The sequence below is a fragment of the Vibrio sp. AND4 genome (assembly GCF_000171815.1).
Classification (GTDB): Bacteria; Pseudomonadota; Gammaproteobacteria; order Enterobacterales; family Vibrionaceae; genus Vibrio.
Window position 1 is genome coordinate 1 of the sequence record NZ_ABGR01000006.1, and the last position, 57,671, is coordinate 57,671.

Sequence of the window (57,671 nt, forward strand, 5' to 3'; positions counted from 1 at the left end):
CGCGCGTGCTGTTGCTCTCGGCATAGGGTCGCCTTCTTTACAACGAACCAAATAAGCGGTGATGACAAGAGCAGACGCACTCTTGAAGATTTTTTCAGGAATATTATCTGGACAAAGTTGGTTCATTTGACCTTCGCTGATTGCAAAAGTACGTTCACCATCCTCGGTAATAAGAGCAAAACAACGACCGATTGCACCATCAACACCTTGCAGGTAGTTAAGGTCCATACGGCTAGATGTATTACACAGGTAGCGGTATCCGTAACTGCCAATTTTAATATCCTGACTCATTACCCCGAGAAGCGTAGAACGATCATCAGCCAACACTGAGTAATTATGTAGTGTATTGCCGATTGTCCCTCCCGCATACTCATTCGTAATTAGGTTTTCTTCTTTTAACTGTTGGTAAAGTGCTTCCGCTGTCACATCATCGATTACCAATGAATGCCCTTTACTTAGACCATACTTTTCAATCACTTCCGTTGTCACTTTCGCTTCAATGTCAACCAGCGTTTGATCAATGCCGATGATGTGAGTGCGCGTCATCTTCTTGCTTTCTTGTGCTTGGCTCACTAATGGGTCGCGAGCGTGAACAGGAAAATAGTGCTTTGATTTACGTTGTCCGGGAAATTTCATATTGTTAGTCTGAGTGAGGGATGAAAAGGAGAGCGGATTCTATACCGCTGACAGTAAAGCAGCAATAAAAGCGATTATAGCAAACGTTTGCTGCCTGCTTTTTATTTTGTTGGCTTCTATTCGCCTTCCATGAAGCTTAAATCTGGCAGTTGTTCGAGGTGTTCGGTATAGCGTTTTAGATTGAACTCACCACCATTTTTCATTACGTCAAAAATCTCAATCGACATTGCACAAGCCATCATTGCAACCGCATCTTGACGCGGCGTACCTGTCATCATTAGTCGCATTAGGGTCTCTTTCACTTTTATCGGGTTACCATCTTCAAGCTGATTTTCAACAATTTCAATCAACTCAGCTTCTTGCATAAATTGGTTTTCTTCGGTCATTTGGCATTTCCTCTTGGATTTTTGCCAACTATGCCATATATACCTCCCTATACCAAAGTGACTTCAAGATCCCTTCTACAGAGCGAGGTTGCTTGAGTATATACTTATCGAATTCTCATACTCGGCTCAGAGACGGTTGAATTCTAATCAAAATCGAAGTGTGATTTCGGTCTCGGATCTGTCCCCGGTCGGTGGATTCTGGTAGAATCTGCGTCCTGTAAATTTTAGTGGTGTTTAGTAATGTCTGATAACAGCCAAAAGAAAGTCATCGTCGGTATGTCCGGCGGCGTTGATTCCTCTGTTTCTGCGTATCTTCTAAAGCAACAAGGCTATCAAGTAGAAGGCCTGTTCATGAAGAACTGGGAAGAAGATGACAACGAGGAATATTGTACAGCAGCAGAAGATCTTGCTGATGCTCAAGCAGTATGTGACAAGCTAGGCATTCACCTACACACCATCAACTTTGCTGCGGAATACTGGGATAACGTGTTTGAGTACTTCTTAGCTGAATACAAAGCAGGCCGTACACCTAACCCAGACATTCTTTGTAACAAAGAAATCAAGTTTAAAGCATTCTTAGAGTTTGCCGATGAAGTGCTTGATGCTGATTACATTGCAATGGGTCACTACGTGCGTCGCTCTTTCCCAGAGAACGGTAAAAAGCCACAGATGCTACGTGGCCTAGACAGCAACAAAGACCAGAGTTACTTCCTATACACATTAAGCAACGAGCAAATTGCACGTAGCCTATTCCCTGTCGGTAATTTAGAGAAGCCAGAAGTACGCCGCATCGCAGAAGAGCAAGATCTGATCACGGCGAAGAAGAAAGACTCTACGGGTATTTGTTTCATCGGTGAACGCAAGTTTACCGAGTTCCTGGGTCGCTACCTTCCAGCTCAACCAGGCAACATCGAAACCCCAGAAGGTGAAGTGATTGGTCAACACCAAGGTTTGATGTATCACACATTAGGTCAGCGTAAAGGTCTGCACATCGGCGGCCGAAAAGGCGGCGGTGGTAACGAAGACCCTTGGTTCGTCGGAGAAAAAGATCTAAAGCGCAATGTGTTGATTGCAGTTCAAGGTAAAGATCACCCTCTGCTAAAATCAGAAGGGTTACTTGCATCACAACTTCACTGGGTAGATCGTGAACCAATTCGCGATGTTATGAAGTGCACAGTGAAAACTCGTTACCGTCAGGAAGATATTCCTTGTACAATCGTTCCCATCGATGATGAAAACATTAAAGTGATCTTTGATGAACCACAAATTGCCGTAACGCCTGGACAATCAGCAGTGTTCTACGAAGGCGACGTATGCCTAGGTGGCGGCATCATCGAACAACGCATTAAATATTCTCAAGCTTAGGAGTCGTTACGTGGCGAATACACTTTATGACCGCACTATCGCTTTTGCAGGTATCTGCCAAGCTGTTGCTTTGGTTCAACAGGTAGCGAAAAACGGACATTGTGATCAAGATGCCTTTGAAACGTCAATAAACGCCATTTTGAATACTAGCCCAGCAAACACTCTTGGTGTTTTCGGCCGCGAAGCCGACCTTAAGCTGGGCCTTGAATATTTGGTGAAAGGGATTGATAGCACCCCCTCGGGAAGTGAAGTCACTCGCTACATCATCAGTCTAATGGCATTAGAGCGTAAGCTATCCGGTCGTAATGATGCAATGTCACAGCTTGGTGACCGCATCCAAATGGCTCAGCGTCAAACGGAACATTTTGAATTGCTGGATGATCAAATGATCAGTAACCTAGCAAGCATTTATTTGGATGTCGTCAGCCCAATTGGTCCTCGTATTCAAGTAACTGGTACTCCATCCGTACTGCAACAAACCTCTAACCAACACAAAGTTCGTGCTTTGCTGTTGTCAGGTATTCGTAGCACGGTACTTTGGCGTCAAGTTGGCGGTAAACGTCGCCACCTAATCTTCGGACGCAAAAAGATCGTAGAGCAAGCACAAATCCTGCTTGCTCGAATGTAATAAGGTATCTAGTGAGCAGCTCGCGTTTATCGCGAGCTCATTTTTTTTAGACCAAAACAAATCTCGCGCAAACGTTTGCGCAATATTCGTGACAATTGCCGCAGTTGTTGGTATAAAGCTCACGAAATTTAGAAACTCAATTCAGGAGAACATCATGGAACTGTCAGCATTGACTGCTGTTTCACCAGTAGACGGCCGTTACGGAAGCAAGACAATTGCGTTACGCGAAATTTTCAGTGAATACGGTCTACTCAAGTACCGTACTATCGTTGAAATCCGCTGGCTACAAAAGCTTGCTGCTACTGCTGAAATTGCAGAAGTGCCAGCGTTTAGCGCACAAGCAAACCAATTCCTAGACGACCTTGCTGCAAACTTCTCTGAACAAGATGCACGCCGTATCAAAGAGATCGAGCGTACAACTAACCACGACGTTAAAGCGGTTGAGTACTTCCTTAAAGAGAAAGTAGCAGACGTTCCTGAACTGCACGCAGTAAACGAGTTCTTCCACTTTGCATGTACTTCTGAAGACATCAACAACACGTCACACGCTCTGATGCTTAAAGAAGCGCGTGAAAACGTAATTCTTCCAGAAATCCGTAACCTAATTGATGCTATCAAAGCGCTAGCGGTGGAATACCGCGATATTCCTCTACTATCTCGTACACACGGCCAACCAGCTTCTCCATCTACTATGGGTAAAGAAATGGCAAACGTGGCGTACCGTATGGAGCGTCAATTCAAGCAAATCGAAAACGTTGAAATCCTAGCGAAAATCAACGGTGCAGTTGGTAACTACAACGCGCACCTTTCTGCTTACCCAGAACTAGATTGGCACAAGTTCTCTGAAGAGTTCATTACTGAGTCTCTAGGCGTGACTTGGAACCCTTACACAACTCAGATTGAACCACACGATTACATCGCTGAATTGTTCGATGCTATCGCTCGTTTCAACACGATCCTGATTGACTTCGACCGTGACGTTTGGGGTTACATTGCACTGGGCCACTTTAAGCAAAAAACCATTGCTGGTGAAATTGGCTCTTCAACCATGCCTCACAAAGTTAATCCAATCGACTTTGAAAACTCTGAAGGTAACCTAGGTCTTGCGAACGCAGTGTTCGGTCATCTGGCACAAAAGCTGCCTGTGTCTCGCTGGCAGCGCGACCTTACTGACTCAACGGTTCTTCGTAACCTTGGTGTTGGTGTTGGCTACGCAATCATCGCTTACACTTCGACGCTTAAAGGTATCAGCAAACTAGAAGTAAACCGCGAAGCGCTTCTAGCTGAACTAGACAAGAACTGGGAAGTACTAGCTGAGCCAGTACAAACAGTGATGCGTCGTTACGGCATCGAGAAGCCATACGAGAAGCTAAAAGAGCTAACTCGTGGTAAGCGTGTAGACGGCGAAGCAATGCGTAACTTCATCGACGGTTTAGAACTACCTGCACACGAGAAAGCACGTCTGAAAGAGATGACACCAGCAAATTACATCGGCCAAGCGATCGAGCTGACAGATAAGCTGTAAGAGAATCGAGAATCGAGAATCGAGAATCGAGAATCGAGAATCGAGAATCGAGAATCGGATAATTTTGAGGGTTGACGTGAAAGCGTCAACCCTTTCTTCGTTTAGAGTGAAAGGGATTCTCCCTATGGAACGCTAATCTTCAGGATAAGGGATAAGGGATAAGGGATAAGGCTCGGTTATAGCCATTCTAGATGCAACTGCAACACATCACATTCACCTTCCTTTCGCTAAACTTACCGCGCCTCAATCTCGACTCCTAAAGCGAAGCGCTCCCGCATCTCGTTTCTTTATTTCTATTGCTTCTGAAAAAACAGTGTAATCGTCCCTACCTCGACCCCAAACTTCTTGATTTTGGTAAGGTTAAACAGGTGCATCTCGTCTTGACGGTAAAGCCAGTCATCAAATGACACCTTGATGGTTGAATCATCCATTTTTAACTCAAAGTCGTACTGCCATTGCAACGCATTTCCTCTTTCTCTACCCGTAGCGACTCCGACAATGTCATCCGCTTTACCTCGATAAGTGCCATCTTCGAGCCTGGTAATAACCCATGTACGCTGATCGAGTTCACCATCATCAAAAACAAAGTCTTCCACCAAAGTTAGCTCATTACCTTTTACCGTGCCAACAATGTCAACTTGAAAGCGTCGAGTTTGTTTCTCGGTGTAATCCTGTACCATGCCCCATGCCTTAACATCACCCTTAAAGTAGCCAAAAAGATCAAATGAAGGCGTTGCCGATTGATAATTATCAATATCAGCAGAGCAAGCGCTGAGCAAAGTTGCCGCTGCAAGCAGTGATACCCTAAGAATACGTTTTACTATTTTCACTGCCTTACCTGCCCTATTAGTTTTGCACGAAGTTTAGGAAATTCTGTTTGTGGTGATAGCCATATGGAAAGAAACGCATCATTGAGTCGTTCGTCCTTCACATGTCCAACGATTTTTTGCGTCTCATTACTTATACCAGCTTGGCTGTAAATGAGTTGCCCGTTTTTACCATCAGTAAGGTAGGTGAGCTCATCCCCTTTTTTAATATCGGGGAACATGGTATCTAGCTCAGAGATCCATTGCTGGCGATAAGGCTCAGTGAAACCGAGCTTTTGCCACTGCTCATCTGTCACCTCTAGCAGTTGCTTTTTGCTGATATCACGTTGATAGTTGATTTCCAAAGCAAACGGGTGGGGAGAAACGTCAGCGGTAACCAGATACCGCCCTTCAGGTGCTTTAAGGCGCGATTTGTAAATATCAAAAATAAACCAAGTGAGTTGGGCTTCGCCGACCGTTTGCCATTGCTGCCAGTTGCTTGTGATTATTGTCCTGTTCGTGGTCATTGTCTGACTTGAACCCACCACATTTTGAGCTTGCAAAGGCATCGCACAAATCCCGAACACTACCATCACACCGTTTATCAGCATATTGCCAGTCAGCTTACGTTTCCAACTTCTCTTCAAGCTTTTCATTTCCGTACACCTTGAGTATCAAGAGCATCATTACGCACCATTCGACGAATAAGATCGCGAATGTAGTAACAACGCTAAATCCAAATTCAACGGCATGGAGTTTGTAGCCAGCAAAGTAGCTCGCGGTTCCTCCAATACCGCCTACTATTGATACGTAGGTTTTTGGGAAGCGGTACAAAATTGACTTGAGTTGATAGGCGTACCAAGCAAATAAAACCCATAAACAAACAAGCCATACCGGCAACCATAACGTTGGAAATACAAAGATAGAAAATAGCGTGTTGAGGGTATCTAATGCCAAGCCAAAGAATACTATGACAATGATGCACTTGAGAGCTTGAGCTTCAACCCTCCAGCAGTACACAAGGGTGAGTGACGTGAGCACTAAGGTTAGCCACTGCCACTGATAGGTGCCAAGCACTGCGGCAAACCAACAAAGTTGGAACCATGTCGAAGATAGAAACACTTTCATTGAAAACTACGAACGCTGAAACGTCATATGAACAGCACTGATAGTGCGAGCCAAAAATCCACCTTCACAGTAGCTCAGGTAGTAACGCCACATACGAACAAAACGATCATCGTAGCCGAACGAGCGCACTTCACTTTCTGCTTGGTTAAAACGATGATGCCATTCATTTAGCGTTTTAGCGTAATCCAATCCGATATCAAATAAATCTCGCGTTACCAAATCGCTATACTTGGTTGTTGCTTGAGTAAGCGAAGTGACCGAAGGTAAAAAACCTCCCGGGAAGATATACTTCTGAATAAAATCGACGTTGTTACTGTAGTAGTCATAACGCTGATCAGCAATGGTAATGGCCTGAATCGCCATCAAGCCACCTGACTTCAACAACGACTCACATACTCTAATGTACGAAGGCAGAAATTGTTTGCCCACCGCTTCGATCATCTCAATAGAGACCAGTTTGTCGTACGTCCCGGTTAGATTACGATAGTCCTCTTTAAGCAAAGTCACCTTGCCCTCCAAGCCACGTTCTTTTATTTTTCGTTCTGCGTAAGCATGTTGCTCTTCTGAAATCGTGGTCGTGGTAACGTGGCAACCGTAACGATCAGCCATGTAGATCGCCATTGCACCCCAGCCAGTACCGATTTCGATAACGCGATCGCTGGGCTTGAGTTCTAGTTGCTGACAAAGACGCTCCATTTTGTTGATTTGTGCCTGCTCTAATGAGTCGTCCTTTTTGTTGTACAATGCCGAAGAATACAGCATGTTGGTGTCAAGAAACGCTTGGTACAGATTGTTACCCAGATCGTAGTGCGCATGAATGTTCTTACGGGAATTTTCCTGCGAATTGCGGTTACTCCAATGGCTTACTTTATAAAGTAACCTCGTTAGCCAACTTCCCTGCTCTTCGAGTTTATCCAATGCACGCATGTTGAGCGCCATCAGCTTCATTAATGCTGTAAGATCTGGGCTATCCCACCAAGCGTCCATGTAAGCTTCGCCAGCGGCAATACTGCCACCTTGCAAAATACGAGAGTAAAAACCAGGGTGTTTGACCTCAATTGTCGCTGCAACAGGTTCGCCATTATATTCGCCATTCGGCGTGGAAAATCTCTCACTGCGCTCTGTCGTTTCTGTCTTGTAGCTCTCAATAATCGTTAAGCAGCCAATCTCCATCTTCTGCAGACATTGAAAAAGAACACCACGAGCCGCTTTTTGCGTTGTCGTTAATTCACGTGGCATTGCCATAGAAGTTGTGTTCAACATGCAGAGTTCTCCTTGTGCTTCTTGTTCTTTTCGTCTTTACTCACGTGCTCTGCTCCCTTTGCTTTTGGCTGAGTGTATTTGGGGTGTAAGTAAAAAGGTGCGCCCTTAATCCAAAGTTTTAGAGCATGCCAATAAATACCAACCATGGTTTTTACCGTTTGAATTGGTGTAACGATCAAGCACTTCACTAATGTACGACTTGTAAATGGATGCGCTTTCATCACCATCGTGGCATCGAAATGTTTTTCGATTTTGTGACATTCAAGGTGAATATTTAACTTGTCTGTCAGAGGCTTAAGCTTCCATTGGTAACGTTGGTCAATCGGATTGAAAGGTGACACATGAAATGCTTTGTCTTGCTCCCAACCAAAATTTTCATCCTGTTCATTTGCCGCTATCGCGTAATAATGGCGTTCGTTCCAAGGGGTATTGCTCACCTCTGCAAGTAGGTACTTCCAATCCCCCTCTTTATTATAAACGTAGTAGAAATTGACCGGACTGAAGTAGAGACCCAGGTAACGCAGGTGGCAGACGGCCATCACTTTTCCGCTCAAACGCACGCCAGTCAAGGCTTCCAATTTATCTTGAACGGCGGATTTAATGCACCCTGTCACACCGATGTAATCGCTACGCTTAAAGCGAGCCCAATGCCACCAGCGCGAACCAAAGCCCCAGACAGTTTTCTCCAGAACCTCAAGTTCATCGACATCAATGGATGGCATGAAAAGAGAATAGTGCAACTCATGCCTTACGGGTGTGAATCGGCGGTGGCGAACATTACCTATAAACAGCCGACTGTTTATCTGGCCACCCATATCAGGCCGCGCCTTGTTCAAGAGAGACTGAGGTTTGCTCGCGATACTTTTGTTCTAGCCCTTGAACAACATCAATAGCGCTACGAACGCCATCTTCATGGAAACCGTTATACCAATAAGCACCACAGAACCATGTACTTCGCTCACCTTGCACTTCGTCTTTTCGTTGCTGCGCTGCAATAGACTCCGTGGTAAAGACGGGATGATGATAAGTGAATGAACGTAAGATCTTGTTTGGGTTGATTTGCTCCGTACTGTTCAACGTCACGCAGAAAGTATGTTCAGACTGAACGTGCTGCAAGATGTTCATATTATAAGTCAAAGAAGGTAGACGCTGCTGCTCGTCTTTACTGCCCTCTAGCCGATAATTCCACGCTGCCCATGCCGCTTTGCGTTTTGGCAACAATCCAATATCCGTGTGCAACACGACTTCATTCGCCTGATACTCCATATCACCTAAAATGGATTGCTCTGTTACGCTTATGTCGCCAAGAATTCGCATTGCTTGGTCACTGTGACAAGCAAAAATCACATCATCAAACCAATTTGTCTCCCCGTGGACTTGAACACCAACCCCACTCTCTGTGCGTATGACTTTGTCTACCGGGCTGTTAAGGCGGATATTATCGGCAAAGCCCTTGGTCAATGGTTCAATATAAGAGCGCGAACCACCTTTAATCACATACCACTGTGGACGATTGGTGATGTCCAACAGGCCGTGATTGAGGAAGAACCTCAAAAAGAACATTAATGGGAACGCGCGCATGTCTGCCAATGTCGACGACCAGATCGCCGCTCCCATTGGCAATATGTAGTTATCGGTAAAAAACGTGCTGAAGTTATGCTCATCAAGAAACTCACCCAGCGTCTGTGAATCCGCCGAACTCTGCTTGGCGAAGCGCTTTGCAAGTTTATTAAAGCGAAGGATCTCTAATATAAACCGATAGAACTTCGGATTTACCCAGTTTCGTTTTTGAGCAAATAACGTTGAAACCGTATGGCCGTTGTACTCTAAGCCGTTACCGTCGTTCCTGACACTAAAGCTCATTTGAGTTGGCACACCTTCAACACCAATCTCGTTCATCAATTTAATGAAGTTGGGATAAGTGCGATCGTTGTATACGATAAAGCCAGTATCAATCGCATGCATTTTCACGTTTAAGCAAACGTCGACCGTCGCCGTATGCCCGCCAATGTAATCGTTCGCTTCGAACAACGTTACGTCATGTTCTTTATGCAAGTAATAGCCGCAAGTGAGACCAGAAATCCCGGAACCAACGATGGCGATTTTCTTTTTTCTTGCAATGTTCATGCTTCTTCCTTCTTATGAAATGAGTTTAGCGGTTAGCCGAGCTTGCCAACTGTAGGGAAGTAGCGAGATAAAACGCAAAATGCCTGTAAATCTCGCGGGGAAATAGATATAGCTTTTGTCTGCATCCAACTGTTTTCGGATTGCAGCAGAGGCCTGCTTAACCGAGACAATCATCGGCATATCAAACGTATTTTTGTCGGTAAGAGGTGTTTCTACAAAGCCTGGATAAACGGTTACGACCTTGATTCCTTTCTTTTTCAAATCGACCGCTAAAGTGCGTGCGAAATAACTCACTGCCGCTTTGGAGGCACCATAGGCCTCGGCTCGAGGCAGCGCAATTTCCGATGCAATTGACCCAACAATAACCACCCGATGGCTTGCTACAAAGTGTTGTTGACAAGCTTCAACGCAATTGGCGACTCCAACCACGTTAACATTCATGACACGCGCCATAAGTTTAGCGTCAACTAAACCATCATTCATGTATTCACAATCGCCAGCGTTGAAAATCCAGGTGTCAGGAACAAATGGCAGTGCCTTCAAGATTTGGAGGGTCTCATCGTAATTGGTCACATCAAAGCGTAAAGTTGAAACATTGCTAGAGAGAGAGCCAAGTTCCGATAAAACAGTCTCATTGCGCCCGCATGCAATGACTTTCCAATCTGCATTTACATAATCCAACACCAGCTGACGGCCAATACCCGATGTTGCGCCAGTCACGAGTACAGAGCCAGTCATTGCCCTAGCCTCTGTTTGATGGTTTTAACCACAGAACCAAGTAGCGGCAGGTTTTCATAAAGCATTTCCCCTAAGTCAAAGTAATCTCGATGATAAATAACCTGCCCATCACAGAACTTGAGATGGGAGACACCATTCACCGAAATCGGCGCACCTTTCTGGAGCTTTGGATGTTGTAAGTCCATTGTCCAAGTGAGAAAGCCGGTCTCACCTACTTGTTGGTGTTCATGAATGAAGAAATCACAACGAATGACATTGGTGTAAAGCGATTGAAAGTAATCAGATAACGCAGGCCAGCCCTCTAAACGATGAGCAGCATCTTCAAACACCACGTCTTGATGATAAACCCCTTCGAGCAAATACAAATTTGCTTTACTCAACTTTTGATAAATGTTGCCAACTGACTGAATATCCATTTTTTTGCTCCCATAACACTCCCAGGGTTGTACAAAATTTTTATATGTACAAGATAGACCAAACGAAAAAGTTGTACAAAAATAATTTTGTATAACTTTGTTGCTGTAATTTGATACGTGACGATATCCTGTAGCGATCAACGGATAAAAAAAAAGGCTTAGTAAAAAAACCAAGCCTTTTCAGGATATTAAATTTAGTTTCTGAACAATTATCCCAGCCTATTTACCCGCTAGTATTCTTGATTCCGAAGCGCTGAAATACGCTTATCTAAAGGTGGGTGGCTCATTAGAAGCTCTGTCATTGAACGCTTACCATTGATACCAAATGCCATCATTGTGCCGTCCAGTTGTGATTCGTGGCTCATTTTCAAACGCTCTAGTGCAGCAATCATCTTTTCTTTACCGACTAACTGAGCCGCACCAGCGTCAGCATGGAATTCACGATGACGGCTGTACCACATGGTTAAGAAGCTTGCTAGGAAGCCAAACACCAACTCCAACACCATAGACACACCGAAGTAGACCATCATATTAGAGCTTTGTTGACCATCCTCTCTGCTGTTAGAGGCTATGATGTTGGCAATGAAACGTGATAGGAAGATAACAAAGGTATTTACTACGCCTTGCATTAGCGTCATGGTGACCATATCACCGTTGGCGATGTGGCTAACTTCGTGCGCCAATACCGCCTCTGCTTCATCACGTGTCATGTTGTGTAGAAGACCAGTGGAAACGGCAACCAAAGAATCGTCACGCTTTGCACCTGTTGCAAATGCATTAATGTCCGCAGCATCGTAAATTGCTACCGTTGGCATACCAATACCCGCTTGTTGCGCTTGGCGCCCAACGGTTTCAAGTAGCCAGTGTTCAGTCTCGTTACGAGGGCTCTCTATTACCATACCGCCCACAGAGCGCAGTGCCATGCCTTTCGACATCATTAACGAAATAAACGCGCCACCGAAACCAAACACAGCGGCCATGACGAGTAAACCAGACAAACTGCCTGGCTGCATTCCAGTTACAGCGTAAACAATATTCAGAACAACACTAAGTACCAGTACAACGGCTAAGTTAGTTGCTAGGAATAACATAATTCGCTTCATTACTTTTCTCCGAGGAAGCTTATCGTTTTTTGAAAATGATTATTATATATACCCAAGTGACTTCAAGATGCAGGATTCAGAGCGTTGTCATTGATTCCCTGTTTACCGAAAGTAAGCAAGGAAAACAACGCAGTGTCAAAGCCTGCTCGTCGCAGGAATCTGTTCAATGACACGCTCCCGAAGGGCGAGTTGACTTGGCTTGCATACTTTGTTGTCGATTCTCGATTTAGACCCACTAGACCTTTAAATCGACGCCGCGTCTGCAAACCAAGTCATTCTCGCTGAACCAAGCATCTCGAGGTTACTTGGGTATAAAACAAGTCTTTCGAGTAACGGAACGCTGCGAAAGTTGGGTCGCACTCCGCCTTGAGCGCCGTTAAGTTATAGATATAGTCTATCCGCGATAAAAACAAGGTTAAGTAATAAATTGCAACATTTGTTTTCGAGGTAGAAATAGCGAAAAAAATTTTCACTCAAAATCAGAACGTTAAGATCAGTATAGACTTTGGTCTTATTGTGGGACTACCTGTGCATGTTAGATTCAGCACAGGCGAACAAAACAGGACGAGCTTTAAGGACAGTAAAGCAATTCCAAAATTCCATGTCTTGAGGGAAAAAATCATGGTAGAAACTAACAACTATCAAATGGCTATAGATTTACTTTGTTGTCACCTAGGTATCTCAGAGGAGGAGGCAAAACAACAACTTGGCATTTCAACTAATGCTCACATGGCAAAGCGCGTTGCAGAAACGCAACATGCCCTAATGGGGCTCAGTCAAGAGTAATAATCCAAAATCGCATATCGGGATTGGACACACAAGTAAATACAACAAGGGCTGCAATTTGCTGCCCTTTTTTGTTGTAGCCGCCCACCTACATGTTTAGCAATGGCTCAACATTAATATATTTTCCCAGCTCTTTACGCTTAGCACTTGGGATATATGGGATTTCACCGAGTTTTGGGGCACCTAAACGCTCTTCCAGCATATCGATAATTTCTGCATAGTGCTCAGTACCCGGGTTGACGCGATTGGCTATCCATCCGACGAGGTTCAAACCATCCGCTTTGATAACCTCTGCCGTTAGCAAAGCGTGACTCAAGCACCCCAACTTTATACCCACCACCATGACGACGGGAAGCTTTTCTTGCTGTACCCAAGTCGACAAACTGTCTTTATCAGAGGTAGGTACACGCCAGCCGCCAGCCCCCTCAACAAGAACAATGTCGGCTCTTTCTTTGTGCCGAGCCAATTTATCACTCAATACTTCGTATTTAATTTCAACATGCTCATGCTTGGCGGCAATATGAGGAGAAGTTGGTAACTCCAGCGCGTATGGATTCACATCATCATATGCGACATCCAATGTCGCCGCTTGCTGAAGATGCAATGCGTCCGAGTTACGCCATCCATCCGCCGTTTTATCACTTCCCGCCGCGACTGGTTTGTAACCAATGGTGTTTAAGCCTTTTGCACCGAGTGCTTGCAAAATCGCTTTCGACGCTACCGTTTTCCCTACATCAGTATCCGTACCAGCAATAAAAAATGCATTAATCATTTAACTATGACTCCAAAACAAACCTGATAACTTGCAGGCAGAAGACCTTGATCGTTTCTAAAGGCTTGATAAGCACACTCAACCTTTAATAAAGTGCGACGGCTCGAAAAACCGTGCGAGCGGCCATTTACGTAATTTGCACCAATGCCTTTGAGATCGCGCATGATAGAAAGCGCTGAATCGTACCAAACAGTGATGGGTGTCAAGTCTAGATGATGCTTTGGGCACCCAGATTGCGCCAACGCAATTTTTACCTGATTACGGGTAATAAAGTGATTTACATGTTGATTCGTATCAATTTTTGACCACGCTTCACGCAGTTCGTACAGTGAACCGTCAGTTAATGTCGAAAAACACACCGTACCATCTTTTTTTAAAACGCGCCGTACTTCTTTGAATGCACAACTTAAATCCACACACCATTGCAAAGCCAAACTTGAAAATACATAGTCGAAGCTTTCATCATCAAAAGGCAAGTTCTCGGCATCAGCCAATGTGTACTGCATTCGTTCCATACCGCAGCGCCGTTCCGCTTTATCCAGCATAGCTTGCGAGATATCACCGCAAACCACGTCTGCGCCACGTTGTTGGAGCAGTTGGGAGAAGTAGCCTGTACCACAGCCCAAGTCCAAGACACGAAGTCCTGTTAGGTTTTTAGGCAGTTTATCAAGCAAGCGATGCCCTACGTCACGCTGAAACGCCGCATGCTTGTCGTAGGTATCTGCTGCTTTACCAAACGAAGAGGCAATCGCGTGTTTGTTTTGGTTTAAGCTCTCAAATGCAATGTTCTGTGCATTATTCATTACAGCGCTCCTAGTGCTTGCTTCAAAGCGAGTGACAGCGTTTTGATTTGTTCGTTAGTGTGATTGGCAGTGAGCGTAATTCGAAGACGGGATGTCCCTTTCGCTACCGTCGGAGGGCGAATAGCCGTCACCCAAATGCCGTTCTGTCGACAAGCACTTGCGACTTGCAAAGCCAATTCAGATTGACCAAGCATAAACGGCTTTATCGAGGTTTGTGTTTCTACGAAGCCATCGAGATCACAGAGACTATTTCGATAAACTTCACTCAGTTCGGTAAGTTTTTCACGTCGCCAAGACTGCTCTTGAATCATAGAGACAGCATGCGTCAATGCGTAAGCTTGTGCAGGTGGTATCGCCGTAGAATACACATGATGGCGCGCAAACTGCGTTAAAAAATCACCCGTTGCATGGTCACATAAAATAGCTGCGCCAGACATACCGAAAGCTTTGCCAAAGGTAACGATCAGTAATTCAGGCTTAACCGCGGCCAACTCACAAGAGCCCCCACCGGATTGACCAAGGACGCCGATACCATGAGCGTCATCGACAGCTAACCAGGCATCGTGGCTTCGTGTGAGATCGGCAATATCACTGAGTGGTGCACAATCCCCGTCCATACTGAACACCCCTTCAGTCACGACTAAATGATTGTCTTCATTATTCATCAACGACTTGAGATGCTCGATATCATTGTGCTTGAAGCGCTTCATTTTAGCGGGTGATAGCGCCCCTGCTTCCATCAACGAGGCATGATTCAAACGATCTTGAATGAGTACGTCTGTTTTTTCTAACAAGGTGAACAACAGAGCTTGATTGGCACTGAATCCAGAACCAAACAAAATCGCCCGTTCGTAACCCAGCCATTCGGTCAGTGCCGCTTCCAAATTACTATGAGCGGCACTAAAACCGGTGACCATAGGTGAGGCGCCACTGCCGCTACCGTATACGCTCAAGCCTTGCTGCCAAGCACGAACAAGCGCTTGGTCATTGGCCAAGCCCAAATAATCGTTACTTGAGAAATTTATATAGCGTTTTCCGTTGCATTCCAAAATCGATTGATTGCCAGAAAACACCACATTCATCGAGCGACTTAACCCTTGTACTTTACGATTGGCAAGAGCAGACTCGATACGAGATTTAAACGCTGGCATCGTAGAAAAGGTCGTTTTTTGTTGGACGTGCAGCAACGCGCTCCACGACGCGATCCAACAACTCGTTTTCTTCGATTTCGTCAGGTTTTTGAGACACCTCTTGGCTGTTTATACCAAGTTTATTAAACAGCATCATGTCCTTGTCTTCAGAGGGGTTTGGTGTCGTCAAAAGTTTGCATCCATAAAAAACGGAGTTTGCGCCCGCCATAAAGCACAGCGTTTGCATTTGTTCGTTCATATTTTCACGGCCAGCAGATAAACGAACCGCTGAGCGAGGCATCATAATTCGCGCAATCGCAATCAAGCGAATGAAATCGAATGGCTCAACATCGTCCACCTCTTCCAGTGGTGTGCCTTTCACCTTAACCAGCATGTTGATTGGCACGCTTTCAGGGTGTACTGGCAAGTTAGCTAATTCGACAAACAAGCCCGCTCGGTCATTGGCACTTTCACCCATGCCGATAATACCGCCAGAGCAGATTTTCATGCCAGCATCACGAACGTGAGACAGAGTATCTAAACGGTCTTGATAGGTGCGTGTAGTAATGATGTTACCGTAAAATTCAGGTGACGTATCAAGGTTGTGGTTGTAGTAATCCAGACCTGCAGTTGCCAGTTGCGTGGCTTGCTCTGGCGTTAACATGCCTAACGTCATACACGTTTCTAACCCCATGTCTTTCACGCCTTTGATCATGTCGGTCAAGTGCGGCATATCACGCTCTTTAGGGTTCTTCCAAGCAGCCCCCATACAGAATCGAGTAGAACCCGCGTTTTTCGCTTTTTGCGCAGCGTCGAGTACACGTTCTACTTCCATCAGACGCTCTTTTTCGATGTCTGTGGTGTAACGAGCACTCTGAGGACAGTACTTACAATCTTCTGGACAAGCACCCGTCTTAATCGACAGAAGTGTGCTTACTTGAACATGGTTGGGCTGTTGATATTGACGATGAACAAGCTGTGCTTCGAATAGCAGATCCATGAACGGTTTTTCCATGAGACCGCGTACTTCAGCATGCGTCCAGTTATGACGAACTTCCACGTGTATTCCTTTAGTCACTTTTTTGTTGTGTTGACAGTCTACTGAGTCTCGATAAACTGTCAACACAACACAAAACAACAAAGTTTACATCTGTTTATTTTTCAACCCAAAACACTATTGGAATAGCACATGGATCTCGCCTTCGACCGCCAGCACATCTGGCATCCCTACACTTCGACGTTGACACCTCTGACCTGCTACCCAGTGGCATCGGCAAATGGTGTCCACATTAAATTGGAAGACGGGACGGAGCTTGTCGATGGCATGTCTTCATGGTGGTCAACGATCCACGGCTATAACCACCCGCACTTGAATCAAGCGGCTCACCGGCAAATCGATCAGGTCTCTCATGTTATGTTTGGCGGGATTACCCACCAGCCAGCAATCACTTTGTGTAAAAAGCTATTGTCCCTTGCACCAAGTAACCTTGAACATGTCTTTCTTGCTGATTCTGGCTCTGTTGCCGTAGAAGTTAGCTTGAAGATGGCGTTGCAATATTGGCATGCGAAAGGCGAACGTCGACCGAAGTTTCTAACCTTACGACACGGATACCACGGCGACACCTTCGCAGCAATGTCAGTGACCGATCCAGATAACTCCATGCACTCCCTCTACAAAGGTTTTTTGCCTGAACATATTTTTGCCCAGTCACCTACTTGTGGTTATTGGGCTGAATGGGATCCAGAAGATCTTACTGACTTCGAGCACAAGATTGAAACGTACCATCAAGAACTCGCTGCGGTTATCCTAGAGCCTATCGTTCAAGGTGCGGGCGGTATGCGTATCTACCATCCAGAATTTCTCAAAGGCGTGCGTAGGCTTTGCGACAAATACGGTTTGTTATTAATTGCGGATGAAATTGCCACAGGATTTGGCCGCACTGGTAAGCTGTTTGCCTGCGAACATGCCGATATCCAACCGGACATTTTGTGTGTCGGCAAAGCACTCACCGGTGGCTACATGACGCTCTCTGCAACCCTAGCAAGCAAAAACGTTGCGGATACAGTTTGTGGTGGTGATGCTGGTTGCTTCATGCACGGCCCAACCTTTATGGGGAATCCACTTGCCTGTGCTGTGGCCACAGCAAGCTTAGAATTGATTGAGCAAGGTGACTGGCAGCAACAAACCCGACAAATCGAAACACTATTTTCTGAGTTACTACCCACACTTGAAGAATACGACTTAGTTAAAAACACCCGTTGGTTAGGTGCCATTGGTGTTGTTGAAACACATCGACCAGTGAATATGGAAACGATTCAAGCCTTGTTTGTGGAACACGGCGTTTGGATTCGCCCTTTTGGCAAGCTGATTTATATGATGCCACCATTTATTAGCAAACCGGAAGATATTGAGAAGCTTGTTAACGCGGTTAAAGCAGCGCTTCAGTGTCAAGCTTGTTTCACTTGATGCGTGCTCATTAAATTCAGAGGATTGGTAGAAAATAAAAACAACGGTTCGAGCATACTACTCGAACCTTTTTTGCTGTTTGAAAAGATACTTACTGGCGTCTTACTGACAATACAAACGCCACTGCAAGTACGATTAGCGTAATTGGCTATCTTTACTCGCTCGTCGATTAAATAATCCTTGGCGTTGAGACACCAATTCGATTGTTGACTGACATTCGATACATAAACGAACGCCTTTCATGGCTATTCGACGCGCTTGTGGGATTTCATCTCCACATTCATCACAATAATGAGCACTTTCGCCCTGTTTGATATTGCCACGAACACGGGAAATCTCGTCGTCGATGGTATGTTGAATTTGTTGGCTGACACTATCGTCATTTGCCCACCCTACGGCCATAAGCCCTCCTCGTTACTTGAATGAGAAAATCTACTTACCGTGGTAAGGTGGATGATTATATCGATTGCAAATAACAAGATAATCAGGGTAAATTCAAAAACACTATTACAGATTAGTAATAATTGATTTTTCCACTCAGTGCAGAAAACAAAAAACCCAGCACTGTTAGGCTGGGTTTTGATGTTCTAGTGGCTAGCGGCTTGGATTAACCGATGTGCGTCGCGCCTGCCATGTACTTCTGAAGTACGGTCGGGATTGCAATACGACCATCTGCTTCTTGGTTGTTTTCTAAGATAGCAACCATGGTACGACCAACAGCAAGACCAGAACCATTTAGCGTGTGTACAAGCTCAGGTTTCTTCTCGCCCTTACGACGGAAACGCGCTTGCATACGACGAGCTTGGAAATCCCACATGTTAGAACAAGAAGAAATCTCGCGGTAAGTTTCTTGCGCAGGAACCCAAACTTCTAGATCGTATGTTTTACGAGCACCAAAGCCCATGTCACCAGTACAAAGAACCACTTTACGATAAGGAAGTTCGAGAAGTTGCAGAACTTTCTCAGCGTGACCTGTTAGTTCTTCTAGTGCGTTCATTGAATCTTCTGGTTTAGTGATTTGTACTAGCTCAACTTTGTCAAACTGGTGCATACGAATTAGACCACGTGTATCACGACCGTAAGAGCCCGCTTCTGAACGGAAACATGGTGTGTGAGCCGTCATCTTAAGTGGTAGATCCGCTTCGTCAGAAATCGTATCACGTACTAGGTTCGTTACTGGTACTTCTGCCGTTGGGATTAGCGACAGTTTACGTGGCTCTTCATCGTTTACCTTTTCGGCTAGCGGCTCAGTGTGGAAAAGATCTTTACCAAACTTAGGAAGCTGACCAGTACCAAATAGGCTGTCAGAGTTTACTAGGTAAGGTACGTACATTTCAGTGTAGCCGTGTTCTTCTGTATGAAGATCCAGCATGAACTGAGCGATTGCACGGTGGAGACGAGCAAATTGGCCTTTCATCACGATGAAACGTGCACCAGTGATTTTAACTGCACTTGCGAAGTCTAGACCGCCACCCATTTCGCCTAGATCAACGTGGTCTTTTAGTTCGAAGTCGTAAGTCTTAGGCTCACCCCAACGAGAGATTTCAACGTTGTCGTTTTCATCTTTACCATCTGGCACATCATCCGCTGGGATGTTTGGTACAGAAAGCGTAAATTCGTCTAGTTGAGCCATTACTTGCTCAAGTTCAACTTTCTTCGCATCAAGATCGCTACCAAGAGTACCGATTTGTTTCTTGATCTCTTCCGCGCCTTCTTTGTCGCCAGCCGCCATTTTTTGGCCGATTTGCTTGGAGATGGAGTTACGCGTGGATTGTAAATTTTCTACTTCTACTTGAATGGACTTGCGTTGTTCTTCAAGTTTACGAATAGTATCCACGTCTAGCTTAAAGCCGCGACGCGCCAATTTAGCAGCTGTTTCATCCAGCTCAGTACGAAGTAATTTAGAATCCAGCATTGTTAATCCTATGCTTTTTGTTGTGAAATCACGCGCACTTTCCAACTCGTGCACGTTTCAAAAATTTACTGATCAAATGTATCCAAAAACGCCTACTTTTCATAGCGCTTTTGTGGGCTATTTGCATCTAAAGTAGCCAAGTAATCTAACTTTTCGCCGATTTTGGTCTCTAAGCCACGATTTGTCGGCAGATAGTACCTACGATCACCCATTTCAGGTGGCAAATATTGCTCACCTGCAGCGTAAGCGCCAGGTTCATCATGAGCATAACGATACTCCGCCCCGTAACCCATGTCTTTCATCAAGCTGGTTGGTGCGTTGCGCAAGTGATGCGGCACTTCATATTCAGGTAAGTTATGAGCATCCGTGAGGGCTTGTTTCCACGCCACATAGACGGCATTACTCTTTGGTGCGCAAGCTAAGTACACTATCGCCTGCGCAAGTGCGCGTTCACCTTCTGCCGGACCAATACGGGTAAAGCAGTCCCATGCGGATAATGCCACCTGCATTGCTCGAGGGTCTGCGTTGCCTATATCTTCTGAGGCAATCGCCAGCAATCGACGCGCAATGTACAAAGGATCACAACCTGCAGCGATCATACGCGCAGACCAGTACAGCGCAGCATCCGGGTTTGAGCCACGAATCGATTTATGCACCGCTGAAATTAAGTCGTACCAAATATCGCCTTTGTTATCAAAACGAGAAACCTTCTCTCCCGCCACTTCCGCAAGCAGTCTCAATGTGATCTCTTTGTCACCTTGCGCATTGTCCTCTGCCATATCGTAAAGCAGCTCAAGATAATTGAGAGACATACGCGCATCACCGTTTACCAGTTCAGCTAAGCGTTCCAGCACGTTATCGGCGAAGTGTGCGGAAGTATTCCCCAAGCCACGCTCTTTGTCAGTGATGGCTTGATTCAACGCCAAGGAGATTTCATCTTTGTCAAGAGACATGAGCTTGTAAACGCGAGCACGTGACAGTAATGCATTGTTTAGCTCAAACGATGGATTTTCGGTCGTCGCGCCAATAAAGGTAACCGTGCCATCTTCAATATGAGGTAAAAAAGCGTCTTGTTGAGATTTGTTAAAACGATGCACCTCATCCACAAACAAGATGGTGCGGCGACCCGCCATTTTGTTCTCGCGCGCTTTCTCAATCGCCGCACGGATTTCTTTCACGCCAGACGTGACAGCAGACACGCGTTCAACTTCAGCATTGGCGTAGTTTGCCGCTACTTCCGCCAATGTCGTTTTGCCTGTGCCCGGCGGCCCCCACAGGATCATTGAATGAATATGGCCAGCCTCAAGCGCGCGACGCAGTGGCTTACCTGGGCCTAAGATGTGCTGCTGACCTATGTACTGTTCAATCGTTTCCGGTCTCATACGAGCGGCAAGGGGACGAAAATCTTCGTCCCCCGAGAAGTCTAATGTGTAATTACTCACTAGCAATTAATTCCTTTGATCATCCACTTCCACACCATCTGGAATTGTGAATGTGAACCTGTCTGCTTTTGGTTTGCCAAGCTTCACGTTATTAAAGGTAAACAAGCCTTTCTGACCGTCTTGCTCCACTACGTTAAAACCTTTCACCACACCTTTGGCATCAATACTAATCTGGAATTGGCCCTGTGTGGAGTCTAGCGCAGTAGGAATCAGCGTGAACTGGTCACCTTTTTGGGAGATCTTGTAGTTATCCCAATCACTTGCACGGTTACGCGTTAACAAAACAAATGGTGTTTGCTCTGTTGCTTGTTCTTGCCAATAGATACTCACTTGCTCGATAAACGGGCTGTAGTACCACAGTGTCTTACCGTTAGAAACCAAGAGGTTTTCATCAGGTAATGTTGTGCTCCAACGGAACAGGCTCGGACGAGCGATCTCTACAGTGCCTTTCCCTTCCATTACCGTTTCGCCTTCAGGGCTGATCACCTGTTGTGAGAAATCCGCACTGAAACCGTCATTCATAGATAGGCGTTTGTTGAATTCATCTTTAGGAGACGCGGCGTGTGCCGTAGAAAAGAGGGAAAAGCTTAAAACAAGTGCAGAGAAAAGTTTCACTGAGAATAGTTTTTTCATTCAGATACCTATTGTTAGAACCGCTCACCTCAGTATGACTGAGGTGAGTAACACAAGTTCATTAATCTTTTGGTGGCGCAGGAGCCAGTACTTCACGGTTACCATTGTGACCCGGAGCACTTACGATACCTTGCGCTTCTAGTTGCTCAACAATACGAGCTGCTCGGTTATAACCGATCTTAAATCGACGCTGTACGCCAGAAACCGAACCACGACGCGAATGGACCACGTGCTCCACGACTTGATCGAACAATGGATCCATTTCTTCATCCGAATCCATCTGCTCACCCGGTAGCAAGCTCTCTGGACCTTGATCGCCACTGATGATTTCATCGATGTAGTTTGGTTTACCACGCGCTTTCCAGTTGTTTACAACAGCGTGAACATCGTCATCCGATGCAAACGCCCCGTGAACACGGGTCGTATGGCTTGAACCTGGCGGTAAGTAAAGCATATCACCCATACCAAGTAGCGATTCAGCACCGCCTTGGTCAAGAATAGTGCGAGAGTCGGTTTTAGTTGATACCGTGAACGCGACACGCGTTGGGATGTTCGCTTTGATTAAACCGGTAATCACATCAACCGATGGACGCTGCGTCGCTAGGATCAAGTGGATACCTGCCGCTCGCGCTTTTTGTGCCAAACGAGCAATCAGCTCTTCAACCTTCTTACCGACGACCATCATGAGATCGGCGAACTCGTCGACCACTACCACAATGTATGGCAGTTTCTCTAGCAACGGCGGTTCCGTGTCCATGCTATCGCCATCTTGCCAAAATGGATCATGAATTGGATGGCCTGCGTCTGCGGCCATCTTCAATTTCTCATTAAAGCCTTTGACATTACGTACGCCAAGAGCCGACATTAACTTGTAACGACGCTCCATCTCGCCCACACACCAGCGCAGTGCGTTAGACGCATCTTTCATGTCGGTAACCACTTCTGAAAGAAGGTGTGGAATACCTTCATAGATGGAAAGCTCCAACATTTTCGGGTCGATCATGATGAAACGCAGATCTTCCGGTGATGCTTTGTAAAGCATACTCAAGATCATCACGTTAACACCTACTGACTTACCAGAACCAGTTGTACCCGCTACCAGTACGTGGGGCATCTTCGCAATGTCGGCAATCACAGCTTCACCCGCGATATCTTGGCCAAGAACGATCGTTGTTGGTGAGGTTGCTTGTTCAAACTGTGGACTATTAATCACATCCGACAGGTATACCGTCTGGCGGCTCATATTAGGCAGTTCTAGACCAATATAAGGTTTGCCCGGAATGACTTCGACAACACGTACAGCCATCGCAGACAAGGCACGTGCCAAGTCCATAGACAAACCAGAAATACGGCTTACTTTCACGCCCGGTGCCAAATCAAGTTCGAATCGAGTGATAACAGGGCCAGGGTAAATACCAACTACATCCGCTTTAATCTTGTAATCCGCAAGCTTAGTTTCAACGAGACGCGCAACCTCTTCCAAGGCATCTCGATCGATAAAGTTATCACGTTTCTCTGGATGATAGAGCAGTTCTAGTGTCGGTAGTGGCTCTGTAGGAACGGGCAAGTTTTGATCTTTTTGTACCAAGAACGGGTTTTGCTGAGCAGCGACTTTCGATTGAGCACTCGAAACCATGTTTTGGAAAGCTGCAACATCTTGATCGCCCTCTTGAACTTCTTCTACCTCGACTTCTTGAGGTGTCGGTTCAAACGTAGCAGAAGGCGCTGCCGATTGTGGTTGCGGTACGACTTGCTGCTGCCTAGGTGGTTCTTGTTCAGACTGCTGTAGTGCAGGTTGAGAAACAGGTTGTTGCGGCTCTAAATACGTAGTCTGGGCTTGTTGAGCAGACTGCGGTGCTTGATATTCATCTTCTTCATCAACTACATCGAAGTTCGAAATGGTTGGTTCGATGTGCTGGCTCGGCTCAGTTTGTTCAACAATTTTATCCAGAGCAACAGAGTCAATCACTGGCTCGTCTTGTAGAGGCTGGCTTGGTGTTTGCTGCCCAATCTCAGCGTGTACTTGCGTCTGATGAGCCTGTTCAGCTTCGAACTGAGCATACTCGTCATAGTTTGGCGCGTTATCGGACAGATCATGGAGGCTTGTCTCATGCCCAGTCACTTCAGGCGGAACAACTGGCTCTTGTATAGGTGGCGTTTCATCCCCCCAGTCATCTGCTTGTTGCGCCGCTGCTTCAAGTTCTTCTATGGTGACGTCCAGTTGCTTAGTACGTTCCACCATTGGGTCGACATTGTCTGTATTCACAACGCGAACAGGCTCAGCCATTTGGGCGTGGCCTTGAACCTGAGGCTGAACAGGAACTTGCGCTATATCTGCAACCTGAGGTGCTGGCGGAACAACAGCTTGCGTCACTGGGTGTTGTTGAGGTTGCTCTGTCACCGACTGTGGCATGTAAATCGGGTATTCATGTGCAGGTACCTCTTCTACTGGCTTTTCTATATCGTAAGCAGTAAGGTGCGGCAAAGACTCGTCTTCAAGTTCCTCTTTAACACGCTCACTCATCACGCTATCTTCGGCAAACTCATCCAACTGAGGCTCAAGCGTTTCTTGCTCCGTACCACGAACTTTGTTGGTAACAGTCGCAATAGTGCCAAGTGCACGCTCACCCAACCATTCAACGATTTTCAACCAAGAAATGCCTGTAAACAGAGTAAAGCCGGCTCCCCATAGGAAAAGAAGCACAAGCGTCGTTCCCAGCAAATTCAATGTAGGTAGGGCCAAGCTGGTCAGTACGTCGCCAACCACACCACCAGACGAGAAATACCAAATGTCGTCAAAGTTGATATCGGCAAGTCCACAGCTAGTCAGAATGAGGATGACTAAACCCAACAGACGAGTGCCCCACAACATAAGGTCGATAGGATCGTCTTCGGAACGCTTACGACAAAGCACCCATGCTCCCGCAGTCAGCAGGAATGGTAATGGATACGCGAGGGAACCAAAGGTAAAAAATAGTGTGTCGGCTAACCATGCGCCGAACAAACCACCAGCGTTATTGATCGCCCCTCCCCAAGCAGTTTGGGACCAAGACGGATCAGCCGGACTGAAGGTAAATAGTGCAACAGCCAACAGCACCGAGCTAAGAACGCCAACGATAAAGCAGCACTCTTTTAAGCGTTGGAAGCCATTGAGACGTGAAGACTGAGGCTCTTCACTGGTTTTAATAATGGTTTCGACTTTCTTTGCGTTCTCTTTGAACATAAATCAACTTGAATTGGAAATGAATAGGAATGAGCAAAATGTTCCGAGCGGCACAAAGCCGCTCGGTAAATTGATTTAACCATATCAAAGAGAAAAACCCAATTGCTCTATTGAGAAAGCGGAGGTATTTACCGCTTTCTTTGCAAGAATTTAACGAGTTTTAATCACAAGCTGGTTACTTTGCTTCACTTCTTCCATTACGACGTACGTACGTGTGTCGTTGACGCCCGGAAGACGCAGCAACGTATCGCCCAACAGACGACGATAAGCACCCATATCAGACACTCGAGTCTTTAGAAGATAATCGAAATCACCTGATACAAGATGACACTCTTGAATGTCGTCGAGTTTTTGAACCGCAGCGTTAAACTGTTCAAAAACATCAGGTGCTCCGCGGTTCAAGGTGATTTCTACGAATACCAGTAGTGATGCGTCTAAGAACTGCGGGTTTAACAGCGCAGTGTACCCAGTAATGTAACCTTGGCGTTCTAAGCGACGCACACGCTCCAAACAGGGTGTCGGAGAAAGTCCCACCCGTTTTGAAAGTTCGACGTTCGAAATACGACCGTCTTTCTGCAGTTCATTAAGAATGTTGCGGTCAATACGATCTAGTTCCTTAGACGGCTTCTTATAGTTCTCTGCCATTTTTTATTCCACCTTATTACTTCCTTGCAAAAAAATATACTACAACTTTTTAATATTTGGTGCCAAATATTACAAATCAACATCTATACTAGATGTTAATTCGACAATAACACCCTACAAACAGTTAATACAACCATTTTAGAAAGAGGATACAGGATGATCATTGGCGTTCCAAAGGAAATTAAAAACCACGAATACCGTGTGGGAATGATCCCAGCTAGCGTGAGAGAACTGATCTCACATGGTCACCAAGTTTTAGTTGAGACCAATGCTGGCACTGGTATTGGCTTCACAGACGATGATTACATCGCTGTTGGCGCATCCATCCTTTCTACTGCTACCGACGTATTTGCAAAAGCAGATATGATTGTAAAAGTAAAAGAACCCCAAGCTGTCGAGAGAGCAATGCTCCGCGAAGGGCAGATTTTATTTACCTATTTACACCTTGCACCAGATTTTCCACAAACCGATGAGCTAATCAAGAGCAAGGCTGTCTGTATCGCATACGAAACTGTAACAGATAATATGGGTCGTTTGCCACTGTTAGCACCAATGTCAGAAGTGGCTGGTAGAATGTCAATTCAAGCCGGTGCACAAACGTTGGAGAAATCTCACGGCGGCCGCGGTTTACTATTAGGTGGCGTACCGGGTGTTGAACCTGCAAAAGTTGTCGTTGTTGGTGGCGGTGTCGTTGGCGCGAACGCAGCACGTATGGCGGTCGGTCTTCGTGCTGACGTGACTATTCTTGACCGTAACGTGGATACGCTTCGCAAGCTGGATGAAGAATTCCAAGGTCGCGCTAAAGTGGTTTATTCTACTGAAGACGCCATCGAGAAGCATGTTCTAGAAGCAGACCTAGTAATCGGCGCGGTTCTAATTCCGGGTGCAGCAGCGCCTAAGTTGGTAACAAAAGAGCACATCGCTAAAATGAAGCCTGGCGCGGCAGTGGTTGACGTCGCCATTGACCAAGGTGGTTGCTTCGAAACTTCTCACGCAACTACGCATGCAGAGCCAACTTACATTGTTGACGACGTGGTGCACTACTGTGTGGCGAACATGCCAGGTGCGGTTGCTCGCACTTCAACATTTGCGCTTAACAATGCCACACTGCCATACATAGTGAAGCTAGCAAATAAAGGCTATCGCGAAGCACTTATAGAAGACAAAGGTTTCCTTGAAGGCCTAAACGTTATCCACGGCAAAGTAACCTGCAAAGAAGTGGCAGAGAGCTTTGAGCTAGAATACATTGAACCAGCGCAAGCTATCGCGATGTTCAACTAATGACAAAATAACGTACAAAAATGTCACGTTTTGTTTACAAGAGCCCACTAGGAAGTGGGCTTTTTGCTTAGAACATTTAGCTATAAAAAAGATCTAAATCTTATAAGCGCAAATTAAAATATTTCGAGGTGTGACAGATTTAGCGCAAAACTCTGCCAATCTAACACGATAACCACGTTCTTCAAGATAAAGTGCTTTGTCTAAAGCCAACCAAATCTCCAACGGACGTTGAAAAACCAACTGAACCAGACTCAAACGCTCCATTTGCCAAAAGCGCTGTTCGCTCAACTTTTCAAAATGTTCGAAATCGATTTCTTGCGGAAAAACGATGCCCTTCTGCTCCGCTGCCCAGCGACACAAAGACTCAAAACCATCACTTAATTGCGACTTACGAATGCTCGGCACTGGCTGATATCCTTCCATACCCAATACTTGTCGCGTGATCAAATCAAACCCTAAGCGAAACACCATTTCTTGCTGACGATGACGACGCACACGTTCACCACCAGTCACTGTTTGCTGTAAGGGGATACGCAGTTCTTGCTTAGACAGAGAAAGAGAAGAAGCCTTAGCCGACTCTGACATCGGCTGATATTGCTCAGACTGAATCAAATGATAACAGCATGGCGATATTGTCATCGCTGCAACGCCATTTTCACTGCCGTACTGTATTAAGCGAACGTGAAGATCGCCACACGCATGCAATGCCACCGCGTGTTGGTTTGGCTTAAACACGGCCTTCGATTGGTTATCAAATGCATCGCCCTGGATGAAGGTCATCTTCCAATCATGCTCATTTGCCGCTTGTTGCCCACAATCACACAGCGTTTGTTGGTATTCAAAACTGGTAACTGGCTGATCAGTTTGCGTTGTCAGGATGCGCCCTAAATAACCTTTGCCTGAACACCACTCTAGCCATTCTTCGCCATGATGATGGTGAATAGCCGCCTCTCCCATGGCGCAGATCTGCGCTAATTTGCGACCAGGAATACCACTGTCTAAACCACGAGAAAGGTCCAAACCTTTTAGCGCTAGGGGCTTCAAGTAGCTAACATCGGCAAGTGCTTCAAGCTCAGGCAAAAAGGGACTAAGTGCCCTCATGGCAAGTTCAGGGTCCGATTTGTATTCATCGATTTCAGAGGGAGTTAGAGAGGTTAACCACCGGCAAAGCTGAGGGTGTTGGGCTTGCCAAGGTAATGATGCGTGGACACTACTTTTAAATGGCTGGAATCGCCACAACGATTGATGCTCAATTAAGCAGTCATTAATAAATTGAAATTGCGTTTTCATAGTTCCCCCTGCAACGGTTGCATTGTAGAGGGAATCGAAACAGCAATGAAGAGTTATCTCACCGGAAGTTCTATGTCTTTAAACATCTCTTCAATTTCCGAGTTTGACTTTAGAGAAATCGCTTGCTCAACAACAGGACGTGTCAAGTGTGGTGCAAAGCGCTCAACAAAATCATACATATAAGAACGTAGGAAGGTACCACGACGAAAGCCAATGCTTGTGGTACTTGCGCCAAACAAGTGACTCGCATCAATTGCAACCAAATCGCCGTCTTGATCGTGATCGACAGCCATACTCGCAATCACCCCAACCCCTACCCCCATACGAACGTAAGTTTTTATCACGTCCGCATCGGTTGCAGTGAATACCACACGTGGGGTCAAACCTTCGCGGTTAAACGCCGTATCCAACTCAGAACGACCAGTAAAGCCAAACACATAGGTCACCAAAGGATAAGCCGCCAAGTCATGAATTGTAACGACGTCTTTCTTTGCTAATGGATGCTCCTTTGGTACCACGATAGAACGATTCCAGTGGTAGCAAGGTAGCATGATGGCGTCTTGGTAAAGGTGAAGCGCTTCTGTTGCTATGGCAAAGTTCGCTGTTCCCTTTGCGATCGCCTCAGACATTTGCGAAGGCGTTCCTTGATGCATATGCAAGGACACTTTTGGGTAACGAGACGTAAAACCTTTTATCACATCAGGAAGTGCATAGCGTGCTTGAGTGTGAGTGGTAGAAATATTCAGCGTGCCCATTTCAGGGTGAGTATGCTCCCCCGCCACGGCTTTAATGCTTTCCACACGCGCTAGAATCTCTTGAGAAATTCGTACGATCTCTTCACCAGCGGGTGTCACCTGAGTCAAGTGTTTACCACTTCGTTCAAAGATCTGAATACCTAGCTCATCTTCTAACAAACGGACCTGTTTACTGATGCCCGGCTGTGATGTGTATAGGCTTTCTGCTGTCGCAGAAACGTTCAGATTATGGTTTACAACCTCAACAATATACTTCAGTTGTTGCAGCTTCATCGTAATCCCTTACTCATTGATTGAGACAATAATGTCATACTCATATTGCCGACTTGGCCGAGTAGATATAATGTTTAGTTATAACGTGTTAGCCACTAAATGAACAGTAATTTCTAACTTATAGCTCAAGCTAATAGTGAATCACTTATAACGTTTTGATATGCACAATGTTTGATTCTTTAAAATCTGTATTTTTGCACCGCTCGCCGTATTCTCTGCCCAAATACGACGGAAAACGTGTTTAGGGTAAAATAATCAGATAAATAGGGTGCCGAGAGAGATAAGATTCATGTATTCTCTGTTGTTGGTCATAAAAAAGTAAAAAGCAGACGCAAAGATATGAATACTGGTTTAATTGTCATTTTGGTAGCCGTTCTACTGGTCTTGGTTCTTGGTTACAACATCATGCTGCAGTACAAAGTAAAAGTAGAGACCACAAAAAGACAGGAATCTGCTCGTTACGTGACACTGATTGACAGTACCGAGGAACTTATTGGGCACGCTCACCATATTCCTTTTAGCAAGGACTTACTGCTGTGCCTGAACAATCGTATTCTTGATGCGCTCGAAAATATGCGCGAGCTGGATCCAAAGGACAAACAATTAGTCCAGCGGATTGAGAATATGAAGCAGCAAATTGCTCAACTGGCAGATAATAATCAAGGCGGCGAAAGTACGACGTTTAAAATGCCAAGCAGCGACAAGCAAGCCATACTCATGCTTAAACTTGTTAAGCGCCTACGAGATACGGTTCGTAATGAACACAATAAAGGCCGTTTGAACACACAAAGTTACGTGGCAGAGAACGCGCGCCTTGAAACAATGCAGATACGAATCAACATCGAGAATGTGATCAAGCGTGCGAACGATTCCATTGCGCGAGGTCAGCCTGGTACGGCTCTTCAACTGCTTCGTAAAGGCATTGATGCACTGAGCACTAAAAACGACGCTTACTCAACGCAAGCGAAACAAAAACTTGAAGGAATGCTTGGCGATCTTGATAAGAAACGCCAAGACAAAAATGACGCTGACATGCAGCATCAGGTAGATAAAGAACGCGACAATGATATGGATGCGCTCTTCGGCGAAAAGAAAAAGTGGTAAACTCTTTTCAAGCTTTCCTGCCTATCTCGATTCAGGCTGCGTATGCAGCCTTTTTTGTGCCTTATTTCTATTAAAAAGATGTTGGCTGGATAAACCAAAATTTGAATGTAAAGTATTAAAAATTAAATGATTAATCTCAACTCTTATCAGGACCTCCTTGCCCCAATTAACCAATTCTTACAATGCAGCACCCCAGATGAATGGGTTGAAGAGGCAAAGAAACCTGAAAACCTTCAAACCATTTTATTAGACCACCTGCTGTGTGAACTGAAAGCTGGCCAATCAGCCATGTTCCTGATCCGCAAATATGCCGTGGATAAAGCGAGTTCACACGCCCTACTCGATTGGTTCAAGCCATATGAGGACTTTGCCTACCGCAAGAAAGGCTCGCTAGAGACGCTCAAAGGAAAAAGTAATATTTCTAAAGCGATCATCGCTAAATCAGATTCACCTTACAGCCAAGATCTGATCGACAAGATGGTCCTACTTATCAAAGAAGAATTACACCACTTCTATCAAGTGCTTGAAATCATGGAAAACCGTGGCGTGGAATATAAGAACATTCCTGCAAGTCGCTATGCGAAAACACTGATTTCTGAAATGAAAACGTATGAACCAGAAACCTTGATTGACAAGCTTATTATTGGCGCCTATATCGAAGCTCGTTCTTGTGAACGTTTCGCAAAACTGGCTCCACATATGGACGAAGACATTGCCAAATTCTACGTATCTTTGCTGCGTTCAGAAGCACGTCACTACCAAGATTACTTGATTTTGGCAGAACAGATCGCGGGCAAGGATATTAGTGCACGTGTAGCAGAATTTGGGCGCATTGAAGCTCAGCTTATTTCAACGCCGGATGACGATTTCAAATTCCACAGTGGCGTTCCCGTGTTAAAAGCTTAGGTATTAAGCCGAACTCAATGAGAAAAACCAGACACCGCGTTTGGTTTTTCTCATTCTAGTCGCTATGTTCGGTTGAGCGAGTGTGATTTGAGTATAATAGAAGCCAATTACTCGCAAGCAGCAGTTTGCGAGCGGGAAATTTCCTTGATCAAAATTTTGCGTCGAAGATTTAAAATCTCATCAATCAACTTCTCTTGGGCATTACTACCAAAGTGTTGATCGTAATTTTTTACCATTTCGATCTCCTGCGGTTGCAAACGGTAAACCTCATCTTTTAAGCGAGCCTCCGCTTCGCTTTTTATCAAACCTTGGCTTTGTAGCAATTTAATGATCACTTCATCAGCTGGGTTTACTTCTCTTGACATGACTTTCCAATCTAAAAGTTAAGTTACTCACCAAATGGTCGATGAATCCAGCAGGCTGCTGGCACCGCCAATTTCCGTTGAAGAACTTATACCTCAAATGTGACAGCGTTATTGCAGCTCAAAGTCAATTATTCGTAAAGATGCATAGGAAGACACAATAAAAAAGCCGAACACTAATGTTCGACTTTCAAATTTTTTACTGGGCGTTACTTATTAAAAAAAACCAGCATCTCGACTTCACCTCCTTGCTGTGGCGCGTCCAACGAGAATTGTAAATAGCCCTCTTTAGTTATTGGTATTCTTAGATATTCATTACTACCACTGCCATCAGACACATGTTCATGTTGCTCTGTGGTTGGCCAGTTTTCTCGGCTCGCGTAAAGATCCACGTTGCCATTGTCGGTAAAACTATTTTTATCTTTAAGCCAAACACGTACCTCTTGAACGCCTCTCGGTACATAAACTGCGGCATAGCGTCGTTTAAGCACCGTTAGAGATTGTGTTTGACCAACTTCCAATACGACTGGTGTTAAATCATCTTCAGATGTTGGCGGTAGCTCGGCTTGCTTTTTCAATGATGCAGTTAGTGTCACCGCATCAAACGCAGAACGACCTGTGATGCTGATGTAATAACGACCTGGTTTAACATAGCCAGATCGATTTGGTTCGAACATCACAATCTCATTGCTACCCGGACCATGTTGGCTGAATTCAAAATCGTAGTAATGCGCTTCTTGCTCAAAGCTTATATACAAATCCGCATCGCCCAGATTGCCTTCTTGTATCTCCACTTCGAAGTGCGCCATGTTTTCTGGCACGTCCACATAGAACAACTGCTCACTGTACGCCGCACCATTTAACACGACACTCTGGTTCGCGGTAAGCTCGCTCGCTTGGTTTGAAGCCGATGTCGAGCCACTCGAACTTGGGGGCTGCTCTGCCTTCGGTTGCTCAGATTCATGAGCAATAGACGCGAGCCAGCGTTCAAATTCACTATCGTATCGCTCACCTAATACTTTAACTTGTCTTGCCCACTCCAAATACTGGCCAGAGCGAGAAAGCGTAAGCAAACCCTCGATCTCTTGAGGATGTTTTTCAAACATAAAGCGAACCGCAAGATAACCCCAGCGATAGACGCGATTAGTATTATGTGAGTAATTGGTCGCAAACACTTCTGACAAGCTCATCTTGCCCTCTTCGATAAGGCCGATCGCCGCGTCGTAACCTTGCTTGTAATGCATATACTCAGCAAAACCTTCAAGCCACCAAACAACATAACCGTGAGCCAAGTTATGATTAAATGAGCCATACTGATTAAAACGTGCATCTAGGTAGTGAGTATACTCATGCTCTAAATTAAGAATGGAGAGCTTATCAGTATTATCGTAACGGTAAGCGACAAAACGCGCGACGTTATCTGATTGCGCGGGGTTGCCTTCAAGATACTGGCCACCGTTATCCGTGGTATTGCCAAACAAAAACGACGAGTAATCAACGTAGCTGCCGTTATTAGCAAACACCGCCACTTCTACCCGATCATTGTGATCGTCTTCTACGGGTTGATACCCAGTATTCGCAACTTTATGGAAATCAGCCTCTTTCGCTGCCAAAACTGCACACGCTTCCAAAGCTTGGGCATGGGTTAAGTCTTGAGAACGAATGATTGCAGGTCCATCGCACTCATAACGATTTGGCAGCACATTGGCTGCGACTTGGCGTTTCGCTTGCTCTAAATCCAAACCTTTTAAGCTCTCTGGCGCGTAGTACTCCATCATCTCAACCGCAGCGAGCCACAGTTTGTCATGCTTACTCCCCAACGGGTATCGCTCCATCACTCGTTGCATCTCTGCCAATGCGGCGCTGCGAGTGGAGGAATAAGGACTGGCAAGTAGACGACCAACTTCGCGCACCGCGTTATACACAAGAAAACTGGCATCAGTATCTAATGCCCATTCATTTTGCTGAGTAAACTTTATTAGCACTTGAATATGCCGATTATTCTCCGACAAATAGCGGTAGAAATAACCACGCCCAGCATGACCAGACATGGCACGAAAAAGGTTGTTTAGCCCATCAACCCACTGCGTATCTTGCGCGGTGCTTGGGTTAAAGTAGCGGAGGGCCGCCAATTGTGATTCCATCGTCAACGGCAGTTGCTTTACGTTATCGACCATCAAAGTCAGGCTTTTCATTGCACTTACTTGCTCATATCCTTGGTCTAGTGCATGACGGTTAGCAAGGAATGCCTTGGTAGTGCGGGCAAAACCTTGACTAAGCCCTCGTGAAAAAGCTGGCTGTTTTTCGTTATAGCGAACGTAATAAGCCGCACGTATAAACTCACCAAGGTTCTCCAATTGGCGCGCTTGTTCTGCCTCACCGCTGTAGTTGGCGATGGCACGGTTAAGTACAGTTTGAATTCGGGCTAAACTCCCCTCGCTGTAGATATTGTCTATCGAACTGCTGGGGGCAGAAAACCAAGATTCATGACAGTGGTAAGTCGCCGAGGAGATTACAGGAGCAAGCTCCGAAGCTTGTTCAAGCGCAGAAATATCGCACTGTTTGTTAGCGAAAGAAAAACTGGACACAGTGCCGAAAACAAAGGCTAGCGCAAAACGATGTAGTGAGAATAGACGAATATGAGACATAACAACACTCATTGATAATTTATATGATTAGTGCTGCACTTATATTTCTCAAACTTGCCAATGTGAATTAAATTGCATAATTTTTATGATGTCAGTTCAAAAAACACCCCAAAGACGCACGCAATGTGAATAGAAAACCCTGCACTGTAACTTTCTATTCACAACAAGCAACAATCAAATAACAAGACAATACTTGTATTCGCGTTATCCAGTTAAAAACCGTTGCAAATGCATACGACTTTTCAACCAATAGATACGCCAACGTCATGACAGGCGGAGAAGGTACATACACTGCAAAAACACTCATATTTAATAAGATGTTCTTTCAGTGGCCTTCTTATTTTCCATGTAGATAGAAAGCATCGCGACATGAAAACCATCGATTTTAATCTCAAACAAAGATCACAACTTGCAACCAAAGTATGCCGTACGGTTTACTGTCATCCATATTTAATATGCAACTCATAACTATCAATAAGAATAATTCTACTCACTCAATTTATGGACAGACAGATGAAATTAACACGACGGACTATTTGGCTAAGTGGCTTACTCGCATTGCCAAGCTTCGCGGACACTTATGTATACCTAACAAACAATTCTGACCAACCTTTAACTATCCAAGTGACACACGATGGCAGCGATTTGTTGGAGTACGGCGAAGAATGGCAACAAAATGTGCAAGTACTTGAACCATGGGAAACCAAATCAATTTTGAGCTTCAACCGCTGGGAGGGTGTGCGAACAGGCGAGCATTATGAATTTGAGACCGTAGCATCTAACCCGTTAGGTGAGAGCATAACCTTAAGGCAGGTGATGGAGGGTCACTGGTATAACTCGACGATTCAATACGGTGTATCCGCTTCTGATGTCGCTATGGCGTTAAAAAGTGATCGTAAAATCCACCGTTATAACACCGATTCATTTGGTACTCGCACAACCGAGCTCGCTTTTAAATCCGACGCCACTGAGGGCTATGATGACTTGTACTACACCGTCACACCGAGGAGAGTAAATCAAGCTCTCGACGACAATGAGCAACACCTAAATTTGATGACATACAACATTTGGGCTTTACCGGCTGTGGCTTCACACATTGATGACCGCTACGAGCTGATTCCTTCATACGTTAAAGGGTTCGACGTAGTCGCACTACAAGAAGTGTTTGCGGATGGTCGAGAGGCGTTTTTGCGCGAACTCGCTAAAGAATACCCGTATCAAACAAAAATGCTGGACAAAGATGGCTTCAACATCCACGACGGCGGCGTGACCATTGTCAGCCGCTACCCTATCGTGAATCAGGCACAGTATGTCTTTCCTGATTGTTCCAGTGCCGATTGTCTCGCTGATAAAGGGATAAATTATGCGGAGATCATCAAGGGTGGTCAGGCTTACCATATCTTTAACACTCATGCAGCCTCCTCTGATACTGAGATAGCACGCGAACATCGTCAACGTCAGTTCAAGCAGATGCGCGCGATGGCTCAATCTTTGAATATCCCAAGTAATGAAACCGTAGTTTACAGTGGCGACTTTAACGTCAATAAGTTGAAATTCCCTGATGATTACCAGCAGATGATCGCCAACCTTAGCGCTATCGAACCGGAATATTCTGGCTATACCGAATCTACGTTTGATCCACGCATTAACAACTTTGCTGGCAGAACTTTTTCCGGAGACGGAAGTGTGGAATACCTCGACTATGTGATGGTCAGTAACGAGTATGGTATAAAATCGCAAAACGATAACTACGTTGATGTACCACGCTCAACAGCGGCAAGTATATGGCAGCATTACAACCTGTCGGATCACTTTCCGGTGAGTACAGTGCTCAAACCATGAGGCCATTTTCGTTCATTTTTGTGTCCGTCGCTGTGGCGGGCACAATTTGGTTTTTATCCGCGGGAAACAAGAATGAACACTTGTATCCACTCTCTTACACGTCGGAAAACACCTCTGACACCCAAGCGAAGAACAGTGTTTTTTTAGCGGCAGGACAAACTAAGAGGAAAGTCATCTTGCCTAAAACAGAAGGAATACCCTCTTCGATCGAGGCTGTGTCTCAGCGTTTAGTTGAACTCAAAGGGCGAGCGTTAAAAACAGAGATAGAAACGTTTTGGCATACATGTCAGTCAGACCAGAACTGCGAATCTCAGTTGATAGAGCTCGAAGAACATTTGTCTGCTGAGCATTTCGCACTGCTGAAAAACTACCACGCGCTCAACAGCCTCTGGCAGCAAAACTTGGCTGCCCTACCTTTTGATGAGCAACAACCGCTGGCGCCTCGTATTGCGCTGTTCAAATCAGCAGCAAAACAGGTTTGGGGTGAACTGTCAGAGGTGATTCTTGCCGATGAATTCGCATTGTACGATTTTAGTTTGCAAGCTGAACAGTTGGCCGATATCCCCACTCAAGATTATGTTCAAACCTACAAAGATTTGCTCCAAATGTGGCAAGGCAATGAGGCAGCGCTGGGGTTGCAAAGTCATCAAGCAAAGTATGAACGTGCAGTCGCGTTGATTCCCAACAGAATAAATGACTCAGAACGTGAGGAATTGATTCTGACGCTTCAACAGAACTACCTCTCTGAACAAGAAATCGAAGAGATAAACAATCGGAGGCAGCAAATTGTAGAGCAAAAACAGCAAGCAACTGATTATCAAGATGAATTGCAGCAGTTAAAATCAAGGCTGACATCACAAAGAGCCACCAGCCACGCGAGTTGGTCAGATTCAGAATGGCAACGTTATTACCAACAAGAGATTGCGGATTTTCGTCGTGAATTTTTTGCAGTTAATGACTCTCCTTTATGAGCAATTGGAACTGAGGGATCCCCGATAAACCACATCCTAAAACGCGTCATTCCAGCAATACTAAGCGTGAATGGAAATCTGGTCTTCATGAACGCTTATTACAGGAAGGTCGCTGGTTTGAAAGCGAGCGACCTTCTGTTATTTATCTGTTGGTGCAACTCAAACGTTACAACACGCGTAAGCATTCTTCGGGAGGCAAACTTAAAAGCGTGTTCGCAAAGTTAATCTTCTCATCTCGCCACTTCCATGCCGCCTGTCGACTCTCTTGAGAGTGACGATCAGCTTCGAAATAACTTTGCCTTGGTAAACCGTTAGCTGGCGTCATCACCATAGATTGCTCATTTAAGCGAATCGTAAATAGGAACTGACCACGTTGACCAGATTGCGCAGCAGGGTGATGAAGTGTGGTATCACAGCAATAACGTCGATCGCGTAATGCTCGGCATGTGTATTCAAATGCATCTTGTGCACCACGTCCGGGGAAAGCGGTATAAATACTGATGCCGTCGCGCTGCAAAGACTGCTCTCCAGCAGCTAATTGTACTGCGTACTGAATCATCCTAAACCCAAGTACTACACCACCAATACTGTTCAGCCCGCTGTATTGGATTGCTCCTTCTAAGCTCAGGCGCAGCTTATCTTCACCTTCATATAAAAAAAGATAAGGCGATGCCCAATCACTTTGTGGAATAAGCCGCTGAGTAATGTCCAAGTGTTCCATGTTGGTCTCCGCAATAGATTGTCTTCAAAACCACAAAATAGCGTAATGAGAACCATTATCAATGAGTTTAAGTAAAAAATGAGAGAATAAAGTAGGCTAGTGTGATATCAATGCCCCATGCCCCCATCAAAATAGCTTCCTTGCATCAAATCTGAATATGCATAGCGATGACCAGTACTGCGCCAAACAAGCTTCCTGATACAAATGCGCATAATACCACTTTGTTTTGTTTGCTTTTCATCCTTGAATACCTCTGTTAGAACCGATCGATGGCTCCAATAATTAAACTCTCTACTAAACCAATGAGCAAATTAACGTGAAATACTTCTGAGCTTTTTAAGTTAATTTAGTAAAACAGTATATGCAACAAACTAACAACCAAGCGTAGCCAAACTGCGATATTGAGCAGGTCAACAGAGATACCGGATGGAATAGATAGCTAATAGTAAAGCTTAATCGCGGAGCGTTTATATGGCGGATGGAGGTAAGGTTCAAGATCGTTTCGACGACTGTTCAATCGCTCTAAAAGCTTGTAAGCAATGAAATAGCGGTTAATGTTGGTCACGTAGCGTATTGGCTCCATACCTATATGTTGGCGTGTCACTACTGCCACGTTATCGAACCACACATTGGGATCGTAGCCTTTTTCCTTTGCAATTTTTCTCATCTTTCTGATGTTGCCAGGCCCTGCGTTATAGGCAGCTAAACAGAAGTAAATGATGTCATTTTCGCTGATCGCGGCATCGTTAAAGAAGTACTTTCTTAGGTAATGCATGTATTTCAAACCAGCGTGAATATTGGGCTCCTTTTCATAAATGTTGGAGATGTTTATCGCTTTGTCGCGCGCAGTGGTCGGTAGTATTTGCATGATACCAACCGCCCCCTTGTGAGAAATGACATTCTGATTCAAACCTGACTCTTGAAAGCCTTGTGCCATCATCAATAAGTGATTGAACTGATATTCCTGAGCATAAAAGTAGAAAATATTCCAGAGCTCTTTAGATCGGATAACATTCTCTCTGTTGAGGAATTTTCTCAACCATTTGTCATTTTCTAGATACCTTTCATTGACGACATTGCCAAACAAGGTGCCTACCCTAATCTTCTTAATGAACTTATTGATTGCTTCTTCAAGGCGAGGGGAATCTTTTCTTATCCCCCAAGCGATTTGTGCATTTTGTCTTACTGTCAATTGATCATGGAAAATGACGTCAGGAAAGATGCTTCCCCACATCCCCGTCTTATGCTGATCTAGCACGGTGACATCGATAAAACCAGCGTTGATCATCTCAAGAATCTCGTAGTCTTGAATGATCTCATCAAGAAACATGATATTGATGCCTGGCTTGTTTTGTATATTTAAGTAGCTGTTCGCCTTCGTTAGACTTTTATGATAGCTAGAGCTTTCTCTTACCCAAATATCTAAGCCACTCAAATCCTCCATGCTTTGAATGCCTGAATGTTTCCCGTTCGTGACTATGATTTCCGAGACGTTTTCACGAACCGGATCGCTGAACGCAATCTCCTCTCTGCGTTCATTCGTAATGGTTAAGTTCGCCACGATAATATCCCCATAACCAGAAATCAGCCTTGGAATGAGCTCATTTCTTGCCACAGGAATCACCTGAATGTTTATCGCTTTGTTGCTTTTACGCAAGTAACGCTCAAGCTCATGAATGAGTTCAGAGATGATGCCTCTGGGCTGACCATTTTGGATGTAGTAAAAACCGAGGTCAGCAGACACAAGAATACGAACGGCTTTTTTCTGCTTTAGCACTTCCAAATCACCAACATAAGGCTCTGACTTTAACGGAGAAAGTTCCAGCGCTGGACTGGCCAAAGAAAAAGCCCATAAAAACAGAGTAATACAAAGTAATTTAGTCATTATGAGCTTATCCGTTCGTTTATCACTACTGATAATATTAGCAATAAATAACACCATGCACGTCACTAAACCACGAGTCGCTTTCTTCAACGAATACGCCATCAAAAATGGCAGTGTCGACGGGTACTTTGCCATTCGTTGCCTAACTTCATCTTTTTTCCTAATTATCCAAAATGATGATTTCTTCAGCCCACTCATCATAAAAACAACCCACCATTCTGCGGCCCCGCAAGACTAAGAATCTATCATCAGAAAACGGCGCCCCCTCATTAGTCCTTTGGGTCAGTGTACAATTGAATGCTCACCCCTAATACACAGGTGTTATTCGCTGTCAAGCAAGGCCTAAAGATTAAGCATCAAAGCCAAAATGCGAAATTAAGTACAAAAAAGGACGCCGAAGCGTCCTCTCACCATTATTGTTAGCCACAATTCAATCAGCCTTTCTAACCGAATGCCGCCCTATTTTTGGCTTTGCGCAGAGCTGGAAGTAGATATCACTTGCTCATTTTGCGCTTCTTTTCTTGCACGGCGATCGAACAGACGCTCAACCACAACGAAGAACACCGGCACAAAGAAGATACCAAGCAAGGTCGCACTTACCATACCGCCAAGTACGCCCGTGCCTACCGCGTTCTGACCCGCAGAGCCTACACCCGCACTGATCGCTAGCGGCACGACACCAAGACCAAACGCAAGCGAGGTCATGATGATAGGACGAAGACGAACACGCACCGCGTGCAGCGTTGCTTCAATCAAGCCCGCACCTTTCTCGTAGTATTCCTTAGCAAATTCCACAATAAGAATCGCGTTCTTGGTTGCCAGACCAACAGTGGTCAACAAGCTAACTTGGAAGAATACGTCGTTATCCATACCGCGAGTCATGACCGCAAGTACCGCACCTAGCACACCTAGAGGCACAACAAGTACAACCGCGAATGGTACTGACCAGCTCTCGTACAATGCAGCCAATACAAGGAAGACAACCAGAATCGACAGCGCGTAAAGCATTGGCGCTTGGTTACCTGATAGACGTTCCTCGTAAGAGATGCCGTTCCAGTTCACCGTAAAGCCAGGAGGCAATTTTTCTACCATGGCTTCAATTTCTGCCATCGCTTCACCAGTACTGACGCCCGGAGCCGCGCCACCTTGGATGTTCATCGCAGGTAGACCGTTAAAGCGTTGCAATAGCGGAGAACCGTAAGTCCACTCACCCGTTGCGAATGCCGAGAATGGTACCATCTCACCCTGTGAATTACGCACATACCAAGAGTCGAAGTCTTTCGGCTGCATTCGGTGTTCTGCGTCACTTTGCACCATTACCTTCTTAACACGTCCGCGATCGATGTAATCGTTGATGTACGCACCACCCCATGCCGAAGCTAAAATTTGGTTTACATCGTTAATGCTCACATCAAGCGCGCGTAATTTCACGTGGTCGATATGCACTTGGTACATCGGCGCATCTGCTTGACCGTTTGGACGCACACCCACCAGTTTCGGATTTTGTGCTGCCATACCTAGGATTTGATATTGAGCCGCCACAAGCGCTTCGTGACCATTACCAGTTGAGTCTTGTAGGTAGAAATCGAAACCGGTCGCGTTACCCAACTCTTGAATCGCTGGTGGTGCAAACGCAAACACCATTGCTTCTTTAATCGTTGAGAAGTAACCCATAGCACGACCTGTCAGCGAAGCCGCATCCGAACCCGGAGCTTCACGCTCTGACCAATCTTTCAGGCCGACAAACGCCATACCCATGTTCTGACCTTGACCCGCGAAGCTGAATCCAGCTACCGAGAACACTGACGCCACGTTGTCTTGCTCTTCTTCTAGGAAGTAGTTACGGACTTTTTCTAGTGTCTTTTCAGTCTGCTCTTGAGTCGAGTTCGGTGGCAAGATGGCCATTGAGAACACAGTACCTTGGTCTTCGTCCGGTAGGAACGATGTTGGTAGATTCATGAACAACCAACCTGCGCCCGCACTCATCGCCGCGAACACCAACAACATACGACCAGTGCGTTTTAGCATTTTCGCTACACCCGCTTCGTAACCCGCCGTTGCCGCATCAAACTTACGGTTGAACCAGCCAAAGAAGCCTTTCTTATCCGAAAACTCTGCGTCACCTTTTTTCAGCAAGCTCGCACAAAGTGCCGGAGTAAGAATGATCGCCACCAATACCGATAGCGTCATCGCCGCTACTATGGTGATAGAGAACTGACGATAGATAACACCGGTTGAGCCAGACATGAATGCCATAGGTACGAATACCGCAGACAGCGTCAAACCAACACCCACTAGTGCGCCAGTGATCTGCCCCATTGACTTCTTCGTTGCTTCTTTTGGATCAAGACCGTCTTCGTGCATCACACGTTCCACGTTCTCTACCACAACGATCGCATCGTCCACCAGCAAGCCGATTGCCAGAACCATCGCAAACATGGTTAAGGTGTTAACACTAAAGCCGGTCGCGTAAAGGATCGCAAACGTACCCAGCAATACCACCGGGACCGCAATCGTTGGGATGATCGTCGCACGGAAGTTCTGCAAGAACAGGTACATGATCAAAAATACCAACACGATGGCTTCAAGCAGCGTCTTGATGACTTCTTTGATCGACGCATCTACGAATGGCGTGGTCTCAAATGGGTACGCAATCTTCAAACCGTCTGGGAATGTCGCACTTAACTGACCAAGGCGTTCTTTTACTGCTTCTGCTGTTTCTAGCGCGTTCGCACCAGTACCTAGCGAGATACCAAGACCTGCCGCTGGGAAGCCGTTGTACTGACCTTTGATGTCGTAGCTTTCTGCGCCGCGCTCAACACGCGCCACGTCTTTCAGGTAAACGTTCGAACCGTTCGGTTCTGATTTCAGAATGATGTTTCTGAATTCTGCCACACTGGTTAGACGACTTGCGGAAGAGATGGTCGCGTTTAGCAACTGGCCAGACTGAGCAGGCGCTGCTCCTAACTGACCAGAAGAAACCTGTGCGTTCTGCTCACGAATAGCGTTCGCAACGTCGATTGCCGTTAGGTTGAACTGAGTCAGTTTGAATGGGTCGAGCCAAACGCGCATTGCGTATTGAGAACCAAACGCTTGCACTTGACCGACGCCCGTAACACGGCTGATCGGATCTTGAATATTGGTAACAACAAAGTCGCCAATGTCATTTTCCGTGAAGTTCGGGTTTTCCGAGTAAACTGCCACAACCATCAAGAATGAGGTGTTGGATTTGTTTACGATGATACCTTGGCTTTGCACTTCCATCGGAAGCGACGTCATTGCCAGTTGCAGTTTGTTCTGCACCTGAACTTGCGCAATATCTGGATCGGCTTCGCTATCAAATGTCAGCGTAATGGTCGCGTTACCAAACGCATCACTGCTTGAGTTTAGGTAGCGTAGGTAGTCCAGACCCGTCATGTTTTGCTCGATAACCTGAGTTACTGAGTCTTCTACGGTTTTCGCAGAAGCACCAGGATAACGGGCATTGATTGAGATCGTGGTCGGTGAAATCGTCGGGTATTGAGAAACCGGCAAGTTGAACAGGGACATTACGCCCGCCAACATAGTCAGAATCGCAAGTACCCAAGCAAATACCGGCCGATCGATAAAAAATCGTGCCATGATTATGCCTGCTCACCTGATTGTATAGTCACTGGGCTACCCGGTTGAATCATCTGTAGGCCTGTTGTGATGACTCGGTCGCCCACCTTCAAGCCTTCTGTAATGCGCCACTGATTATCAATCGATTCAGCGGTGGTCACTGGCAAAATCGACACTTTGTTGTCGTCCCCCACTATCATGACTGAGGCTTTACCCGTTGCATCACGCGTTACTGTGTTTTGCGGAATAAGAATCGCCGCAGGATCCACACCGACGGTTACCGTTGCGCGCACGAACATGCCCGGTAGCAATAAGCCATCTGGGTTAGCGAATTCTGCACGTAGCGTTACACTGCCCGTGCTTTCATCTACGTTCACTTCGGTAAACTTCATGATGCCTTTATGCGCGTAAGTCGAACCGTCTTCGAGGGTAAGTGTCACTTGAGCAGATTCGTCTTTTTGCAAGTGGCCTTGTGACATTGCTGCTTTCAAACGGAGTAACTGAGCAGAAGATTGCACGATATCAACATTGATTGGATCTAGCTGTTGGATCGTCGTCAGCGTCGCAGCCTGGTTTGCGGTGACAAGCGCACCAGCGGTGACATTTGACTTGCTGATCACACCGCTGATTGGTGCTTTCACTTGTGTGTAAGACAGGTTGATCTTCGCCGTATTTATCTTCGCTTTTGCTACCAAGACTTGCGCTTTCGCTTCTTTGTAAGCCGCTTCCGCTTCGTCTAAATCTTGTTGGCTGATCGATTTTTTGGTAATCAACGCACGGTAACGGCGAACCGTTGAATACGTCGACTCTTCCGAAGCTTGAGCACGAATCAGTTCTGCTTCTGCGCTTAATAGGTCTGCTTGGAACGTAGAATCGTCGATCTGGTAAAGCGATTGACCTTGCTCAACCCTACCCCCCTCTTCAAAATTACGCTCAGATATAATACCCGTTACCTGTGGGCGAACTTCTGCCTCTTTAAACGCCCGGCTACGGCCTGGCAGTTCCACCGTTAGCGCTTGGCGAACAGGTTCAACCATCATCACCGTCACTGCTGATGTCGGCGCTGGACCGTTTTGCAACTGCCCCTCTTTACTCTGTTCACACCCGACTAGAGTTAAGCTAGACGCAACCAAGAGTGATAGCGTGCTTCTAAGTGTCATGACAATTCTCTCTTCCTAACTAAAAACATGACTCAATAACAAGTCAGAAAATATTATTCGGGATAATAATTACTCAATGTTTTACGCACAACAAAATTTACCGTTCCTTACGATAGACAATAATATTTGTTCGAAACCTGTAATTAATATCTCAATTTAGCCTATTTTTATAAGAGGCCCTTTCTGTGTGAGGAAGAGAAAATTTAAAAAAAGAGTAGACAAAAATAGAACTTGTAACAAAGGGAGACTAAATATTTAGAAGATAGCCTATAAGGCTCAAAACCACGCGTAGCTAGCTTTATTAATAATAAATGTGAGATGTAAGAAATATAAAATGCACAACCAACGCCTATTTCGATATTTATTTTAGTCTCGTCAAAACGAGAAATAATGAGATAGAAATAAAGAAGCCTCAATATCGATATTGAGGCTAAAAAAAAGGTGTTTAAGTTCTCAAAGTGTTGAACCTATCTCACTTTCAAAAAAGCTTGGTAATTACGCTTTCTTCACAAACTGCGCAGTAACCATCATTTCGCCAGCGCCATCAACTTTACAATCTAGCTGATGATCTTTGCCTTCTTTAATACGACGAATCACCGCTTTGGTGCCAATCTTCAATACTAGCGAGCTGCCTTTTACTTTAAGATCTTTCGCTAACGTGATCTTATCTCCATCTTGCAGCAAGGTGCCGTTTGCATCCTTCACGTTTACGGAATCTTCGTCTGCTAGCTCAGATGGGTTCCACTCGTAAGCACACTCTGGGCAAACAAGCTGATCTTGGTCTGGGTAAACGTATTTTGAGTTACAGTTTGGGCAAGGAGGCAGGGACATAAGTAATGATTAGCGAATGAATTTACGGTCATAATAAAGCGGATTGAACGCCTTATCGAGTAGATTTTTAAATAAAATCACCAAGCGTTATAGCAAGCTAGATTGACCAGTTGTGCACTGCAGTTGATATCACTCTTCTTTCAATAAAAAAGGCGCTGTAGTCACAGCGCCCTGATTATTTACAGAAGGACTACATCATGCGCGCAGCTGCTTTCCATGTTTGATTTAGACTGTCAGACAAAGAGCGGAATATAGTCAGCAACTCTTTTAGCAGATTGTCCAAGGCGGCCTTGTTATCACTGGCTGCTTGTTGACCAGCTTGAGAACGAGTTGTTTCTGCCTCCTCAGCTTTGCTTCGAGCCTGAGCTTCAGTTTGCTGAGCATTTAACACTGAGTTTGCAGTTTGACCAGAACTCGAGAGCATCGCGTTCGCCGATTGGGTTACATGCATTCCCCTGTCAAACTGACGACCACCAGTTTGCAACACATTTTTTGTGTCAGAGAGGCTACCTCTTGCAAAATTGTAAGCATTCATCACTTGCTTTTGTTGAACATCAGATAAGCTTTTGTTATTCATCAACTCTTGCACTTGATCAAAGCCAATTTCTTGGGTCTTCAGTATATTGTTATTCGCGGCTTCCGACTTGATTTTAGTGCCCGTTTTGAAATGTCCAATACCACCAATCAAAGCCGTCGCTCCGGCCAATACACCGGATACAATGGCCATTGCGACCATCGCTTTAGCAGAATTATTCAACTCTTCTGCTTGGCTCTTGATGCTTGATACGGTTGTTTCAACTTTCATTTCACGTTGCTGGGTCTGCTGATCACGACTCAGAATAGACACCTGGTAAAGCAGCTTAACGAGCTCTAGGGACTGTGAAATAGAATCAGAAGGTGAATGAATAACTTGTTCGCCTTTCAATGCTTTGTCTGTTGTTTGCATCAATAGTGTCGCGGTTGGCTTCATAGCATCTATCAGATCTTCAACCGAGGCAGCTTGAACGCCAAGCGCAGCCGCATTTGGGGTGTCTAACTGGTGCTTTCTCGTAGACAGTTCATGACTACCTTGAAGCGAGGCAGCTTCAATTTTGGTTTCGGCGCTTTTCTTTGCCTGACTGATTTGGTCTAGCTCGTCAAGAGAAACATCCGCTATTTTTACATTTACACCACTTTCTACTAACATAATTTTACCTTAAATCGTTGCTGGGCGGCTCATCACCACTTTCATTGTTTCGCCTTTGGCCTGAATCATCTGCATGATGACGCTCATGAGCTCTTGGAAATCACTCATCAGTTTGGCGATTTCCTCTTTGAGCTTGTCGATCACCGCTTCACTAAGCGTCGTCTCCGCCCTTAACCCCTCGATGTCAGCTCGTATTTTCGTCACATTCGCATTGTGAGACGAATGAACGGCTTGAGAAGTTCCTTGGCCTATGTTTGTAGTTAGATCAACGGTCTCTGCACTATAACGGATACTCTTTGCCATTGTTGTTGCCGTTTTCGACCCCATGTCAGCAACTTTCGTCATGTTGGCAGCCACTTTTGTTGAAATATCAGTGACTTTTTGCGCAATTTGACTAGCTCCCTTCGCTGCTAACTTTGCCACACCACCCGCAGCTAGACCACCAAATGTCACTACTGCACCAATCACAGCAACGGTAATCTCTAATGCCATCATCACTTTATTGAGCACATCGACATTAACACCGGCCTCTTTCATTGCCTCCTGAACAGCAGGCTCTTGCAGGACCATATTCACTGCGCCCATAACACCGCCCGCAATCATTAATGCACCAGCAACTGCACCAACCCCCGTCGCCACCATAACGGCGCCCACAACAACAGAAACGACTGCGCTAACCCAACCAAAAATCTTCGAAGCTAGGCCTGACTTTTGTGCCTCTTTCGCCGCCGCCTCAGACTCTTTGAGCTTCTCTTGGTTTGCGTCCATTTCTTGTTGGTGTTTCGCTTTAACAGCCTCTACTTCCTTAATCTTCAACTGATTTTGAGTGCTATTAAGCTTTTCCATAATAACAGCCAGCTCTAATTCAAAATCATCTACGGAGCCTGCTATTATTTTAACTGCTAGCGAGTGGGTGTGATCGGAAGCCACATGTAAATCATGAGCGATCGAGCCTACAATATTTTGTAGTTGCGCCATGGCTTTAAGTGTCTGCTCATCAACCTTATCGCTGACTGCTGCTTTCGGTGCATCAAGATGAACAACATTATTGTTGTTCATAATTTCTGCATCTTTACCTTTTGTCTTTTCAACCGTCACTGCAGACGGTGATGCATTAGATGTGGTCTCGGTAACCTTATCTAATGTAGTTTGACCAATATCAGGTATATGTACCTGATACTGGATGCGGTCAAGTGCAATAGAACTCATATTCTAGTTACTCCTTTTGGTTCTAACCGCTTCTAACATGATGTCTGCTCGCTGATGCAATTCCGCATAGTCTAAATTACCAGCAGACATCTCCTTCGCGCTGTAAAACCCACTCTCTGCTTCTGTCAACTGCTCTAGTTTGAGGTGACATTCTGCAGAGTGAAAAGGTGGGCGTGGATCGTTGATATCCACAAGCGCAGCGTAGCTGAAGGCATCAATAGCCTGCAGGTACTCACCTAGTTCCTGACGAGCAGCGCCCAACCCAATAAAAAATCGCGCTTGGTAATGATCAAGCATACTAAGCAACTGGAATACCTTAGCGGCTTGCTCTACTTTGCCAGATTGGAAAAAGTTATATCCAACCGCATAAATGTGCTCGATGGTGTCTGCTGATACATCGTGCAACATTTTTAGAGTACCCCCTTCCTCAAAAAACGAGAGTAGCTCCTCTGCTTGCATTTGAGACGGATCATTAGGTGCACTTTTTGTAGTCATGATGATTTATCCTTAAAGGGCTCGTAGGATTTCTTGTAAAATACTGTGATACTTCTGAACAAAGCTGTTCATCGCTTCAACGGTTGCGTTGTACTGAGAGCTGATGTCATTTAACACTGTGGTTTGTAACTGAACATCATCGTTAATCGGCTTCGACTTGCTTGCAATTGCGCTAGAGAGATTAGAAAGAGATTGACTATCTTTATCGTTAGAGTAATCATTTTCTTCAACAGACACCCCTTCCAATTCCAAGAATTCTCTATGGCTAATACCATCTTCATACGACGGAATGTTCTCTTTTAAGTATTTAAACTCCGGACCTTTTTCAAATGCTTCCTGATTCTCATACCCGAAATCAGAAAAAGTCAAAAATTCTTGGTCCGGATTGTAATGCCCTGCGTCATTATTTTTGCCCGTTTTTTCTGACAATTTGGAACTGATGGTAGACTGAACCTCACTAAATATGCTTAGTCTGGTGGTCAGTTCTTGAAGCTTATCTTTACACTTTTCGCGCTCTGATAGTCTATCTAAGCGGCGCTCATTCAAAGCAAATAAGACTTTATCATCAAAGCGATCGCCGATACTGGATTTAACTACAGCCAACAAATCGTGAGCAGTTAGAGGGGATTTTTCTGTACTTTGTCCCAAGCGATATTCAAGTTTACTTAGGTTCTCCGTCATTTTTAAATGACGTGCAACGAAGTCAGTACCAGTGTCTTGTCTTGCAGCAATCTTCTCAAATAGAGAGTGAATTTCTTGAGCAATGTCTTGTTTTATAACCTCAAGCTGCTTTTTCGTCATTTGCTGTTTCTGTGCCGATTCAAGCCCGTTGTAAAACAGGTCGAATTGTACGCTAACACCGGTAAACGCTAGGGTAGAAAAAAAGCCTGAAAGTGTTATCTCTTCTTTGGAGTTACTGCGCTCTGTCATCAGAGCTGCAAACATTTCTTGCAGCCCATTAGGCTTTCCTTGCTCACGGACATTTTCGTACTGGCCTTTCACTTGCTTAAAAAGATCATCTAACGCACCACGAAGATCCTGCTTAGACATACCGGGTATCCAAACTATCTTATCGGCTAAAGCATCGACGTCTTTCGGGTTGAAAGTGAGTCCAGCACTCTCAAGAGAGGTAACAAATTGAGTGGAAACCGCAGTTCTGAAACTTTCTTTCGTTAAGAGGTAATCTGAATGCTTGAGGTCATTGAGGTCTACTGAGTCAAGATCGCCGAAAGCATTGCGCAAAAATGGTATGGCACTTTCACGAACATCTTTCTTATTTGCTTGTGTTGCCAACTCATCCACAAACTTACTAATGTCTGTTTTTGCGGCTTTAAGTGCATCTGTGTCTAATTTATCAATCTGCTGCGCTTGGGTAGCTTGGCTTCCCAAGCGAAAATTAGCCACAAATTCAGTTGGAAGCAAGCTGTCCACGCGATCATTTAATCGCTGGCTAAACCACGACTGAAATTGATTTTCGAGCGTGGTATTCACTTCTTCTGTCAAGGTTTGGGGAGCAATCAAGCCGTTCACTTCTTGCTTCTGTAATAACCGCATCCAATGAGCTACGGTATCAGTAGCTGATGTCCCAAAAACCGTTTGCTTGTCTAATAAGGTACGCAATGATTCTGCATAAAGCTCCAGGCTTTGTTGTTCATTACGCCCTAGCACCATTGGTAATTGGTTAACCAAAGACTCAAATTGAGTCACACCAGCATTGTTAAGAATTGGAGAAAGGCTCTCAACCAAATTTTTCTTGTATGAGCTCTGGGAATCACGATTGGTCGTTGTATCGAGAACTCCGGCTAAGGAGTTCATAGTTGTCATATCCGACATATTAAAAACCTCTAAATCACCATGCCACGCATCATGGTTGGTCGCTTTCGCTTTGTGCCTTTGGTGTTCATGGCTTGTAGCTGATTCTGTTGTTGTCTGCGTCGTTGCACTTCTTCAAGCAGTTCAAGTTCTGCTTGTTTCATTAATTGGGGCGAAGAATTTAGCCCATCGAGCAGAATATCACCTGCCACCGGACCAACACCTAATCCTTCGAGTAATTCATTGAATACGTCAGTTCTGTCTTCCGCATTGCGAATAGCAAGTTCTGCATTTTCAATGGTTTCAGTAAAGGGGGAGTTCATCTAAGTTCCTATTTTAAAGCGGAGCATCAACAGGATGCTGTCAGTAACAGTCGAGAGTTTTTACTTTTTCTCTTTTTAGAAGGACGGTAATCCCCGAGACGTAAGAAATACCAATCACCTTGTGCATCATGGCTCGCACCAAAGGAACGCAGATAGAACTGCGCTAATCGTTGGCTGCTCATGTTGCTGCCTCGCAATACATCAACGTTGCCGCGAATAACCCAATCAAGTGGGTACGATTGGATGGCATGCTCTACGAGCAAGAACAGCGCGGAGAAAGGATTGCTCAGACCTTGGTTGGGGCGAATTCTACGCAGTAATACGATGATGATTTCGCCCTCTTCTTCCTCTACACGGAATACCAGCTCCAATCCATCAAATTCATAGCGATGACCAAGTAATATCGTACTTTTTTGCCAAAAGTAAGGCGACATATTGATGCCTGATGCCGCTAAAGACTGGGAGAGAAGGCATGCCATTACATGCCAACCCGACCAAGAGGTTGAATATTGATTTGTTGAGTCAGCTCTTGGAATGACAAAACTGGCAACTCGTAGTACTCAGATTCAATCAGCTTGCGTACATAGCGACGTACATCCATTGATACCACTAGCACCGGCTTATTTGGCATGCGGCTCAAATCACCAATAGTTTGTTTTACGTCGCTAACAAACTGCTGAGTAACCGAAGGATCAAGGGCTAAATAACTGCCCGCAGAAGTCTGTCGAATACCGTTTCGTATCGTATCTTCCAAACTTTGATCGAGTAGATAGGCAGGCAACATATTTTCGCCGCTAGCATACTTGTAACAGATATAACGTTTTAAGCTTGAACGGATATATTCCGTTAGCTGTACTACGTCTTTCTCTTTTTGTCCCCACTCAACCATAGCCTCTAAAATCATGCGTAAGTTACGAATAGAAATGTCCTCAGAAACCAAACGTTGCAAGATTTCTGTCATTTTTTGTAGCGGCACAATCCGCTGCGCCTCTTTGACGAGCTCTGAATAACTGCCTTCCATTTGCTCAAGCAGGTAACGAGACTCTTGAATCCCAATAAAGTCTTGTGCGTATTCTTTGAGCACGTGAGAAAGGTGGTAAGTGAGAATACGGTCAGGCGTCAGAAAGCCCACACGACTTTTTTGCAGTTTTTCTTGGTGACTTTGCTCCACCCAAATACTCGCAATGCCCGGAAGGAAGTCGTCATCTTTCTCGTAAGGTACACCTAATAGGTCAATTTGCTCATGACCCTCTGTCACTAATAGTTTTTCGCTTTCAATCCGACCACGAGCAACCGGCACTTCTTGCAGTTGAATCAAATATTCGCCGTCACTCATTCCTTCGTTAAAGCGCAAATGGATGCCGGGGAACGGCACACCGAGATCGAGATAAAGCGCTCGTCTAACTCGAGCCAGTTCATCATTAAGCGCCACGGCTTCCAAGCTCTCTTGTAAGCGAGAATCTAAGTCGATGAGCAGCGGCACCGTCATCGCAAACTCTTCTTGCTCGCCAAGTTTGCCTTTACTGTTGCGAGATGGTGTTGGCTTATTCGGTTTAGCCGCTGGCGAACCCGCACCTCGAGCGACAAAACTAGGTAAGTCCGAGCTTTCAGATTCACTCTGTTTTTTATTTTTATAGAACAAGAGGAAACCACCGCCACCCACCACCGCAGCAAGTACAAGGAAGGTAATGGTTGGAAAACCGGGGATGAGTGCGAATAGGATAAGCAAAATCCCCCCAACCAACAAAGCTCTCGGCTGTGCGGTTACCTGACCACCGATATCGGAGCCTAAGTCCGATGAATCCTCATTTGAAACACGGGTAACGATGATGCCGGCCGTAATGGCGATGAACAGTGCTGGAATTTGAGAAACTAGGCCATCACCGATAGTCAGAACGGCGAACAATTCAAGCGCCTCAGAAGCGGACATGCCTTTTTGGGTAACCCCGATGGTAACACCACCTAGAATGTTGACCACGATGATAATGAGTCCTGCGATTGAGTCGCCTTTTACGAACTTCATCGCACCGTCCATCGAGCCATACATCTGGCTTTCTTTTTCAATTAATGAACGGCGGTGGCGCGCTTCATGAACATCGATCACCCCTGCACGCATGTCGCCATCAATACTCATCTGCTTACCCGGCATCGCATCCAGAGAGAATCGAGCACCGACTTCAGCCACCCTTTCAGAACCTTTCGTAATCACCATAAACTGGACAATAGTGATGATCAGGAAGACAACGATACCCACCACCAAGTTACCACCGACCACAAAGCTACCGAAGGTGTATACGATCTGGCCTGCATCGCCTTGCAAAAGGATAAGTCTCGTTGTAGTGACTGAGAGTGATAAGCGAAACAGTGTCGTGATCAGCAATACAGCTGGGAACGCAGAAAATTCCAAAGGTGAAGTAATATAGATAGCAAGCATCAACAAGACGACCGCTATACTCATGTTGGTACCGATGAGTACATCCACTAATGCCGTCGGTAAAGGCAAAATCATCATAAAGACAATCGCCAATAGCATTACGGCAAGCATGATGTCTTTACGCTGTCCGACTTTGTTTAGAATATTGATCAACTTATTCATTTGATTCACTATTAATAGATTGTAAATAACGTCGATGAGCGCGGCGAGCACCCTCAACATCATGTTGTTTCCAGCGCGCTTGACTTAAACAAAACCACAAACCCGTTTGGTTTGAATCTTCAGTTTGTAATAAGCTTTCGCACAACTCGGCTGCACGCGTGTACCGACCGGAATGCAGGCACGCCACCGCTAAAGTTTGGCGAGCACCTTGATGATGCGGTTCAATTTCCAGCACTGCATCAAGCAAAGTAATGGCTTGTTCAGGCTTTTGGTATTGAACTTGAAGTGCAGCGTGGACAAGTAATAGCTCGACATCTTTGGTTTGCAACATGGGCTTTAAACCTGAATCAGTAGATTCAACGCCATGGTGAGATAGCGTTGGTCTAATTGGGTATTTTGAAGAGTTTCCGCAGCTTGAGTAAGCGTGCGAGAACCACTTTGCTGCGCTAATTCCTGAAGCCTCAACTGAGTGGTATCAAACTGCTGTCGGTACTTATCTGGGCGAAGTAACTCTGAATGAGTAAGCTTTGGTTTGGCAAGTGATATCAAGTACTGCTCTGAGGGGCGAAGATCATATAACTTCTCCAAATGAGTCGCGATGGCTTGACCATCAGGCAAGAGCTGAAAGCGCTGAGGAAAATCGCTTTCAACATGCTCTAGAGAAACGTGAGTAAAACCTTCGATACCAACGTTTAATGTACTAATACGATTCATAAACCTGCCACATCGTTATGTAAGCGGGTCAGAAGTGCGAACGCTTGTTCAATGGTTGGCAGCGTTACCTCATCACCTTCAATTTGTGCAGAAAACACCAGCGTCTGTTCATCCAACAACCCAGCTTTAATGATGAACGGCCAGCCTTGTCCAGCATGACAAAACCCCAACGCTTTTTTAATCGCTTCGTTTGACTCGTGCCAAGACAACGGCTTCGTTAGCATAAGAAACAAGCAGCCCTGATGTTTCTCGATGTGCAACGTACCACTTTGTTCAAAGCTCAGTTGAACACGTCCTGCTACAGAGAAATCCACCGCTTCAAGCCCCATTCCTCTGCAAAAGTCATCCACCGATGCATCAATCCAATTCATCGTCCCACATTTCCTCTTCTTCTAAATCAATCGCTTCATCAAGCGCTTTTTGAACGGCCTGAATTAGGTTTTGTCGTTGTTCTTCATCGTTAAATACATCGATAGGAATATGTCGAACCAGTTTATGTAGCTCCCTAAAAAAGCTAATTTTTCGCTCTGTGGATTCTAAATTCATCGAATTCACTAGGTTCCATATTTCACTAGTTCCTACCCAGCGCTGTTCAACCAAAGAAATGACATCTGACATCAAATCAGTAACTTGATAAGCCATAACTCGCCTGCTGAGGTTTGAATATCTGGTACAGATTGCTAACTTGATCTTTTAGAGTATTGAGTGTCTTAAGTGTTTGCATGTCTGATATCAATAGTCGAAGCTTGACGGGATCGATGCTGCTGCCTTGAACACTTAAGTCTGCACTCATACCTTGCAACAAAAAGTCCACAGCCGTGGATACTTCTTTTTCACCAAAACGCTCGACCACATCCTTGTATGCTGCACCTAACCCTTGGTAACTGTGTACAGTGTCACGATAGAAACCGCGCAGCTGGTGCAAACTGCTAAAGCCTTGCTCTTGGCTGTATTCATCGGCAAAATTTGAAACGCGAATTTCGGTGTTGATCTGAGAAAAAGAATCCAGATCTTGCTCAAAGTTCGAAAGTGCTTTGTCAACCAGCGCCAATAAGTTCTTACTTTCAGGGTTAGCACCTAGGAACTTCTTCACCGCTTGTAACGCGAGATACTGATGGCTCTTCTCTTCAGAGAAACCATTGAGATAGGCCTGTAACTGGGCCATCGTTGATAAGTTGCCACTCGCCAGTTTAGTAGCGAGATCTTTGATCTTTTGATTCTTCTCTAGATCAGGCACTTTTTTCAGGTAATCAGAGACCAGCTCATGGGCTTCATTCAAACGAATGCTGCCATCTTTTACTTTGCGTTTTGTCAGGTCTTTTTCTGCTTTTTCTGAGCCAAGAGCCGTCAGTTCTTCCATGGCATCAAAAAGTGACTGAGTTGCATTATGTATACGGACAGTTTCACCACGATAACTGCCATTCGCTGCCGCTCCCGCGCGTGAAGATTCAAAGCCACTTCGAATTGACGAGTCAAATGTATTGCTCGTTGAGATTTGGCTATTGTTAGCTATAGTGCTCATTTGTTGCACTCCTTTGTATAATATCATTCGATTATAGGGATTGCGTTTATAGTCGGCTGTCAAAATCAGACGTGTTTTTTTAGGCCATTTTCAGTTTTCTAAAAACTCCCGACCAATAGTCACTATAAATCCTGCACCATCCTCTTTATTCTCCCAGCATCTGTTATTGCGCGTATATTCTTAAATTGAACGACTTCTCATACATCACCGAAACCCAACAATCAGCAATCAAACAAACACGTTTGATCCAAATCCGTGGTCGCGTAACTCAGGTTACTGGCACCATCATCAAAGCCGTCGTGCCTGGTGTACGTGTCGGCGAGCTTTGTGAACTTCGTAATCCAGATCAAACCCTGTCGCTGCTTGCGGAAGTGGTTGGTTTTCAGCAACACCATGCGTTACTAACCCCACTTGGCAATATGTTCGGTATCTCTTCTAATACCGAAGTGAGCCCACTGGGAAAAATGCACGAAGTCGGTGTTGGTGATCACCTATTAGGGAAAATACTCGATGGCTTGGGTCGTCCATTTGACGGGACCCAGAACAGTGAACCAACTGCTTGGTATCCGGTATACAGAGATGCACCGCCACCTATGCAAAGAAAACTCATTGAAAAACCCATATCGATGGGCGTGCGTTCAATAGACGGATTGCTCACCTGCGGTGAAGGACAAAGGATGGGCATTTTTGCTGCGGCTGGCGGAGGCAAAAGTACCCTGCTTGCTAAGCTTATCCGCTCTGCCGATGTCGATGTAACCGTGCTCGCCCTCATCGGTGAGAGGGGAAGAGAAGTTAGAGAGTTTATTGAACATGATCTGGGTGAAGAAGGCATGGCAAAGTCAGTGCTCGTTGTCGCCACCTCAGACAGGCCAGCCATGGAACGAGCCAAAGCCGCATTTGTCGCAACTTCCATCGCAGAGTATTTCCGAGACCAAGGAAAACGCGTCCTACTGCTTATGGATTCAGTGACGCGTTTTGCCCGAGCTCAAAGAGAAATCGGTTTGGCGGCGGGCGAACCACCAACACGACGAGGCTATCCGCCTTCTGTTTTCGCTGCACTACCAAAACTGATGGAACGTGCTGGTCAATCAGATAAAGGCTCCATCACGGCCCTGTATACCGTGCTTGTAGAGGGTGATGATATGACAGAGCCCGTCGCAGATGAGACCCGTTCGATACTTGATGGCCATATTATTCTTTCACGGAAACTGGCGGCAATGAACCACTATCCAGCCATTGACGTGCTCCGCTCAGCGAGCCGCGTGATGAACCAGATCGTAGACAAGACGCATCAAGCTTCAGCCGCCCACATGCGTGAAATGCTGGCCAAATATGAAGAAGTCGAACTGCTAATAAAGATAGGTGAATATCAACATGGTGCTGACAGTAGAGCTGATATGGCCATTGCACAAGGTGATGATATTCGAGAATTCTTACGTCAAGGCACGCACGAACCAAGTGAACTCGGAGAAACCATTACTCAACTGAGTGGGATCGCTGGCTTATGATTGAGAAGCTACTAGAGATCAAAAAGATTCGTGCAGACCGCGCAGACAGCGCGGTTCAGCAACAAGAGTATCGAGTCAATAATGCGAGGGCTTCACTCCGAAAAGCGGAACAATCCGTCGTCGATTATCGCCTTTGGCGGGAAGAAGAAGAAGAGCGACGTTTCGCAAAAGCAAAACAAAAAACGGTTGTTCTGAAAGAGCTTGAAGTGTTACGCCAAGAAATTGCACTGCTAAGGGAAAGAGAAGCCGATTTAAAACAGCGAGCAGCGGAAGCCAAAAAGGCACTAGAACAGGAGAACCAAAAGCTCAAGGAAAGACAGCAAGAGGCACTAGCCGCCCACAAAACCAAAGAGAAATTCATTCAATTACACGAACAAGAAATCGCTGAACAAGCACGTCAGGTGCAATATCAAGAAGAGCTCGAACAAGAAGAGTTCCGCAGCGTTGTCGTTTCATAGAAGGTAAAAATGCGAGTCAAAAACGATCATCCAAACACTAATGACAACCCTCAAAAAGTTGAGATGAGTCCAGTCCCTCACGTTTCTAAAGAGCTTGAATCTCGGTTTGATAATGCGCTTAAACCAAAGAAAGCGGAAAAGGAGCGTGAGTCCGAAGCCTCTCGCCTATTCGCAACAGTCTTGAATGCGGATAAACTCGATCACTCGAATCACAAAGACCAACTAAATAGAACGTCCTCTAAGTTGAAGAAAGAGCTGCTAGAAAACGAAAAAGACCCTGCC

General features: G+C 45.4%; 55 protein-coding genes (1 of these 55 running past the window's edge). 13 read left to right on the plus strand and 42 right to left on the minus strand.

Going from position 1 to position 57,671, the window contains the following annotated elements; all coding sequences use genetic code 11:
• The coding region (locus tag AND4_RS08895) for an inosine/guanosine kinase (protein WP_009842627.1) at positions 1-636 on the minus strand (636 nt) is incomplete at its 3' end.
• Between the two features lie 116 nt (positions 637-752).
• Complete coding sequence (locus tag AND4_RS08900; RefSeq protein WP_009842628.1) at positions 753-1,022, minus strand: hypothetical protein; 270 nt, start codon at positions 1,020-1,022, stop codon at positions 753-755.
• A gap of 240 nt (positions 1,023-1,262) precedes the next feature.
• On the opposite strand from AND4_RS08900, the gene mnmA reads away from it, so the two are divergent.
• From mnmA to purB, 3 genes are all read left to right on the plus strand, one after another.
• On the plus strand, positions 1,263-2,387 hold the full coding sequence (gene mnmA / locus AND4_RS08905) for a tRNA 2-thiouridine(34) synthase MnmA (protein WP_009842629.1): 1,125 nt from the start codon (positions 1,263-1,265) through the stop codon (positions 2,385-2,387).
• Positions 2,388-2,397: 10 nt separating this feature from the next.
• A complete protein-coding gene (gene hflD / locus AND4_RS08910; RefSeq protein WP_009842630.1) occupies positions 2,398-3,015 on the plus strand; it encodes a high frequency lysogenization protein HflD in 618 nt (205 codons plus the stop codon).
• 154 nt (positions 3,016-3,169) lie between these two features.
• Positions 3,170-4,540, plus strand: a complete 1,371-nt coding sequence (purB, locus tag AND4_RS08915) for an adenylosuccinate lyase (protein WP_009842631.1) — start codon at positions 3,170-3,172, stop codon at positions 4,538-4,540.
• A gap of 293 nt (positions 4,541-4,833) precedes the next feature.
• Here purB and AND4_RS08920 read toward each other — a convergent pair whose 3' ends face one another.
• The 9 genes from AND4_RS08920 to htpX all read right to left on the minus strand — a co-directional run bounded on the left by AND4_RS08920 (position 4,834) and on the right by htpX (position 12,121).
• Positions 4,834-5,352, minus strand: coding sequence for a DUF3833 domain-containing protein (locus AND4_RS08920; protein WP_043991592.1), 519 nt, complete (start codon positions 5,350-5,352; stop codon positions 4,834-4,836).
• Between the two features lie 14 nt (positions 5,353-5,366).
• Positions 5,367-6,002, minus strand: coding sequence for a chalcone isomerase family protein (locus tag AND4_RS08925; protein WP_009842633.1), 636 nt, complete (start codon positions 6,000-6,002; stop codon positions 5,367-5,369).
• Positions 5,971-6,474: a DUF2878 domain-containing protein gene (locus tag AND4_RS08930; protein ID WP_009842634.1), complete on the minus strand. Its 504-nt coding sequence runs from the start codon at positions 6,472-6,474 to the stop codon at positions 5,971-5,973. Before AND4_RS08930 ends, AND4_RS08925 begins: the two co-directional genes overlap by 32 nt.
• Positions 6,475-6,480: 6 nt before the next feature.
• Positions 6,481-7,737 (minus strand): cyclopropane-fatty-acyl-phospholipid synthase family protein, encoded by a 1,257-nt coding sequence (locus tag AND4_RS08935; RefSeq protein WP_009842635.1) that lies wholly within the window; start codon positions 7,735-7,737, stop codon positions 6,481-6,483.
• Positions 7,731-8,552: a DUF1365 family protein gene (locus AND4_RS08940; RefSeq protein ID WP_043991584.1), complete on the minus strand. Its 822-nt coding sequence runs from the start codon at positions 8,550-8,552 to the stop codon at positions 7,731-7,733. The genes AND4_RS08935 and AND4_RS08940 overlap by 7 nt, the downstream gene beginning before the upstream one ends.
• Before the next feature lies 1 nt (position 8,553).
• Positions 8,554-9,864 (minus strand): NAD(P)/FAD-dependent oxidoreductase, encoded by a 1,311-nt coding sequence (locus tag AND4_RS08945; protein ID WP_009842637.1) that lies wholly within the window; start codon positions 9,862-9,864, stop codon positions 8,554-8,556.
• 12 nt (positions 9,865-9,876) lie between these two features.
• Positions 9,877-10,602 carry an SDR family oxidoreductase gene (locus AND4_RS08950; RefSeq protein ID WP_009842638.1) on the minus strand — a complete coding sequence of 242 codons (726 nt, stop codon included), beginning with the start codon at positions 10,600-10,602 and terminating at the stop codon, positions 9,877-9,879.
• On the minus strand, positions 10,599-11,018 hold the full coding sequence (locus AND4_RS08955; RefSeq protein WP_009842639.1) for a nuclear transport factor 2 family protein: 420 nt from the start codon (positions 11,016-11,018) through the stop codon (positions 10,599-10,601). The genes AND4_RS08950 and AND4_RS08955 overlap by 4 nt, the downstream gene beginning before the upstream one ends.
• A gap of 230 nt (positions 11,019-11,248) precedes the next feature.
• Positions 11,249-12,121: a protease HtpX gene (gene htpX / locus AND4_RS08960; protein ID WP_009842640.1), complete on the minus strand. Its 873-nt coding sequence runs from the start codon at positions 12,119-12,121 to the stop codon at positions 11,249-11,251.
• Positions 12,122-12,742: 621 nt separating this feature from the next.
• On the opposite strand from htpX, the gene AND4_RS19910 reads away from it, so the two are divergent.
• Positions 12,743-12,907, plus strand: a complete 165-nt coding sequence (locus AND4_RS19910; protein ID WP_009842641.1) for a hypothetical protein — start codon at positions 12,743-12,745, stop codon at positions 12,905-12,907.
• A gap of 88 nt (positions 12,908-12,995) precedes the next feature.
• On the opposite strand, the gene bioD is transcribed toward AND4_RS19910, so the two are convergent.
• From bioD to bioB, 4 genes are read right to left on the minus strand one after another with little or no spacing between them, the layout of a single operon-like run.
• Positions 12,996-13,679 (minus strand): dethiobiotin synthase, encoded by a 684-nt coding sequence (gene bioD / locus AND4_RS08965; protein ID WP_009842642.1) that lies wholly within the window; start codon positions 13,677-13,679, stop codon positions 12,996-12,998.
• Complete coding sequence (bioC, locus tag AND4_RS08970; protein ID WP_009842643.1) at positions 13,676-14,482, minus strand: malonyl-ACP O-methyltransferase BioC; 807 nt, start codon at positions 14,480-14,482, stop codon at positions 13,676-13,678. Before bioC ends, bioD begins: the two co-directional genes overlap by 4 nt.
• Positions 14,482-15,633 (minus strand): 8-amino-7-oxononanoate synthase, encoded by a 1,152-nt coding sequence (gene bioF, locus AND4_RS08975; protein WP_009842644.1) that lies wholly within the window; start codon positions 15,631-15,633, stop codon positions 14,482-14,484. The genes bioC and bioF overlap by 1 nt, the downstream gene beginning before the upstream one ends.
• On the minus strand, positions 15,620-16,672 hold the full coding sequence (bioB, locus tag AND4_RS08980) for a biotin synthase BioB (protein WP_009842645.1): 1,053 nt from the start codon (positions 16,670-16,672) through the stop codon (positions 15,620-15,622). Before bioB ends, bioF begins: the two co-directional genes overlap by 14 nt.
• A 129-nt stretch (positions 16,673-16,801) precedes the next feature.
• Between bioB and bioA the strand changes: the two genes are divergently transcribed.
• The gene (gene bioA, locus AND4_RS08985; RefSeq protein WP_009842646.1) at positions 16,802-18,079 is read left to right on the plus strand and encodes an adenosylmethionine--8-amino-7-oxononanoate transaminase; all 1,278 of its coding nucleotides are present in this window, start codon (positions 16,802-16,804) and stop codon (positions 18,077-18,079) included.
• Positions 18,080-18,214: 135 nt separating this feature from the next.
• On the opposite strand, the gene AND4_RS08990 is transcribed toward bioA, so the two are convergent.
• The 6 genes from AND4_RS08990 to lrp all read right to left on the minus strand — a co-directional run bounded on the left by AND4_RS08990 (position 18,215) and on the right by lrp (position 25,937).
• A complete protein-coding gene (locus AND4_RS08990) occupies positions 18,215-18,481 on the minus strand; it encodes a DksA/TraR family C4-type zinc finger protein (protein ID WP_009842647.1) in 267 nt (88 codons plus the stop codon).
• Positions 18,482-18,686: 205 nt separating this feature from the next.
• Positions 18,687-19,994 carry a serine--tRNA ligase gene (serS, locus tag AND4_RS08995; protein ID WP_009842648.1) on the minus strand — a complete coding sequence of 436 codons (1,308 nt, stop codon included), beginning with the start codon at positions 19,992-19,994 and terminating at the stop codon, positions 18,687-18,689.
• 92 nt (positions 19,995-20,086) lie between these two features.
• The gene (locus AND4_RS09000) at positions 20,087-21,442 is read right to left on the minus strand and encodes a replication-associated recombination protein A (protein ID WP_275039047.1); all 1,356 of its coding nucleotides are present in this window, start codon (positions 21,440-21,442) and stop codon (positions 20,087-20,089) included.
• Positions 21,443-22,069 (minus strand): outer membrane lipoprotein chaperone LolA, encoded by a 627-nt coding sequence (gene lolA, locus AND4_RS09005; RefSeq protein ID WP_009842650.1) that lies wholly within the window; start codon positions 22,067-22,069, stop codon positions 21,443-21,445. It abuts the gene before it with no gap.
• Positions 22,070-22,130: 61 nt separating this feature from the next.
• Positions 22,131-25,292 (minus strand): DNA translocase FtsK, encoded by a 3,162-nt coding sequence (locus AND4_RS09010; protein ID WP_009842651.1) that lies wholly within the window; start codon positions 25,290-25,292, stop codon positions 22,131-22,133.
• A gap of 150 nt (positions 25,293-25,442) precedes the next feature.
• Entirely contained in the window at positions 25,443-25,937 is a 495-nt protein-coding gene (lrp, locus tag AND4_RS09015) for a leucine-responsive transcriptional regulator Lrp (RefSeq protein WP_009842652.1), read from the minus strand.
• 156 nt (positions 25,938-26,093) lie between these two features.
• Between lrp and ald the strand changes: the two genes are divergently transcribed.
• Positions 26,094-27,218 (plus strand): alanine dehydrogenase, encoded by a 1,125-nt coding sequence (gene ald, locus AND4_RS09020; protein ID WP_009842653.1) that lies wholly within the window; start codon positions 26,094-26,096, stop codon positions 27,216-27,218.
• A gap of 93 nt (positions 27,219-27,311) precedes the next feature.
• On the opposite strand, the gene AND4_RS09025 is transcribed toward ald, so the two are convergent.
• Entirely contained in the window at positions 27,312-28,508 is a 1,197-nt protein-coding gene (locus tag AND4_RS09025) for a methyltransferase (RefSeq protein ID WP_009842654.1), read from the minus strand.
• 53 nt (positions 28,509-28,561) lie between these two features.
• A complete protein-coding gene (cysB, locus tag AND4_RS09030) occupies positions 28,562-29,536 on the minus strand; it encodes an HTH-type transcriptional regulator CysB (RefSeq protein WP_009842655.1) in 975 nt (324 codons plus the stop codon).
• 339 nt (positions 29,537-29,875) lie between these two features.
• On the opposite strand from cysB, the gene AND4_RS09035 reads away from it, so the two are divergent.
• Together AND4_RS09035 and AND4_RS09040 are read left to right on the plus strand one after the other, a co-directional pair.
• A complete protein-coding gene (locus AND4_RS09035) occupies positions 29,876-30,640 on the plus strand; it encodes a hypothetical protein (protein ID WP_009842656.1) in 765 nt (254 codons plus the stop codon).
• Positions 30,641-30,766: 126 nt separating this feature from the next.
• A complete protein-coding gene (locus AND4_RS09040) occupies positions 30,767-31,546 on the plus strand; it encodes a tRNA isopentenyl-2-thiomethyl-A-37 hydroxylase MiaE (protein ID WP_009842657.1) in 780 nt (259 codons plus the stop codon).
• A 107-nt stretch (positions 31,547-31,653) separates the two neighbouring features.
• On the opposite strand, the gene AND4_RS09045 is transcribed toward AND4_RS09040, so the two are convergent.
• A complete protein-coding gene (locus tag AND4_RS09045) occupies positions 31,654-31,911 on the minus strand; it encodes a hypothetical protein (RefSeq protein ID WP_009842658.1) in 258 nt (85 codons plus the stop codon).
• Positions 31,912-32,117: 206 nt separating this feature from the next.
• A complete protein-coding gene (locus AND4_RS09050; protein WP_009842659.1) occupies positions 32,118-34,556 on the minus strand; it encodes a M9 family metallopeptidase in 2,439 nt (812 codons plus the stop codon).
• 513 nt (positions 34,557-35,069) lie between these two features.
• Here AND4_RS09050 and AND4_RS09055 point away from each other — a divergent pair.
• Together AND4_RS09055 and AND4_RS09060 are read left to right on the plus strand one after the other, a co-directional pair.
• The gene (locus tag AND4_RS09055) at positions 35,070-36,398 is read left to right on the plus strand and encodes a sphingomyelin phosphodiesterase (protein WP_009842660.1); all 1,329 of its coding nucleotides are present in this window, start codon (positions 35,070-35,072) and stop codon (positions 36,396-36,398) included.
• On the plus strand, positions 36,395-37,369 hold the full coding sequence (locus tag AND4_RS09060; protein WP_009842661.1) for a hypothetical protein: 975 nt from the start codon (positions 36,395-36,397) through the stop codon (positions 37,367-37,369). The genes AND4_RS09055 and AND4_RS09060 overlap by 4 nt, the downstream gene beginning before the upstream one ends.
• Before the next feature lie 166 nt (positions 37,370-37,535).
• Here AND4_RS09060 and AND4_RS09065 read toward each other — a convergent pair whose 3' ends face one another.
• The 17 genes from AND4_RS09065 to sctW all read right to left on the minus strand — a co-directional run bounded on the left by AND4_RS09065 (position 37,536) and on the right by sctW (position 55,423).
• The gene (locus tag AND4_RS09065) at positions 37,536-38,090 is read right to left on the minus strand and encodes a hypothetical protein (RefSeq protein ID WP_009842663.1); all 555 of its coding nucleotides are present in this window, start codon (positions 38,088-38,090) and stop codon (positions 37,536-37,538) included.
• Between the two features lie 439 nt (positions 38,091-38,529).
• Positions 38,530-39,978, minus strand: a complete 1,449-nt coding sequence (locus AND4_RS09070) for a lytic transglycosylase F (protein WP_052297991.1) — start codon at positions 39,976-39,978, stop codon at positions 38,530-38,532.
• Positions 39,979-40,434: 456 nt separating this feature from the next.
• Entirely contained in the window at positions 40,435-43,596 is a 3,162-nt protein-coding gene (locus AND4_RS09075; RefSeq protein ID WP_009842666.1) for an efflux RND transporter permease subunit, read from the minus strand.
• A 2-nt stretch (positions 43,597-43,598) separates the two neighbouring features.
• Positions 43,599-44,735, minus strand: a complete 1,137-nt coding sequence (locus AND4_RS09080) for an efflux RND transporter periplasmic adaptor subunit (protein ID WP_009842667.1) — start codon at positions 44,733-44,735, stop codon at positions 43,599-43,601.
• Between the two features lie 495 nt (positions 44,736-45,230).
• A complete protein-coding gene (locus AND4_RS09085; RefSeq protein WP_009842668.1) occupies positions 45,231-45,566 on the minus strand; it encodes a zinc ribbon domain-containing protein YjdM in 336 nt (111 codons plus the stop codon).
• 190 nt (positions 45,567-45,756) lie between these two features.
• Positions 45,757-46,752, minus strand: coding sequence for a type III secretion system translocon subunit VopD (gene vopD, locus AND4_RS09090; RefSeq protein WP_009842669.1), 996 nt, complete (start codon positions 46,750-46,752; stop codon positions 45,757-45,759).
• Positions 46,753-46,761: 9 nt separating this feature from the next.
• A complete protein-coding gene (gene sctE / locus AND4_RS09095) occupies positions 46,762-47,961 on the minus strand; it encodes a type III secretion system translocon subunit SctE (RefSeq protein WP_009842670.1) in 1,200 nt (399 codons plus the stop codon).
• Between the two features lie 3 nt (positions 47,962-47,964).
• Complete coding sequence (locus AND4_RS09100; protein WP_009842671.1) at positions 47,965-48,456, minus strand: SycD/LcrH family type III secretion system chaperone; 492 nt, start codon at positions 48,454-48,456, stop codon at positions 47,965-47,967.
• Positions 48,457-48,468: 12 nt separating this feature from the next.
• The gene (locus tag AND4_RS09105; protein ID WP_009842672.1) at positions 48,469-50,289 is read right to left on the minus strand and encodes a virulence-associated V antigen; all 1,821 of its coding nucleotides are present in this window, start codon (positions 50,287-50,289) and stop codon (positions 48,469-48,471) included.
• Between the two features lie 11 nt (positions 50,290-50,300).
• Complete coding sequence (locus AND4_RS09110) at positions 50,301-50,591, minus strand: LcrG family type III secretion system chaperone (protein ID WP_009842673.1); 291 nt, start codon at positions 50,589-50,591, stop codon at positions 50,301-50,303.
• Positions 50,592-50,617: 26 nt separating this feature from the next.
• On the minus strand, positions 50,618-51,070 hold the full coding sequence (locus AND4_RS09115; protein WP_043991586.1) for an LcrR family type III secretion system chaperone: 453 nt from the start codon (positions 51,068-51,070) through the stop codon (positions 50,618-50,620).
• Positions 51,070-53,196: a type III secretion system export apparatus subunit SctV gene (sctV, locus tag AND4_RS09120; protein WP_086026808.1), complete on the minus strand. Its 2,127-nt coding sequence runs from the start codon at positions 53,194-53,196 to the stop codon at positions 51,070-51,072. The genes AND4_RS09115 and sctV overlap by 1 nt, the downstream gene beginning before the upstream one ends.
• A complete protein-coding gene (vscY, locus tag AND4_RS09125) occupies positions 53,180-53,518 on the minus strand; it encodes a type III secretion system chaperone VscY (protein ID WP_009842676.1) in 339 nt (112 codons plus the stop codon). The genes sctV and vscY overlap by 17 nt, the downstream gene beginning before the upstream one ends.
• A 5-nt stretch (positions 53,519-53,523) precedes the next feature.
• Positions 53,524-53,901, minus strand: coding sequence for a type III secretion system protein VscX (gene vscX / locus AND4_RS09130; RefSeq protein WP_009842677.1), 378 nt, complete (start codon positions 53,899-53,901; stop codon positions 53,524-53,526).
• Positions 53,898-54,272 (minus strand): type III secretion chaperone SycN, encoded by a 375-nt coding sequence (gene sycN, locus AND4_RS09135; protein WP_009842678.1) that lies wholly within the window; start codon positions 54,270-54,272, stop codon positions 53,898-53,900. The genes vscX and sycN overlap by 4 nt, the downstream gene beginning before the upstream one ends.
• A complete protein-coding gene (locus AND4_RS09140) occupies positions 54,259-54,543 on the minus strand; it encodes a TyeA family type III secretion system gatekeeper subunit (protein WP_009842679.1) in 285 nt (94 codons plus the stop codon). The genes sycN and AND4_RS09140 overlap by 14 nt, the downstream gene beginning before the upstream one ends.
• Positions 54,524-55,423, minus strand: coding sequence for a type III secretion system gatekeeper subunit SctW (gene sctW / locus AND4_RS09145; protein WP_009842680.1), 900 nt, complete (start codon positions 55,421-55,423; stop codon positions 54,524-54,526). Before sctW ends, AND4_RS09140 begins: the two co-directional genes overlap by 20 nt.
• Before the next feature lie 185 nt (positions 55,424-55,608).
• Between sctW and vscN the strand changes: the two genes are divergently transcribed.
• The 3 genes in view from vscN to AND4_RS09160 are tightly spaced (at most 9 nt apart) and all read left to right on the plus strand, a layout consistent with a single transcriptional unit that may run on beyond the window.
• Positions 55,609-56,931 carry a SctN family type III secretion system ATPase VscN gene (vscN, locus tag AND4_RS09150; protein ID WP_009842681.1) on the plus strand — a complete coding sequence of 441 codons (1,323 nt, stop codon included), beginning with the start codon at positions 55,609-55,611 and terminating at the stop codon, positions 56,929-56,931.
• Positions 56,928-57,389, plus strand: a complete 462-nt coding sequence (locus tag AND4_RS09155; RefSeq protein ID WP_009842682.1) for a YscO family type III secretion system apparatus protein — start codon at positions 56,928-56,930, stop codon at positions 57,387-57,389. Before vscN ends, AND4_RS09155 begins: the two co-directional genes overlap by 4 nt.
• Before the next feature lie 9 nt (positions 57,390-57,398).
• Positions 57,399-57,671, plus strand: partial view of a type III secretion system needle length determinant gene (locus AND4_RS09160; RefSeq protein ID WP_009842683.1) — the 5' portion only. It continues 762 nt past the right edge of the window; 273 of the gene's 1,035 nt are visible here — the first part of the coding sequence; its start codon is at positions 57,399-57,401; its stop codon lies beyond the right edge, outside the window.

Excerpts from the sequence above, each read along its gene's own strand:
- AND4_RS08900 (WP_009842628.1), bottom strand. The coding sequence starts at position 1,022 with ATGACCGAAGAAAACCAATTTATGCAAGAAGCTGAGTTGATTGAAATT.
- mnmA (WP_009842629.1), top strand. The coding sequence starts at position 1,263 with ATGTCTGATAACAGCCAAAAGAAAGTCATCGTCGGTATGTCCGGCGGC.
- purB (WP_009842631.1), top strand. The coding sequence starts at position 3,170 with ATGGAACTGTCAGCATTGACTGCTGTTTCACCAGTAGACGGCCGTTAC.
- AND4_RS08925 (WP_009842633.1), bottom strand. The coding sequence starts at position 6,002 with ATGAAAAGCTTGAAGAGAAGTTGGAAACGTAAGCTGACTGGCAATATG.
- AND4_RS08930 (WP_009842634.1), bottom strand. The coding sequence starts at position 6,474 with ATGAAAGTGTTTCTATCTTCGACATGGTTCCAACTTTGTTGGTTTGCC.
- AND4_RS08935 (WP_009842635.1), bottom strand. The coding sequence starts at position 7,737 with ATGTTGAACACAACTTCTATGGCAATGCCACGTGAATTAACGACAACG.
- AND4_RS08940 (WP_043991584.1), bottom strand. The coding sequence starts at position 8,552 with ATGGGTGGCCAGATAAACAGTCGGCTGTTTATAGGTAATGTTCGCCAC.
- AND4_RS08945 (WP_009842637.1), bottom strand. The coding sequence starts at position 9,864 with ATGAACATTGCAAGAAAAAAGAAAATCGCCATCGTTGGTTCCGGGATT.
- AND4_RS08950 (WP_009842638.1), bottom strand. The coding sequence starts at position 10,602 with ATGACTGGCTCTGTACTCGTGACTGGCGCAACATCGGGTATTGGCCGT.
- AND4_RS08955 (WP_009842639.1), bottom strand. The coding sequence starts at position 11,018 with ATGGATATTCAGTCAGTTGGCAACATTTATCAAAAGTTGAGTAAAGCA.
- htpX (WP_009842640.1), bottom strand. The coding sequence starts at position 12,121 with ATGAAGCGAATTATGTTATTCCTAGCAACTAACTTAGCCGTTGTACTG.
- AND4_RS19910 (WP_009842641.1), top strand. The coding sequence starts at position 12,743 with ATGGTAGAAACTAACAACTATCAAATGGCTATAGATTTACTTTGTTGT.
- bioD (WP_009842642.1), bottom strand. The coding sequence starts at position 13,679 with ATGATTAATGCATTTTTTATTGCTGGTACGGATACTGATGTAGGGAAA.
- bioC (WP_009842643.1), bottom strand. The coding sequence starts at position 14,482 with ATGAATAATGCACAGAACATTGCATTTGAGAGCTTAAACCAAAACAAA.
- bioF (WP_009842644.1), bottom strand. The coding sequence starts at position 15,633 with ATGCCAGCGTTTAAATCTCGTATCGAGTCTGCTCTTGCCAATCGTAAA.
- bioA (WP_009842646.1), top strand. The coding sequence starts at position 16,802 with ATGGATCTCGCCTTCGACCGCCAGCACATCTGGCATCCCTACACTTCG.
- AND4_RS08990 (WP_009842647.1), bottom strand. The coding sequence starts at position 18,481 with ATGGCCGTAGGGTGGGCAAATGACGATAGTGTCAGCCAACAAATTCAA.
- serS (WP_009842648.1), bottom strand. The coding sequence starts at position 19,994 with ATGCTGGATTCTAAATTACTTCGTACTGAGCTGGATGAAACAGCTGCT.
- lolA (WP_009842650.1), bottom strand. The coding sequence starts at position 22,069 with ATGAAAAAACTATTCTCAGTGAAACTTTTCTCTGCACTTGTTTTAAGC.
- AND4_RS09010 (WP_009842651.1), bottom strand. The coding sequence starts at position 25,292 with ATGTTCAAAGAGAACGCAAAGAAAGTCGAAACCATTATTAAAACCAGT.
- lrp (WP_009842652.1), bottom strand. The coding sequence starts at position 25,937 with ATGGCAGAGAACTATAAGAAGCCGTCTAAGGAACTAGATCGTATTGAC.
- ald (WP_009842653.1), top strand. The coding sequence starts at position 26,094 with ATGATCATTGGCGTTCCAAAGGAAATTAAAAACCACGAATACCGTGTG.
- AND4_RS09025 (WP_009842654.1), bottom strand. The coding sequence starts at position 28,508 with ATGAAAACGCAATTTCAATTTATTAATGACTGCTTAATTGAGCATCAA.
- cysB (WP_009842655.1), bottom strand. The coding sequence starts at position 29,536 with ATGAAGCTGCAACAACTGAAGTATATTGTTGAGGTTGTAAACCATAAT.
- AND4_RS09035 (WP_009842656.1), top strand. The coding sequence starts at position 29,876 with ATGAATACTGGTTTAATTGTCATTTTGGTAGCCGTTCTACTGGTCTTG.
- AND4_RS09040 (WP_009842657.1), top strand. The coding sequence starts at position 30,767 with ATGATTAATCTCAACTCTTATCAGGACCTCCTTGCCCCAATTAACCAA.
- AND4_RS09045 (WP_009842658.1), bottom strand. The coding sequence starts at position 31,911 with ATGTCAAGAGAAGTAAACCCAGCTGATGAAGTGATCATTAAATTGCTA.
- AND4_RS09050 (WP_009842659.1), bottom strand. The coding sequence starts at position 34,556 with ATGTCTCATATTCGTCTATTCTCACTACATCGTTTTGCGCTAGCCTTT.
- AND4_RS09055 (WP_009842660.1), top strand. The coding sequence starts at position 35,070 with ATGAAATTAACACGACGGACTATTTGGCTAAGTGGCTTACTCGCATTG.
- AND4_RS09060 (WP_009842661.1), top strand. The coding sequence starts at position 36,395 with ATGAGGCCATTTTCGTTCATTTTTGTGTCCGTCGCTGTGGCGGGCACA.
- AND4_RS09065 (WP_009842663.1), bottom strand. The coding sequence starts at position 38,090 with ATGGAACACTTGGACATTACTCAGCGGCTTATTCCACAAAGTGATTGG.
- AND4_RS09075 (WP_009842666.1), bottom strand. The coding sequence starts at position 43,596 with ATGGCACGATTTTTTATCGATCGGCCGGTATTTGCTTGGGTACTTGCG.
- AND4_RS09080 (WP_009842667.1), bottom strand. The coding sequence starts at position 44,735 with ATGACACTTAGAAGCACGCTATCACTCTTGGTTGCGTCTAGCTTAACT.
- AND4_RS09085 (WP_009842668.1), bottom strand. The coding sequence starts at position 45,566 with ATGTCCCTGCCTCCTTGCCCAAACTGTAACTCAAAATACGTTTACCCA.
- vopD (WP_009842669.1), bottom strand. The coding sequence starts at position 46,752 with ATGTTAGTAGAAAGTGGTGTAAATGTAAAAATAGCGGATGTTTCTCTT.
- sctE (WP_009842670.1), bottom strand. The coding sequence starts at position 47,961 with ATGAGTTCTATTGCACTTGACCGCATCCAGTATCAGGTACATATACCT.
- AND4_RS09100 (WP_009842671.1), bottom strand. The coding sequence starts at position 48,456 with ATGACTACAAAAAGTGCACCTAATGATCCGTCTCAAATGCAAGCAGAG.
- AND4_RS09105 (WP_009842672.1), bottom strand. The coding sequence starts at position 50,289 with ATGTCGGATATGACAACTATGAACTCCTTAGCCGGAGTTCTCGATACA.
- AND4_RS09110 (WP_009842673.1), bottom strand. The coding sequence starts at position 50,591 with ATGAACTCCCCCTTTACTGAAACCATTGAAAATGCAGAACTTGCTATT.
- AND4_RS09115 (WP_043991586.1), bottom strand. The coding sequence starts at position 51,070 with ATGGCATGCCTTCTCTCCCAGTCTTTAGCGGCATCAGGCATCAATATG.
- vscY (WP_009842676.1), bottom strand. The coding sequence starts at position 53,518 with ATGTTGCAAACCAAAGATGTCGAGCTATTACTTGTCCACGCTGCACTT.
- vscX (WP_009842677.1), bottom strand. The coding sequence starts at position 53,901 with ATGAATCGTATTAGTACATTAAACGTTGGTATCGAAGGTTTTACTCAC.
- sycN (WP_009842678.1), bottom strand. The coding sequence starts at position 54,272 with ATGAATTGGATTGATGCATCGGTGGATGACTTTTGCAGAGGAATGGGG.
- AND4_RS09140 (WP_009842679.1), bottom strand. The coding sequence starts at position 54,543 with ATGGCTTATCAAGTTACTGATTTGATGTCAGATGTCATTTCTTTGGTT.
- sctW (WP_009842680.1), bottom strand. The coding sequence starts at position 55,423 with ATGAGCACTATAGCTAACAATAGCCAAATCTCAACGAGCAATACATTT.
- AND4_RS09155 (WP_009842682.1), top strand. The coding sequence starts at position 56,928 with ATGATTGAGAAGCTACTAGAGATCAAAAAGATTCGTGCAGACCGCGCA.